Origin of the sequence: Minwuia sp. (genome assembly GCF_048263705.1) — a bacterium.
GTDB lineage: Bacteria > Pseudomonadota > Alphaproteobacteria > Minwuiales > Minwuiaceae > Minwuia.
Genome location: NZ_JBLXDV010000015.1, coordinates 57,672 through 104,393, shown reverse-complemented (window position 1 = coordinate 104,393; position 46,722 = coordinate 57,672). Strand labels below are relative to the sequence as shown.

25 protein-coding genes (1 of these 25 cut by a window edge) are annotated in these 46,722 nt (G+C 60.1%); 14 read left to right on the top strand and 11 right to left on the bottom strand.

The annotated features are described in order from the left end of the window. The first annotated feature begins 7 nt into the window (after nt 1-7). Entirely contained in the window at nt 8-18,190 is an 18,183-nt protein-coding gene (locus tag ACN0X7_RS17925) for a tandem-95 repeat protein (protein WP_417519804.1), read from the top strand. Nucleotides 18,191-18,206: 16 nt separating this feature from the next. Here ACN0X7_RS17925 and ACN0X7_RS17920 read toward each other — a convergent pair whose 3' ends face one another. Then, a complete protein-coding gene (locus tag ACN0X7_RS17920; RefSeq protein WP_417519802.1) occupies nt 18,207-18,986 on the bottom strand; it encodes a 2-keto-4-pentenoate hydratase in 780 nt (259 codons plus the stop codon). Nucleotides 18,987-19,442: 456 nt separating this feature from the next. Between ACN0X7_RS17920 and ACN0X7_RS17915 the strand changes: the two genes are divergently transcribed. Both ACN0X7_RS17915 and ACN0X7_RS17910 read left to right on the top strand, forming a co-directional pair. Beyond that, the gene (locus ACN0X7_RS17915) at nt 19,443-20,726 is read left to right on the top strand and encodes a tyrosine-type recombinase/integrase (protein WP_417519800.1); all 1,284 of its coding nucleotides are present in this window, start codon (nt 19,443-19,445) and stop codon (nt 20,724-20,726) included. Nucleotides 20,727-20,798: 72 nt separating this feature from the next. After that, nucleotides 20,799-20,996, top strand: coding sequence for a helix-turn-helix transcriptional regulator (locus ACN0X7_RS17910; protein ID WP_417519798.1), 198 nt, complete (start codon nt 20,799-20,801; stop codon nt 20,994-20,996). 158 nt (nt 20,997-21,154) lie between these two features. Here ACN0X7_RS17910 and ACN0X7_RS17905 read toward each other — a convergent pair whose 3' ends face one another. The 5 genes from ACN0X7_RS17905 to ACN0X7_RS17885 all read right to left on the bottom strand — a co-directional run bounded on the left by ACN0X7_RS17905 (nt 21,155) and on the right by ACN0X7_RS17885 (nt 26,898). Further along, complete coding sequence (locus ACN0X7_RS17905; protein WP_417519796.1) at nt 21,155-22,036, bottom strand: hypothetical protein; 882 nt, start codon at nt 22,034-22,036, stop codon at nt 21,155-21,157. Between the two features lie 3 nt (nt 22,037-22,039). Continuing rightward, nucleotides 22,040-24,307: a M64 family metallopeptidase gene (locus ACN0X7_RS17900; RefSeq protein ID WP_417519794.1), complete on the bottom strand. Its 2,268-nt coding sequence runs from the start codon at nt 24,305-24,307 to the stop codon at nt 22,040-22,042. A gap of 440 nt (nt 24,308-24,747) precedes the next feature. Beyond that, complete coding sequence (locus ACN0X7_RS17895; protein ID WP_417519792.1) at nt 24,748-24,969, bottom strand: hypothetical protein; 222 nt, start codon at nt 24,967-24,969, stop codon at nt 24,748-24,750. Nucleotides 24,970-25,000: 31 nt separating this feature from the next. Next, the gene (locus ACN0X7_RS17890; protein ID WP_417519790.1) at nt 25,001-25,570 is read right to left on the bottom strand and encodes a hypothetical protein; all 570 of its coding nucleotides are present in this window, start codon (nt 25,568-25,570) and stop codon (nt 25,001-25,003) included. Continuing rightward, complete coding sequence (locus ACN0X7_RS17885) at nt 25,570-26,898, bottom strand: EAL domain-containing protein (RefSeq protein WP_417519788.1); 1,329 nt, start codon at nt 26,896-26,898, stop codon at nt 25,570-25,572. Before ACN0X7_RS17885 ends, ACN0X7_RS17890 begins: the two co-directional genes overlap by 1 nt. Nucleotides 26,899-27,368: 470 nt before the next feature. Between ACN0X7_RS17885 and ACN0X7_RS17880 the strand changes: the two genes are divergently transcribed. Continuing rightward, entirely contained in the window at nt 27,369-28,568 is a 1,200-nt protein-coding gene (locus ACN0X7_RS17880) for an EAL domain-containing protein (RefSeq protein WP_417519786.1), read from the top strand. Between the two features lie 48 nt (nt 28,569-28,616). Here ACN0X7_RS17880 and ACN0X7_RS17875 read toward each other — a convergent pair whose 3' ends face one another. Together ACN0X7_RS17875 and ACN0X7_RS17870 are read right to left on the bottom strand one after the other, a co-directional pair. Further along, nucleotides 28,617-30,029, bottom strand: coding sequence for a sensor histidine kinase (locus ACN0X7_RS17875; RefSeq protein ID WP_417519784.1), 1,413 nt, complete (start codon nt 30,027-30,029; stop codon nt 28,617-28,619). Between the two features lie 26 nt (nt 30,030-30,055). Continuing rightward, nucleotides 30,056-30,541: a hypothetical protein gene (locus ACN0X7_RS17870; RefSeq protein WP_417519782.1), complete on the bottom strand. Its 486-nt coding sequence runs from the start codon at nt 30,539-30,541 to the stop codon at nt 30,056-30,058. Between the two features lie 212 nt (nt 30,542-30,753). Here ACN0X7_RS17870 and ACN0X7_RS17865 point away from each other — a divergent pair, with 212 nt between their 5' ends. Both ACN0X7_RS17865 and ACN0X7_RS17860 read left to right on the top strand, forming a co-directional pair. Then, on the top strand, nt 30,754-32,394 hold the full coding sequence (locus ACN0X7_RS17865; protein WP_417519780.1) for a peroxidase family protein: 1,641 nt from the start codon (nt 30,754-30,756) through the stop codon (nt 32,392-32,394). Between the two features lie 29 nt (nt 32,395-32,423). After that, nucleotides 32,424-32,822 (top strand): hypothetical protein, encoded by a 399-nt coding sequence (locus ACN0X7_RS17860; protein ID WP_417519779.1) that lies wholly within the window; start codon nt 32,424-32,426, stop codon nt 32,820-32,822. Here ACN0X7_RS17860 and ACN0X7_RS17855 read toward each other — a convergent pair whose 3' ends face one another. From ACN0X7_RS17855 to ACN0X7_RS17845, 3 genes are read right to left on the bottom strand one after another with little or no spacing between them, the layout of a single operon-like run. Beyond that, nucleotides 32,823-34,847, bottom strand: coding sequence for a BTAD domain-containing putative transcriptional regulator (locus ACN0X7_RS17855; RefSeq protein ID WP_417519777.1), 2,025 nt, complete (start codon nt 34,845-34,847; stop codon nt 32,823-32,825). A gap of 25 nt (nt 34,848-34,872) precedes the next feature. Next, entirely contained in the window at nt 34,873-36,144 is a 1,272-nt protein-coding gene (locus tag ACN0X7_RS17850) for a YcaO-like family protein (protein ID WP_417519776.1), read from the bottom strand. A 41-nt stretch (nt 36,145-36,185) separates the two neighbouring features. After that, on the bottom strand, nt 36,186-36,596 hold the full coding sequence (locus ACN0X7_RS17845) for a helix-turn-helix domain-containing protein (protein WP_417519775.1): 411 nt from the start codon (nt 36,594-36,596) through the stop codon (nt 36,186-36,188). 537 nt (nt 36,597-37,133) lie between these two features. On the opposite strand from ACN0X7_RS17845, the gene ACN0X7_RS17840 reads away from it, so the two are divergent. The 8 genes from ACN0X7_RS17840 to ACN0X7_RS17805 all read left to right on the top strand — a co-directional run. Next, the gene (locus ACN0X7_RS17840; protein ID WP_417519814.1) at nt 37,134-37,721 is read left to right on the top strand and encodes an ANTAR domain-containing response regulator; all 588 of its coding nucleotides are present in this window, start codon (nt 37,134-37,136) and stop codon (nt 37,719-37,721) included. Between the two features lie 122 nt (nt 37,722-37,843). Further along, nucleotides 37,844-39,031 carry a CmpA/NrtA family ABC transporter substrate-binding protein gene (locus ACN0X7_RS17835; RefSeq protein WP_417519773.1) on the top strand — a complete coding sequence of 396 codons (1,188 nt, stop codon included), beginning with the start codon at nt 37,844-37,846 and terminating at the stop codon, nt 39,029-39,031. Nucleotides 39,032-39,417: 386 nt separating this feature from the next. Then, nucleotides 39,418-40,749 (top strand): CmpA/NrtA family ABC transporter substrate-binding protein, encoded by a 1,332-nt coding sequence (locus ACN0X7_RS17830; protein WP_417519812.1) that lies wholly within the window; start codon nt 39,418-39,420, stop codon nt 40,747-40,749. A 74-nt stretch (nt 40,750-40,823) separates the two neighbouring features. Continuing rightward, nucleotides 40,824-41,912 carry an ABC transporter permease gene (locus tag ACN0X7_RS17825; RefSeq protein ID WP_417519771.1) on the top strand — a complete coding sequence of 363 codons (1,089 nt, stop codon included), beginning with the start codon at nt 40,824-40,826 and terminating at the stop codon, nt 41,910-41,912. A 13-nt stretch (nt 41,913-41,925) separates the two neighbouring features. Then, nucleotides 41,926-43,665, top strand: a complete 1,740-nt coding sequence (locus tag ACN0X7_RS17820; protein WP_417519770.1) for an ABC transporter ATP-binding protein — start codon at nt 41,926-41,928, stop codon at nt 43,663-43,665. An 8-nt stretch (nt 43,666-43,673) separates the two neighbouring features. Then, complete coding sequence (gene nirB, locus ACN0X7_RS17815) at nt 43,674-46,121, top strand: nitrite reductase large subunit NirB (protein ID WP_417519810.1); 2,448 nt, start codon at nt 43,674-43,676, stop codon at nt 46,119-46,121. Further along, nucleotides 46,121-46,459, top strand: coding sequence for a nitrite reductase small subunit NirD (gene nirD / locus ACN0X7_RS17810; RefSeq protein ID WP_417519769.1), 339 nt, complete (start codon nt 46,121-46,123; stop codon nt 46,457-46,459). The genes nirB and nirD overlap by 1 nt, the downstream gene beginning before the upstream one ends. Then, nucleotides 46,452-46,722, top strand: partial view of a molybdopterin-dependent oxidoreductase gene (locus ACN0X7_RS17805; protein WP_417519767.1) — the start only. Its footprint extends 2,399 nt past the window's final position; the window shows 271 of its 2,670 coding nt (coding positions 1-271); its start codon is at nt 46,452-46,454; the stop codon falls past the right edge of the window. Before nirD ends, ACN0X7_RS17805 begins: the two co-directional genes overlap by 8 nt.

Below are 46,722 nucleotides of genomic sequence, written 5' to 3'. Positions count from 1 at the left end.
TGACGCCATGGATGGCGAGGCCGGGAACGATGAGCTGTTCGGCGGTGACGGCGATGACAGCCAGTCCGGCGGTGATGGCAATGACACGGTCAATGGCGGCGCGGGCAACGATCTGTTGCTGGGGGATGCGGGTGACGATCTGCTCAGCGGTCTGGACGGCGACGACACGCTGAACGGCGGAGACGGCATCGATACGGCGGACTATTCGGGCACGTCCAGCGCGATCGACGTGAACCTCGCGACGGGTGTGGGGCTGGATGGTTCCACCCGCGGCACCGACACGCTGATCGATATCGAGAATGTCACGGGCTCTGGATTCGGTGACACGATTACCGGCGATGCCAACAACAACCGGCTGGATGGCGGCGCGGGCAATGATCTGCTGGCAGGCGGCGGCGGTGCAGATATCCTGATCGGGGGCGACGGTACCGACAGGGCGATTTTTGCCGGCAATGAAGACGAATACGATATTGTTTTCGGAGAGAACGGCGGCGTCATCATAACGGATCTGGTGAGCGGCAGGGACGGGACCGTCACCCTGATTGATGTCGAGATCGCCTCTTTCGCCGACCGTGACGTCTCCGTGAATGGCGAGAACAGCCCACCGGTTGCAGTGGACGACACGGCGACGACCGCCGAGGATACATCGGTCAACATCGACGTGCTTGCCAACGATTCTGATCCGGATCCGGGAGAGAACAGCCTGACGGTAACGGCGGCCAGTGCAGCGAATGGCACGGTCGCGATCGAGTCGGACGGCTCCCTTACCTACACGCCGGACGCTGACTTCAACGGCGGCGATACGATCAGCTACACGATCTCGGATGGCGAACTGACGGACACAGCCGATGTCGCGGTCACGGTGACCGCCGTGAATGATGCGCCGGTGGCCACCAATGACACCATCGCCACCAATGAAGACACGGCTGTCAGCATCGCTGTGCTGGCGAACGATGCCGACGTTGATGGGGACCCGCTGACGGTCACGGCGGCGAGCGCGGCGAACGGCACGGTCGTGATCGAAGCGAATGGCTCGCTGACCTACACGCCGGATGCGGACTTCAACGGTGCGGACACGATCAGCTACACGATCTCGGATGGCGCGCTAAACGACACGGCGGAAGTCACCGTCACGGTGAACGCCGTGAATGATGCACCGGTCATCAATGTACCGGCTGCTGGCCAGGCTCTGGCGGTTGGCGGCGGTTCAAGCGGTTTCGTTGACGGGTTCGACGTTTCCGGGTTCCAGAACAGTATCACGTTCGAAGCGGTCATCCGGGCTGACGACGCGGACCTTTCCGGTCACCGGACCATTCTGGAAGTCGCTAACGACAGCCCCTATTTCGGCCTGATAGATGGACAGTTGGAGCTTTTTCCCCAGTCCGGCGGTCCGGTGCTACCGCTTGAGCAATTCGTGCATATTGCAGCCACTTTCGATGGGACCACTACCCGCCTTTATGTGGACGGTGTCGAGGTCGCAGCTAATGCGGGCAGCCCGAACTTCAACGGCGGCACGGGTCTGGGAATCGGGTTCAATCAAGGCGACAATCCGTTTGACGGCCTGATTGACGAGGCGCGTATCTGGTCGGTTGTCCGGACCCAGAGCGAAATTGATGCCAACAAGGATACCTCGCTGTCCGGCGATGAGGCAGGGCTGGAAGGCTACTGGAACTTCGACGACAGCGACGGTGTGACCTTTGCCGATCTTTCGGGCAATGGGCATGACGGAATCTTTCGCGGCGGGGCCGGTCTGAGCGATGAGACGGCGTTCGGGTCCGGGCGGAATGTCAATGAGGACAGTACGCTCACGATCGAAGGGATCAGAATTTCCGACGTCGATGTGCTTGAGGGCGATGGTCAAGTTGAGGTTGTGCTGTCGGTCGACGATGGCGTGATCGACGTGACCGCCAACGCCGCGACGATTGATGGCGATGGCACAGGTTCGGTTACGGTCACTGGTGCACTTGCCGACGTGAATGAAGCGATCGGGTCCGTCGTTTATGCGCCGGATTCGAACTTCAACGGCGAAGACTCGTTGACCATTACCGCATCTGATCTGGGCAATGCTGGCTCAGGCGGCGTGCTGACGGACACACAGACGCTGGCGTTGACAGTCGGGGCTGTGAACGATGCGCCGGTCGCCGCAGATGACACGGCAACCACGGATGAGGACATCGCCGTCAACATCGCAGTGTTGGCGAATGATGCCGACGTTGATGGGGACCCGCTGACGGTTACGGCGGCGAGCGCGGCGAACGGCACGGTCGTGATCGAGGCAAACGGTTCGCTGACCTACACGCCGGACGCGGACTTCAACGGCGCCGACACGATCAGTTATACGATCTCGGACGGCACACTCACCGATACTGCCGATGTCGCAGTCACGGTGAATGCGGTCAACGACGCGCCTGTCGCGACAGACGATCTGGCGACCACCGGTGAGGATACGGCTGTCACCATCGATGTGCTCGGTAATGATGTCGACATCGACGGGGACAGCCTGACGGTGACGGCAGCCTCTGCCGCCAACGGCACGGTCGTGATTGAGGCGAACGGCTCGCTGACCTACACACCGGATGCCGACTTCAACGGGTCGGACACGATCAGTTATACGATCTCTGACGGCAACGGTGGCACGGATACGGCAGATGTCGCGGTGACCGTGAACGCGGTCAACGATGCGCCGGTGGCAGCGGACGACACGGCAGCGACCGACGAGGATACGGCGGTCAGCATCGACGTCTTGTCGAATGACTCCGACATTGATGGCGATACGCTGACGGTGACGGCAGCCTCTGCCGCCAACGGCACGGTGGTGATCGAGAATGACGGCTCGCTGACCTACACGCCGGACGCGGATTTCAACGGATCGGACACGATCAGCTACACCATCGATGACGGCAACGGCGGGACGGATACGGCAGATGTCGCGGTCACCGTGAACGCGGTGAACGATGCGCCAGTGGCAGCGGACGACACGGCAGAGACCGATGAGGATACGGCGGTCAGCATCGACGTCTTGTCGAATGACTCTGACATCGATGGCGATACGCTGACGGTGACGGCGGCAAGCGCCGCCAACGGTACCGTGGTGATCGAGGCGAACGGCTCGCTGACCTACACGCCGGACGCCGACTTCAACGGATCGGACACGATCACCTACACCATCGATGACGGTAACGGTGGCACAGATACGGCAGATGTCGCGGTCACCGTGAACGCGGTGAACGACTCGCCTGTCGCGACAGACGATCTGGCGACCACCGATGAGGATACGGCTGTCAATATCGATGTGCTCGGCAATGATTCCGACATCGACGGGGACAATCTGACGGTGACGGCGGCAAGTGTCGCCAATGGTACGGTGGTGATTGAGAATGACGGCTCGCTGACCTACACGCCGGACGCGGATTTCAACGGTGCGGATACGATCAGTTATACGATCTCGGACGGCACACTCACCGATACTGCCGATGTCGCAGTCACGGTGAATGCGGTCAACGACGCGCCTGTCGCGACAGACGATCTGGCAGCCACCGATGAAGACACGGCGGTCAATATCGACGTGCTGGCCAACGATGTGGACATCGATGGCGATACGCTGACGGTGACGGCGGCAAGTGCCGCCAATGGCTCGGTCGTGATCGAGAATGATGGGTCGCTGACCTATACGTCGGACGCGGACTTCAACGGCGCGGACACGATCAGTTATACGACTTCGGACGGCACACTCACCGATACTGCCGATGTCGCAGTCACGGTGAATGCGGTCAACGACGCGCCTGTCGCGACAGACGATCTGGCGGCCACCGATGAAGACACGGCGGTCAATATCGACGTGCTGGCCAACGATGTGGACATCGATGGCGATACGCTAACGGTGACGGCGGCAAGTGCCGCCAATGGTACGGTCGTGATCGAGAATGATGGCTCGCTGACCTACACGCCGGACGCGGATTTCAACGGATCGGACACGATCAGCTACACTATCGATGACGGCAACGGTGGCACGGATACGGCAGATGTCACGGTCACGGTGAATGCGGTCAACGACGCGCCTGTCGCGACAGACGATCTGGCGACGACCGATGAGGATACGGCGGTCAATATCGACGTGCTGGCCAACGATGTGGACATCGATGGCGACACACTGACCGTCACGGCAGCCTCTGCCGCGAACGGCACGGTGGTGATCGAGGCGAACGGCTCGCTGACCTACACACCGGATGCGGACTTCAACGGGTCGGACACGATCAGCTACACCGTCGACGACGGCAACGGCGGGACGGATACGGCAGATGTCGCGGTGACGGTCAATGCCGTGAACGACGGGCCGGCTGCCGTGGATGACACGGCGACGACGGATGAAGATACCTCCGTCACCATCGACGTGCTGGCCAATGATGTCGATGGAGACGGCGATACGCTCACAGTTTCAGCGGCCTCGGCCACCAACGGCACGGTAGTGATTGAGGCAAACGGCTCGCTGACCTACACGCCGGACGACGACTTCAACGGATCGGACACGATCAGCTACACCATCGACGACGGCAACGGCGGGACGGATACGGCAGATGTCGCGGTCACGGTGAACGCGGTGAACGATGCGCCGGTGGTGACGGCACCCTCGGGCACGGCGCTGACCTTCGACGGGAACGCGGCCAACCACGTGCAGGTGGCCCACGATCCGTCCCTGGGCGCGGCAAGCTGGACGGTAGAGGCCTGGGTCTCGACGTCGGATGCCGACGGCCAATTCAACCGCGTGGTGACCAAGCCGGTCGGCGGCGGCCAGCAGTACAGTCTGATTGTCAAGAACGGCCTGGCGCACATCCGCTACGACGACAACGTCAATGGCGGCCGGCAGGTCGAGGCCGGGTTCGTCGCCGATGGTGCGTTCCATCACATCGCCGGCACGTTCGACGCCGCGACCGGCAAACTTACGCTTTACGTCGATGGCGTCGAGGTGGGCAGCGTTACCAATCCGGGCGATACCCCGGTGGCGGGCACTGGCGAGGTGAACATCGGTCGCTTCAATGACGGCTTCGGTGAGAGTTTCACGGGGTATATCTCCGACGTTCGCATCTGGTCGGAGGCCCGCAGCGCCGCAGAGATCGCGGCGGATTTCGATCAGGTGCTTGACGGTAACGCCGAGCCGACGCTGGAACTTTATCTGAGCTTTGACCAGAACGGGTCCAGCTCCGGCACGGTTACCGATCTCAGCAGCAACGGTTTCGACGGTACGGTCTTCGGTACGCTGAATGCCGGTGCGGTCGTCACGCCCGTGGATCAGACCGTCCAGACCACTGAAGACACTGCCGTCCGGATTTTCGGCGGTGACGTCATCGATGCGGATGCCGCCGAAGGCGCGGGCCAGATCCAGGCCACCATCACGACCGTGAACGGCGTCGTCAGTGTGACTCCCGGCAGCGGTGCCACGATCTCCAACGACAATACCGGCACGGTCACGATCGCGGGGACCGTGGCGCAGGTGGCGGCCGCCATCGCGATCCTGACCTTTGTGCCGGATCTCGGGTTTGCGGGGGCCGGAACCGTGACCATCGAAGTCTCCGATCTCGGCAACACCGGCGCTGGCGGCGCGCTGACCGATACGCAGGTCCTGACGGTCAATGTGGTCAACGACAATCAGGAGATCCTGTTCACCGATCAGGCGGACAATGTCGCGTTCGACGATGTGACAGCGGGCGACGCCGCCGACGATGGCGACAATCTGACGAACGCGAAGGCCGGCGACGATTTCGTTCTGATGGCATCCAGCAGCGCGCAGGCGGCCGAGGCGGGCTTTGCCGAAGGTACGCTGTTCGACGGCGGTGCGGGTAACGACACGCTGGTTGGGCAGGGGCTTGCCGACAATCTGCTGGGCGGCGAAGGCGACGACAGTCTGGTTGGCGATGCCGGGAATGACACGCTGGACGGTGGTGCCGGGAACGACATCATCCAGGGCGGGAGCGGCAATGACAGCCTGATCGGCGGCGCGGGTGACGACACCATCGACGGTGGTGATGGCATCGACAGCATCTTCGGCGGTCTGGGCGATGATTTCGTGCAGGGCGGGGCGGCCGGTGACTCCGTTGACGGTGGTGCGGGTCTCGACACCCTGGATGGCGGCACCGGCAATGACACGCTGCGCGGTGGTGCCGGAGACGATTCCATGGTCGGCGGTACCGGTGCGGACAGCCTGTTCGGTGATGCGGACGATGACCGTATCGATGGCGGCACCGGGGCTGACACGCTCAGCGGCGGTGACGGCATCGACATATTCGTCGGCGATTTCTCCCAGTCCGTCGGCAATGCCGTCAACGCGAACGGGTCGTCCACTGACATCACGGCGGTGACCAGCATCTCGCAGGCCGGCAATGCCAACGCGATTTCCGGATTCGAGCGCGTGGACATCATCGGCAGCACGGTGGCCGATTTCCTGACGGGCGGCGCGCTGGCGGATACGATTGCGTCGGGTGCGGGCAACGATACGGTGAATGCCGGCGCAGGCGGGGCTGACGTGCTGGACGGCGGATCGGGGACCGATTTCCTGCTGATCAACCTGTCAGGTACGACCGAGGACCTGTCGGTCACCGCCGGCGGCAGCTTCACGCTTGTGGATGGCACGTCGGTCGCCTCGTTCGAACGTTTCAACATCCAGACCGGCGCGGGCAGCGACACGCTCGACTTCACCGGCTTCTCGCTCAGTGACGTTGTCTCGACGGGGGCCGGCGACGATGTCGTCAACAGCGGTCAGGGCGATGACACGCTGGACGGCGGCGCGGGTACCGACATTCTGGTCGTGGACTTCTCGGTCTCGACGGGGAATGCGGCGACGGTGATCGGCACCACCACCGATATCGCGGATGCCACATCGGTCTCCCAGGCCACGAACAGCAAGACGATTTCCGGGTTCGAGCGCGTCGATTTCACCGGCAACAACACCGCCGATTTTCTGGTGGGCGGTGTATTCAGCGACACGATCCTTGGCGGCGCGGGCAACGACACGATCCTGGGGCCGGCCGCGACAGCGGACATCTTCGATGGCGGCAGCGGAAACGACTTCCTGCGCCTGGACCTGTCGGCGGCGACGGTTGGTGCTGTCTCCCTGGTTGCGGGCGGGGCGACGGTCACCTTCCTCGACGGCACGCAGATCATCTCCTTCGAACGCTTCGATGTCTCGACCGGCGATCAGGCCGACAGCTTCGACCTTTCGAGCGCCAATCAGTCCGATACGCTGAACACCGGCGCCGGTGACGACACCATCGACAGCGGTCAGGGCAACGACCTTCTGAATGCCGGTGACGGGTCTGACCTGCTGATCGCGGACTTCTCGGTATCGGTTGGGAATGCGGTGACAGCCATTGGCTCGTCGACGGACATCGGTGCCGTGACAAGCCTTTCGCAGGCGACAAACACCAAGACGATCTCGGGCTTCGAGCGTGTGGACATCACCGGCAGCACGGTTGCCGATTTCCTGGTGGGCGGCGCGCTGGCGGACACCATCAGCGCCGGCACGGGCAACGACACCATCAACGCCAGCGCGGGTGGCGCCGATGTTCTGGACGGTCAGGGCGGGACCGATTTCCTGATCATGGATCTGTCCGGCACCGCCGAAAATCTCTCGATTGTCGGTGGCGGAACCTTCGGCCTGGCCGACGGTACATCGGTCACATCGTTCGAACGTTTCAATCTGCAGACCGGCTCCGGCGATGACAGCTTCGATCTGTCGGGATTCAGTCTTGCCGATGTGATTTCGACGGGTGCCGGTGACGACACCGTCGATGGCGGGCAGGGTGACGATAACCTGGACGGCGGAGCGGGCACGGACGTTCTGGTCGTGGACTTCTCGGTCTCGACGGGGAATGCGGCGACGGTGATCGGCACCACCACCGATATCGCAGATGCCACATCGATCTCCCAGGCCACGAACAGCAAGACGATTTCCGGGTTCGAGCGCGTCGATATCATCGGCAGCACGGTTGCCGACTTCCTGGTGGGCGGGGCGCTGAGCGACACGATCCTTGGCGGCGCGGGCAACGACACGATCCTGGGGCCGGCCGCGACAGCGGACATCTTCGATGGCGGCAGCGGAAACGACTTCCTGCGCCTGGACCTGTCGGCGGCGACGGTTGGTGCTGTCTCCCTGGTTGCGGGCGGGGCGACGGTCACCTTCCTCGACGGCACGCAGATCATCTCCTTCGAACGCTTCGATGTCTCGACCGGCGATCAGGCCGACAGCTTCGACCTGTCGGGCGCCAATCAGTCCGATACGCTGAACACCGGCGCCGGTGACGACACCATCGACAGCGGTCAGGGCAACGACGTTCTGAACGCCGGTGACGGGTCTGACCTGCTGATCGCGGACTTCTCGGTATCGGCGGGCAATGCCGTGACGGCGATCGGTTCGCTGGACGATATCACCGCCGTGACAAGCCTCTCGCAGGCGGCAAACACCAAGACGATTTCCGGTTTCGAACGTGTGGACATCATCGGCAGCACGGCGGCGGATTTTCTGGTGGGCGGTGCGCTGGCCGACACCATCAGCGCCGGCACGGGCAACGACACCATCAACGCCAGCGCGGGTGGCGCCGATGTTCTGGACGGTCAGGGCGGCACCGATTTCCTGATCATGGATCTGTCCGGCACCGCCGAGGATCTGTCGGTCGTCAGTGGCGGAACCTTCGGCCTGACCGACGGCACGTCGGTCACCTCGTTCGAACGGTTCAACCTGCAGACCGGCTCGGGCAATGACAGCTTCGATCTCTCATCGCTCAGCCTGAGCGACACCATCGCGTCGGGTGCCGGTGACGACACCGTCGACGGAGGCCAGGGGGACGATACCCTGGATGGTGGCGATGGCTCAGATCTGCTGATCGCGGACTTCTCGGTATCGGTGGGGAATGCGGTGACAGCCATTGGCTCGTCCACCGACATCGGTGCCGTGACAAGCCTCTCGCAGGCCGCCAATACCAAGACGATTTCCGGTTTCGAGCGTGTGGACATCATCGGCAGCACGGCGGCGGATTTCCTGGTGGGCGGTGCGTTGGCCGACACCATCAGCGCCGGCACGGGCAACGACACCATCAACGCCAGCGCGGGCGGGGCCGATGTTCTGGACGGTCAGGGCGGAACCGATTTCCTGATCATGGATCTGTCCGGCACCGCCGAGGATCTGTCGGTCGTCAGTGGCGGAACCTTCGGCCTGGCCGACGGTACATCGGTCACATCGTTCGAACGGTTCAACCTGCAGACCGGCTCGGGCAATGACAGCTTCGATCTCTCATCGCTCAGTCTCAACGACACCGTCGCGTCGGGTGCCGGTGACGACACCGTCGACGGCGGTCAGGGCAACGACACGCTGAACGGCGGAGCAGGTACGGACGTTCTGGTCGCTGATTTCTCGGTTTCGACCGGCAATGCGGCCACCATCATTGGCACCACCACCGATATCGCGGACGCCACATCGATCTCTCAGGCTGCGAACACGAAGACGATCTCCGGGTTCGAGCGTGTGGACATCATCGGCAGCACGGTGGCTGATTCGCTTGGCGGCGGCGTGTTCAGCGATACGATCCTGGGGGGATCGGGCAACGACACGATTTTCGGCCCCACGGCAACGGCCGACATTCTGGACGGCGGGGCGGGCAACGACCTGCTGCGGATCGACCTGTCCGGCGGGACATTCGGCGATATCGCGCTGGTCGGCGGCGGCGCGACGGTGACGTTGCTGGACGGGACACAGATCACGTCGTTCGAGCGCTTCAACATCACGACAGGCGAGGGCGACGATTCGTTCGATCTGTCCGGCTTCAACCTGAGCGACGTGATCTCGACCGGCGGCGGCAATGACACCGTCAATGCCGGGCTGGGCAACGACACTCTGAATGGCGGTGGCGGCGTCGATCTGCTGGTTGCGGATTTCTCCCAGTCCCCCGGCAATGCGGTCACGATCATCGGCACGTCCGACGACATCACGGCGGCGACGTCGCTGTCTCAGGCGTCCAACACCAAGACCATCAGCGGTTTCGAGCAGGTCAGCCTGACGGGCAGCAACGTCAGCGATCAACTTGCGGGCGGGGCGTTGGCCGATACCATCTTCGGCGGCGCGGGCAACGACACGCTGAACGGCGGGTCCGCCGGGAACGATGTGATCGACGGCGGCGCGGGCAATGATGTTCTGATCACCGGCGCCGGGAACGATGTGATCGCCGGTGGCAGCGGCAGCGATTCCATGGATGCGGGCGCCGGTGTCGATCTGGCGGACTATGCCGCCGAAACCGCGGGTGTGAACGTCTCGCTCGCTACGGGGACCGCGAACGGCGGCTCCGGCGGCACCGACACGCTGGTCGGATTCGAGAACGTCACCGGCGGTTCAGGCGATGACACGCTGCAGGGCGACACGGGCGACAACGTCCTGACCGGCGGTCTGGGCGATGATCTGTTCGTGATTGCCGACGGTCAGGGCAGCGACACGATCGGCGGGTTCGTCGCCGGGACCGGAACCGACGATGTGCTGGATGTCCAGGGCGTCGCACAACTGGTCGATTTCAGTGATGTGCTGTCCAATGCCACAGATGATGGCACCGACACCACCATCGATATCGGCAATGGCGAAAACATCGTGCTGACCGGCGTGCTGGTCGCCGAACTGGTCGACGAGGATTTCGCTTTCGCACCCCCGGCGAACATCCAGGGCGATGCGGGCGACAACAATCTGGTCGGTGATGCGGGCCGGGATTCGATACAGGGTCTGGGCGGCAACGATACGCTGACCGGTGCCGGGGCCGATGACACGCTGGAAGGCGGCGACGGCGACGACATCCTGGATGGCGGCACGGGTGATGACTCGCTTGTCGGTGGTGCGGGCACCGATACGGTGACTTTCGCGAGTGATGGCGGCGCGGTGAGTGTCGATCTCAATGCCGGAACGGCCAGCGATGGAGCCGGTGGTGCGGACACGCTCGCGGAGATCGAGGCGGTTGTCGGATCCGAATTTGGAGATCTTCTCTCCGGCGATATCAATGCCAACCGGCTGGAAGGCGGTCTGGGCGACGACACGCTTCTGGGTCAGCGCGGGCAGGACAGCCTGTTCGGCGGCGGCGGCGATGACAGTCTGGAAGCCGATACGGGCGGCAACGGCATCGGTGTCAACGAACTGTTCGGCGGCGATGGCAACGACACCATCCGCGGCGGTCGCATCGAGGATACGATCGACGGGGGCGCGGGCGACGATTCCATCCAGGCCAACATCGGCAATGACAGCATCGACGGCGGTGCCGGGGCGGATACCATCCTGGCCGAAGACGGTGCCGACACCGTCAATGGCGGCGCTGACGACGACTCGATCCTTGGCGGCGACGGCGATGATCTGATCGATGGCGGCAGCGGCAACGACACGCTGCTGGCCGGCGACGGCGACGACACGCTGATCGGCGGGGCCGGCAACGACAGCCTGATCGGCAGCGCCGGTGCCGGTCTGGACCGCGTCGATTATTCCGGCGCGGCGGCGGCGGCGAATGTGGATCTGGTGAACAATATCGCCACCGACGGCGACGGCGGCACCGATACCCTGTCGAGCATCGAACAGGTCATCGGCAGTGACTTCAACGACACGATCACCGGCGACGCGAACATCAACCGGCTGGATGGCGCGGACGGCGACGATCTTCTGTTCGGTGGCGATGGGGGCGATTCCCTGTTCGGCCGCGACGGCAACGACACGCTGGAAGGCGGCGCAGGTGACGACCGGATCGATGGCGGCAGCGGTTTCAGCGTGGTCACCTACGCGAACGACGCGGCGGGTGTGTCTGCCAGTCTGCTGACCAGCAGCGCGACCGACGGCAACGGCGATACCGATCAGTTGGCCAACCTGGACGCTATCATCGGCTCGGCCTTCGACGACACGCTTTCGGGCGGTTTCGGACCCAACCAGCTTTCCGGCGGTGCCGGCGCCGACAGCCTTGATGGCGCATCCGGCGACGACACGCTGACCGGTGACGCCGGTGACGACACGCTGATCGGCGGGGCCGGCAACGACAGCCTGACCGGCGGCGACGGGATCGATACGGCCGACTATTCCGCGTCCGGCAGTTCGGTCAACGCCAACCTGAACACCGGCATTGCAACCGATGGTCTGGGCGGCACGGATACGCTGGCCGGTATCGAGGTGCTGATCGGCGGCAGCGGCAACGACACGCTGACCGGCGGTGCCGGCGACGACACGATCGTGGCAGGCATCGGGGACGATCGCCTGGATGGCGGCGCGGGCAACGACACGGCAGACTATTCGGGCATCGGCGATCGCGTTTCGGTCGATATCGCTTCCGGGCTGGGCATCAAGTTCAATACCGGCACCGATGACACGCTGAGCAACTTCGAGAACATCATCGCGACCGATTTCAATGACCAGGCGATCGGCAACGGGTCCGCGAACCTGCTCGTCGGCGGCCTGGGCAACGACAGCCTGCGCGGCAACGAGGGCATCGATACCCTTGACGGCGGTGATGGTACCGACACGGCGGACTATCTGGACAATCTCGGGGCCGTATTGGTCGACCTCACCAGCCAGACCGCCACGGAAGCCTCCGGCGATGTGGATGTCCTGATCAGTATCGAGGACGCCTTCGGATCGGACTTCGACGACACGCTTATCGGCGACGCCGGCAACAATCGGCTCGCGGGGTTTGTGGGCAATGATTCCATCTTCGGCGGCGCGGGCGATGATCTGCTGCAGGGTGTTCAGGGCGACGACACCATCGAAGGTGGCGACGGCGTCGATACGCTGGAAGGCAGCAGCGGCCTCAATTTCGTCAGCTATGCCAACGACACGGGCGGTGCTTCCGTCAATCTGGCCACCAATTCGGGCACGGACGGCTTCGGCAATGCCGAGACGGTCAGCAATTTCCGCGGCGTGATCGGATCGGCCTTTGGCGACACCATCACAGGCTCGAACGGCACCGATACGATTTTCGGTGGAGATGGTGGCGACCTGATCACCGGCGGGTCCGGTCAGGCCGATACGCTGAACGGCGGCGGCGGCAATGACACGATCGTGGCCGGTTCCCAGGGCACCGATATCTTCGGCGGCGACGGGGACGATTCCATCGATGCGCTCGGCGGCGACAATTTCGGCGATGCCGGCAACGACACGCTGGACGGCAGCGGACTCTCAGCCAGCCTGTTCGGCGGCCTGGGCGATGATGTCATCACGGGCGGTTCGGGTGCCGATTCCATCGAAGGCGGCGCGGGCAACGACACGATCACCGGCAGTACTTCCAGCGACGTCATTCTGGGCAACGATGGCAGTGACCTGATCGACGGCAGCTTTGGTGGTGACAACATCGATGGCGGTGACGGTGACGATACGATCAACGGCAATCTGGGTAACGACACGCTGAGCGGTGACGCCGGTGACGACACGCTGATCGGCGGGGCCGGCAACGACAGCCTGAACGGCGGCGACGGGATCGATATGGCCGACTATTCCACTGATCTGGGAAGTGTCGTCGCCGATCTGAATGGCGGTTCGGCAACCGATGGATCAGGTGGAACGGATATCCTGATCGATATCGAAAACATTGTCGGATCGGATTTCGACGACACCATCGACGGTGACGCAGGCATCAACCTGCTGGATGGCGGATCGGGCGACGACAGTCTGACCGGCGACGATGGCGGTCCGGTTACAGTCGCGTTCTCCGGCGGGGCATTCACCTATGCGACCGGAGCGAACGTGTTCTTCGACAATGGCTCGCTGCTGGTGCATGTCGCCGATGTGGCCAGTTCAACCGTTTCGGGGCTGACGCTGACCGTCGCGGATGACGGCGACCTCACGGTCCTGGACAGCGGCGAACTCATCAGCTTCAGTTTCATCGACGAGAATGGCGACACCGTTTCCGTCACCGATGCGGTAATTGGCCAGTCGGCCTTCGCAGCCAACCCCGACGAAGGCGTTCTGACGGCAACCGGTATTGCCAGCGGCGGGCGTGCCGATGGCACCCTGATCGCCCTGCTGATCGGTATGGATCAACCGTTCGGATCGAACGGCTTCTCGGCGGGCAATCAGTTCGTTGCCAACGACGCCGACGCCGACGCGGGTTTCGGTACGCCGACCAGTGTCGAACTGACCGCATTGAGTGCGAGCGACACCCTGTTCGGTGGAGATGGCAACGATACGTTGTCCGGCGGCGCGGACGCGGACTCGCTGGATGGCGGCGCGGGCACGGATCTTCTGGATTACTCGGGTGAAACCAACGGCGTTTCGGTCGATCTGGTTGGCGGCACCGCGGCGGATGGCGGTGGCAGTACCGATACGCTGGCCGGATTCGAAAATATCAACGGCGGCACGGGTAATGACACGCTGGAAGGCGATACGCAGGCCAACCTGATCTTTGGCAGCCTCGGCGACGACAGGCTGGTCGGTCGCGCCGGCAACGACACGCTCGATGGCGGAAGCGGGGACGATACAGCAGACTACAGCGCCGCCGCCGGGGGCGTGAACGTCGATCTGTTCAGCAATCGCGCGACCGATGATGGCGATGGCGGGCAGGACACGCTGACCAGCATCGAAACGGTCGTCGGCTCGGCGAATGACGACACTCTTGCTGCCGGCGCGAATGCCGTGACATTCGACGGCGGTCTGGGCAACGATTCGCTGACCGGTGGCTTCGATGATGATGTCCTGACCGGCGGCGCGGGCGACGATACGCTGGACGGCAGTGGCGGTAGTGACACAGCCGATTATTCGTCCGCCGCTGCGGGCATCAATGCCGATATCGGACTGGGCGCGGTCAGCGATGATGGCGATGGCGGAACGGACTCGATTACGAACATCGAGACGCTGATCGGCTCCGCCTTCAACGATACGCTGTTTGGCGGCATCGAGGGCGACGCGCTGCTGGGCGGCGATGGCGATGACTTCGTCCACGGCGGCGGCGACGCCTCGGGCAACGACAGTCTGTTCGGCGGCAACGGCAACGACACGCTGAACGGGCGTTCCGGAACGGATACGATCGATGGCGGTGACGGCATCGACCTGGTCACCTACGAGGAGGATTCCTCGGCCGTTTTCGTCAATCTGGCCACGGGGACCGTACAGGACAGTGGCAGCGCAGCCGACGTGCTGATCTCGATCGAGAATGTGACCGGATCCGATTTCAGCGACACGATCACCGGCGACAGCGGTGCAAATGCGCTGTCCGGTGGCGGCGGTTTCGATACGATCGATGGCGGCGACGGGAACGATGACATCGACGGCGGCGACAGCGCCGACCTGCTGATCGGCGGCGCCGGCAACGATGCGCTTGCGGGCGGTGATGGCAGCGACGTCGTCAATGGCGGGGACGGTGACGACAGCCTGTTCGGCGGCAATGGTGCGGACACGCTGGATGGCGGGGCAGGCAACGACAGCATCACTGGCGGGCCGGGGGTGGATATCGTATCCTACGGGTCCGACCTGAATGGCGTCACAGTGGACCTGGGTGCCGGAACCGCGACGGATGGCAGCGGCGGATTCGACACGCTCGTCGGCATCAGAAGCGTGATCGGGTCGGCACAGGACGACAGCCTGACCGGTTCGGGCGCAGACAACAGTCTGGAAGGTGGTGACGGGAATGACACGCTGGCCAGCGGCAGCGGTGTCAACGACACGATGGATGGCGGTGCAGGAACCGACACCGCTGACTTCAGCGCAGAATCGAGCGCGCTGAGCGCGAACCTGACCACCGGCTTCGTCACGAACCAGTTCAACGAAACCGATCAGATCAGCAACTTCGAGAATCTGATCGGTTCGGCTTTCGATGACACGATCTCGGGCGATAACAACGCGAACCTGCTGCTGGGCGGCGACGGTGCCGACAGCATCGACGGCGCGGCGGGCAACGACACGCTGGAGGGCGGCGCGGGCAACGACACACTGAACGGCGCGGACGATGCCGACTCCCTGGTCGGCGGCGACGACAATGACAATCTGAACGGCAGCAGCGGGAATGACAGCCTGTTCGGCGGTTCCGGGAACGATTTCCTTCAAGGCGGCCTGGGCGATGACTCGATTGACGGTGGCACAGGCAACGACTTCGTCAGCTATTCCTCGGCATCTGCCGGGGTCACCATCAATCTGACGACCGGCATCGCCAGCGACGGTGACGGCGGGACCGATACGCTGGCCGGCATCGAGACGTTGCTGGGCAGTGGCTTTGACGACAGCATCGTTGGCGACGGGGCCGACAATTTCGTCACCGCGTCATCGGGTAATGACACGATCCGGGGTGAAGGTGGTAATGACTCCCTGACTTCCAGTTCCGGCGATGACATCGCCTTTGGTGGTGCGGGCAACGACTCGCTGGATGGCAACAGCGGCAATGACACGCTGAATGGCGGCGCAGGCGATGACACTTTGGACGGCAGCATCGGCACCGACACGGCAGACTACTCGGACGAGACCAACGACGTGAACGTCAGCCTGTTCAGCAATCTCGGCACAGATGGGACAGGCGGTACGGATACCTACATCGGGATCGAGAATGTCGACGGCGGCAGTGGCAACGACACGCTGATCGGCTCGACCGGCGCGAACGTGCTGAACGGCGGTGCCGGCGACGACGGCATCTTTGGCGGCTCCGGCAACGACACGATGGACGGTGGTGCGGGAACTGACACCGCCGATTATTCCAGCGATGCAGCCGCCGTGGTCGTCAGCCTGGCCACGGGAACAGCGACCGATGCCAACAACGACACGGACACACTCACCAATTTCGAGAACATAGCCGGCTCGGCCTTCGCCGACAGCCTCACGGGCGATGCCGCCGCCAACCTGATCGCCGGCAATGCCGGTACCGACACGCTGGATGGCGGTGACGGCGACGACACGCTTCTCGGTGGCACAGGCGATGATACCATAACCGGCGGTAACAACGGCGCGCAGGGCGACTTCGTCTCCTATGCCGGCGATGCGGCGGCTGTGAATGTGAACCTGAGCACCGGCTCGGCCACGGACGGGTCCGGATCGTTCGATACGCTGATCGAAATCGAGAACGTAATCGGCTCCGACTTCAATGACGGGATCACGTCTGCCAACGTCGCAGGCCAATTCTTCGGCGGCGGCGGCGATGACAACATGACGGGGCTGGTGGGCAGTCAGACGCTGGAGGGCGGTGCAGGCAATGACACCATCTTTGGCGGCAATGACTCCGACAGCATTGATGGCGGTGCGGACAATGACCGCCTGTTCGGTGGCGGTGCTTCAGATACCATCCGGGGCGGCACGGGATCGGATACGCTGCTTGGCGAAGGCAGCGGCGACAGTCTCGACGGCGGTGATGGCATTGATCTCGTCGATTATGGCGGTGACGGCGGTGTCAACGGCGTCACGGTCAATCTCTCGACCGGCCTGGCAACAGACTCGTTCGGCCTGACGGACACCCTCACCTCGATCGAGGAGGTCAACGGCACCAACGTAGCCGACAACATCACCGGCGATGCAAACGACAACCGCTTTGTCGGCAACAATGGTGCAGACACGATCGATGGCGGTCTGGGTATCGACACCATCGACTACGGCTCGGAAGTTGGCGGCAATGGTGTCTCCGTCGATCTGACGAACGGCACGGCGACGGACACGCATCAGGTCGGTGACACTCTTTCAGGCATCGAGGTTGTTCTCGGCACTGGCAGCAGCGACACGATCACCGGCAGCGCGAATGCGGACACGCTTTCCGGTGCGGCAGGCGGCGACAGTCTGGACGGCGAAGGCGGTAACGACAGTCTGGATGGCGGCGACGGCGGTGACTTCATCGAAGGCGGTGCAGGCGCTGACGTCATGACCGGCGGTGCGGGCGCGGATCGCTTCTTTGCTTTCAGCACCAGTGACCTGATCGCTCTGTCGGATGGTCAGACCGTCGCCGGGCAGAGCGTCGCCGTCGACGAGGTGACGGATTTCGTCAGCGGGACGGACGAGTTCGAGTTCCTGGGCTTCGGCAATTTCGAGGAGATCGGAAGCGGCGCGCAGTTTGCCACCATCGGTGTGGCCTATGACGGCACCAACTCCGGCATCGGAAGCGGTGCGGCCTATGTCTTCGATGGCACACATCTGCATTATGACGACGACGTGGCGACCGACGGCTATCACGTTGTCGCCGACACAAACGGTCAGAGCGTTGCCGCGACAGACATTGAAGCGAACTTGGGTAACTGAGGCCGTCCGGGAACGCTCAGAACCGGATTTCAACAGAGGCCGCTGTGCCGAACCGCGCGACGACGTGCTGACCGGCACGTGCCGGATACATGCCTGTGCATGATCCTGTGCTGATCATTTCGCCAGCCTTCAGACCCATCCCGCGTGCGCGCAGTGTCTCCGCAAGCCAGTGAAGCGGCGCGATGGGGTCGTCCATCACATCCCGTCCAGACCCGGAGCGTTTCAGCACGCCGTCCACTTCCAGGGTCACCGGCATGTCGCGCCGCGTGTCCCGCCAGGCGGGCAGAAGGCCGCCATAGACGTACCGTCCGGACGCTGCGCCATCCGCCAGGATGGCTGGCAGGCCGAAGCTCTGTGGATCGCGCAACCGACATTCCGCGACTTCGATGCCGGCGTGCACCTCGTGGACCGCATCCAGAATATCTTCGTAGCGCCAGGAATCATCGCGGGGTGCAAGGTCCCGCGCCAGCGTGACGAAGAACTCACATTCAATCAGCGGATCCAGCAGGCCGTTCGCATCCAGTTCGACAGGCGATTCGACGCGGAAACGCCGAAACGACCGACCGTAGATCGGGCTGTCGATTTTCAGTTTTTCCCGTACCTGCTGTGTCGTTCCCGCAACCTTCCACCCCAGCGGCGTCCAGCCCAGTTCGCGGGTTACATCTTCCGCAATGTCATATCCGTGCTGTGTGGAATCCGGCAGAAGCGCGTTGTCCAATGTGTGAATCTGCCGGTTTTCCAGACGGGCAGTCGCCAGAATGCCGACAAGGTCGCTGAGATCTTTGCCATCGGTCATGATCGGGTCCCGGTTGGATTGAGGGATGAAGAGATCATCTCCATCTGCGATCGGCAAGCGGTGTCAGGGTTCGAGATATCCGGTGCACGCGCAATTGAAAACTGTCACGGGCTGGCCAGGAACTTCACTCAAGTCAGATCGGGGTCTGATGCCCTCGCGCGCCTGAACGGGAGAGGGCAAGCACTGGATGTTTGCCGGATCGTCGAAAGAAATGGTGCCCAGGGGCGGACTCGAACCACCGACACGCGGATTTTCAGTCTTTTGACGGGATAAAACATAGGTTCTCATGTCATCGCATTGACATCATATAATAGATTGAAAATTAACAATTTTACCTCGAACCTTGCACATAGCTGAACATGCGCGCGCATCCCAGAGCGGCGCTGGTGTGTTACCTATTGTTACCTATTATGAAATATCCTAGTGTCGGTTTGAAGCTCAAAGGAGCCTGAAGCGATGCCAAAACGAAACCTCAATGCTGCGGTTGTCGAGCGGCTCAAGCCGCCGGCACAAGGTCAGGAAGACAACTTCGATAAGGGCTATCCGGGGCTTGCCCTTCGGATCTCGTATGGGGGACGGAAGAGCTGGGTCTTCTTCTATCGGCTGCGCGACAAGCAGCGCCGAATGAAGCTCGGGAGCTGGCCGGCAATGTCGCTTGCCGAGGCGCGACAGGCCTGGCGGGATGCACGAAACGAGGTGGAGTTCGGCAGGGACCCCGCCGCTGAAAGGCTTGAGGCTCGACGTCGTGAACCCGACACAGTCCAGAGGGTCGCGGAGCAGTTCATTGAGAAATGGCATCGGCCACGGAATCGTACTGCTGATGAGGTCGTTCGCATGTTTGAGCGGCATCTCTATCCGGTCATCGGTAATCGAGAGATCAAGGACATCGGACGGAAGGACATTCTTGAGGTTCTCGACAAGGCCGAAGAGAAAGGCCTTTCCGTTGGCGTGAACCGCATATTGGCGAATGTCCGGCGCCTGTTTGGATGGGCAGTTGAGCGAGGGCTGATAGACACTTCCCCAGTGACCGGCATCAAACCGCCGGCGAAGGAGCGGGCGCGCGATCGGGTTCTGACGGATAATGAACTGCGCGCGTTTCTTCGGGGATGCGATAGGGCGGGCGATCCTTTCGGAACGGTCTTTCGATTGCTGCTCCTCACAGCCCAGCGACGCGACGAGGTCGCCTCGGCGGCTTGGGCTGAGATCGATCTGCCGGACAAGTTGTGGCGCTTGTCCGGTGAGCGGACAAAGAACGGCAAGCCCCATGACGTGCCGCTGAGCCAGGCAGCCCTCAATCTGATCGCCGAGCTCGATAGCAAGGAGCACTCAAGCCTTCTCTTCCCCGCACGATTTGCCCGTGAAATCGAGAACGAGGAGAAGGAGCGGCCCGTTTCGGGATTCGGCCGCGCAAAGAACAGGCTGGATGCGGCGATGCTTGTCGAACTCCGACGCATGGCCGAGGATCGGGGAGACGACCCAGAGAACGTGGAACTCGCGCCCTGGCGCCTTCACGATCTGAGACGCACGGCGGCCTCCGGGATGGCGCGCCTCGGCGTCGGCATTCATGTAGTTGAGAAGCTCCTGAACCATACGAGCGGGACATTCGGGGGCATCGTGGCCGTATATCAACGTCACGATTTCGCCGACGAGAAGCGTGCAGCAGTGGAGGCGTGGGCGGATTTCCTTACGACGCTATGTGGCAAGACCCCTCAAGTGCTCGCGTCCAAGGCCGCCGACTGATACCATCGCTGCACCCGTGGGTATTGTCGTAACCAGGGGCATCGCGATGCTTCTCCAACATGGAGCATCGTGATGAGGATACTGTCGAAGCGTCAGCTCAAGGAACTGGTCCTGTACTCACCGCAACATGTCGCACGACTGGAAAAGGCCGGGAAGTTCCCCAGGCGGGTTCAAATCGGCCCGAACAGAGTGGGATGGGTTGAGGAAGAAGTGCTGGACTGGCTTCAGGAACGGCTGAACAGCCGGGACGAACCTATCCGACACTCCTGATTGCAGGAGTAGGGTGGCCGGGCGTGCACAGCCCGGCCACTCACCTTCGATAAGCCTACTTTTTTATTCCAGCTTTCATCTTCAGTCGATCATGTGCACTTCACTGATCAAAGTCAGGAATGATCCGCATGTTCTCCTGAAGGCCCGGATCAGGTCTGTTAAAGCCGGGCTTCGACGAGCGCGATTATGGCGCGGGCATTCGCTTCCCCGTCTGCATCATCCGGAGCGCCGACGTATGCGTAGACAGCGTTGGACCAGGCAATGTCGGCGTTCTCCGACGCCATGGCGCTGAGGGCGGCAAAGCCGGCGCCGGCATCATTGCCACGCAGCGCGTCGATCTGCTCGGCGACCTTGCGGAACGCTGCTGGCGCGGCCTCGTCCACCGCAGCCGCCTCATTCAATTCAGCGGCTTGAGCACGCAGATCAGATGCTGGTCCTCTTTCAGGATCAATGCTCTTCGCCAGGTCAGCCAAGAGCAATCGCTTTGATCGACTGGTGAGGAAAAGCGTATGTGCGGCGCACCATAACTTAGCCTCGGCGTGGATTGACGCGTGCTGCAGCACATCGCTCAGAGTGATCGAGCTACGCTCCCCGATCCATCGTCGGACCAGGTCTTCGCTGAAGGAGTCGCACTTGTCGGCGGCTATCAGGTCATCGGGAAACACCGGCGCATCACAAAAGGCTGAGGTATGGTCGATCTTGTAGGTCACGGTCCAGTCCCAGCCCTCCGCCGGGTAATCCGGCTTGGGCAGCATCCAGGGGCCGCCAACGTCGGACATGTTTGCGCTCGCCTGATTGTCGTGATGGAAGTTGTTGAAGGTGAACTCGAAGATCGTTCCGTCACTGGCCATCCACTTGTTGCTGCCGACGGCACCGTCCAACGCGTTGGCCAGCGGCTCGGCAACGAAGATATCTGTTTCGGTGTTTGCGGAGACGGCGCCCGACGGCTGGGCTGTGTAGCGTCCCTTTTCCATCTCCTCGGAGAGATAGCGGATCGCGACGGCGCTCAATACCTTCCCCGTCACCCTGTTTTTCGACATGGATCAGTCCCCCTCGGTTTCCTCTGAAATTGGCCGGCCCTCGGACAGTCCGAGAAAGAGTTGCGGATCGTCGGCGTGCAGTGTCAGCGCCGCGATCGTGTTCTGCAGTGGCAAAAGGCTTGGCACCTCGGCAAATGTCTGCCAGGCGGAAAGCGAGATGTCGCCGATCGCGTGCAACGCCTTATCATCGGCCAGCGCGACAATGTGGAGATTCGGATCGAGCGCTGCTGCTGCGAGATCGGTGATGACAGCGTCGGCCGGGAATCCGGATCGCTCCGTCATATCGGTCGGCGCGCTCCAGTCGAGACTGTCGATCTCGGCGATGCTAAGCATCAGGCGGGCGGCGTCGATCTCGTACCAGACCACGGCGAGCCTCGTGCCGATTGCCGCAATGTCGAATTGCGTCACCGGGCTGGAGGCGGCGGGCCCTGCAACCGCCGGTCCGGTCCAGGCCCGGAGCTTTGCGTCCCAGACACCGACATGCAGTCCGTCGTCAGCGGAACTCAGTACCGCAACCTTTCCATCGGTCACAGTGCTGCGAACGGTGCGAAACTCCCGATCAGGGTCTGCAGCCAGGGTGACGAAGCCCTCGGCGGACCAGCTTTCGCTCGCAAACTGGTAAACGCCCATCTTGACCCGCAACGCATCGACCACGGAAACGAACGCGCGGGGACGAATCTCCACCGACGAAACGTCGGTTACCTCTGATTCAAGCCCATCGGCAAACTGGATCTGCATTCCGTCGCCTTGCAACCGTGCCTGGGAATCCAGCCGACCCGACTCCAGGACGTTGCCTGAAGCGGCGAACAGGATCGTGTCTATGCCCAATGGAACGCTGTCGAACCGAGTGAGTTTCGGAAAATCGACGAGGTCGATCGTATGGAATCCGAACACCGTCGACAGTTCGGTCGTGCCCGTGAAAACGAAGACCGTGCCGTTGATTGAATGTGGATAATCGGGATAGATGTGACAGAAGAGGTGCCAGTGCCCCGCGCGGTTCCCGGCGTCATAGTCGCCCTGATAGATGGTTGCCCCGATTTCCGCCCGGACATGGCTGTCGCCCAGCCGCGCCTGCAGGGCAGGCCCCACTCTACCGGAGAGCAACTCGGCAAGTATGTCATCGAAATCCGGCCTGTTCTTGTCAGGACCATAGTGGGCGATGATATCCGCGGCGACCCTGGGCGTGGACCAGCCTTCATCAAGCTTCGAGTAGTGCGCGATCGCCGGAACCGGGACAATCACCCTGGGGGCGGCGAGGAAGACTTCAATGGCCCGGTTGTAGCACACCCGGCAGAAATCCGGCTCGGTGTCGCTGCTGTTCATGATGCAGGTGTGCTGGGAGTGGTAGATGTCGCAGGCATACCGCAGACCGCCAGCAAAAAGTCCAACCTTGTCCGGCGCCACCGGACTCGGGCGCTGTCCCGGATCGGTGCATCCCGGGGGATTTCCCAGGGTCGGTATTGGTGTGTTGTCTTCGATCAGCGCGGCCCAGGGAATGTTCTCCCGATCGGTTTCCGAGGTCAGATTCTTCGACGAGTTGCTGCCGGGATACGACCCCCGATCACCTGAGTACTCATCCCGCAACCCGAACGCGGTATGTCCGAATTCATGCACGAAGACTCTTTCCCAACCCTGGGAAATCGACTGACCGAACTGCTGATTGTATGCCGTGCCAAAGCGCGTCCGGCTCTCGTTCACGATCAGAGCCAACCAGTCGAACGAGATGCCGAAATAGTCGCCGACCGCGCGGACGCATGACTGGTTCCATTCAATATACGTCGGGTATTCTTCTTCGGGATGCACGACCCCGAAGTAGCGCTGATCCGGTTCGCTGAACTTGTCCGATTTCGAGGCAACGCGGATCGCGTGGATGTTGATGTTCTGCGCATTCACCGCGCGGCGAAGCGGCGGCGTGCCCATCAGCGTGTTGACCGCCCGCCGCGCCAGCGACATGAACCTGTCCTGCTGATCGGCTTTGAATCCTTCGGCCAGGATCGCCAGATTGAAGACATCTTCGGAGGGGCCGTGACTGAGCAGTGTCGTCATGCCCACTACCTGACCCCGGCCATCGCCGCAGACGTCGAAAGGCAGGACCGGTGAATCCTCCCGCTGCAGCACGGCGACGGGATGTTCGGGGACTCGATACACCCCGACCACCTCGGCCGGGCCGCCCAGATCGTGCCGCACACCTCTTGCGTCCGGTGGTGATGCGCTCAGCCGCAGACTCGCCATCCCCCTGACGATCGGCAGCCTGACGAGAAACTGTTCCACGCGCGGATATCCTTCAGGTCCGGGGCCGCCAAACGGGATGGCCGTCATCAAGGAAGGCGCGGCGGTCTGGAACAGGACATTGCCGCGGCCATCCAGAAGTTCGACCCAGCAACCGGCGTGCTCAGGCCGTCGCGGCTCGTGCCACGGGTCAAGAGGCGCGGCGTGTGAATAGCGCACATCAACCAGTTCGGGTGTGTCACCGTCGCGATCTCTGACGTGAAATTCGATGCTTCTCGGCGCGCGTCTTCTGGCCATGTCTGCCCTCATCGATTGCCTGACACAGGCTACGGCTGTAGTGGCAGATTACCTATAAAAAAATGCGCCTTCAGGTTGTGCGCCGCAATCCGTTGTCTTTCATGAGGATTTGGGACGGCACCCGCAATCGCAAAGGCTGACAGCAGGCAAAGTTTGGCGAACACGCACTCGGTCTATGTTGTCGGTCACCCGCCGTTGTCGTGCGGTTTGACCCACAACACTTCGCGTTTGCTGATCAGATGAATATCGCCATCGCTCAGTTCGAGCGGAAAGAAGTGCTCGTGCTGGTTCAGCATGTCGAGCACTCGCTCGGTTGCCAGAATATAGACATTGCCGTCCAGCGCGGTGCCGTCCGCAAACGCCAGCATCACCGGAACCCTGACTTTAGGAATGTATTTGCTGCTCATGGCGGTTGGGTGCTCCCCGAGGGTTGCTTGATCAGAGGAGAGCGGCGAATTGCCCTTTCAGAGATTCGAGCGCGCGGTTGAGATATCGCTGATCGGGAGGCGGCGGCCCTATTGCTGCTCTCAGCGCTGTCGCCTGATCCAGCACCGATGTCTTCAGCTGTAAACCAGAAAAGACGGCTCCGACGTTGGCACCATCCGTTTCGGTCCCGGGATCCAGAATACGTCGGTCAATCGCGCCGACCTTCTCGAACACCTTGTCGAAATAGGCGCGCAGCAGAGCCTCGGACCCGTTGATCACCGCATGCTTTTCCGCCGTCCCCAATCCCGCCATTCGCGACGAGGTAAGGTCGAAGACTTCCACGCGAAGCCTGTCGAGTTCCAGGTCGTCAAGCCTGGCATAGGTCTGCCGGGCTTCAGCATCCGGGTGCTGCGCGACCTTGCGCCTTACCGGACCTTTCTGAAGAAAACTGGGCGATTCCTTTGCGTCCATCATTTCCCGCAGCGTCCGGACCAGCAGCCGGTCGATCCCGTCTTCATGACGCCGGATTTGCCCGATCACCTCCACCCAGATAGCGGTCAGTCTCTCATCGGCCGCCGGCATCATGCGGCGCCTGAAGCGGGAGCGACGGCGAACAGATCCGTCGATGGCGCAATGCGGTACTTCCGACAATAGGCTGAGGCGATCTCCGCTACGTCAATTGAAGCTTCGAGGTCAGCGATCGGAACCGGGCGTCCCAGCAGATATCCCTGGAAGTCCCTGACACCCAGCTGGCACAGGGCCTTGAGTTCTGCCTCAGTCTCCACGCCCTCGGCAAGCAACCGGACCGAGATGCCTTCGCAGAAGCTGATAAGCGCCATTACGAGTGTCTGCCGTGCGACGTCCCGATCGACGTCGCGGATGAGATCGGCGTCCATCTTCACGATATCGGGTTTCAGCTCGAGAATGTGCCTGAGGCAGGCATAGCCTGATCCCGCATCATCAATGGCCAGTCTCATGCCGCGATTCCGAAGTGCGGCAAGGCTTTCCGACAGGGCGTCATAGCTCTCGACCGAGGCGTGTTCGGTCAATTCAAGGATTACGCGGCTGATATCCATGCTGGAGAAGGTTTCCACAAAGGCGGGAGTTGATGCTGTCTGCGGCGAGACATTGATATTCATGCAGGTTCCAGATGGCAGCTTGCCGAGATGCTTCAGGGCTTCTGCGATTGTCGCCAGTTCCAGTTCGCCGTCCAGATTGGCTTCGGCGGCGTCCTGGAACCACAAATCAGGCGCGCGCATGGGTGGGGCCGAGAAACGGGTCAGCGCTTCGACGCTTTCCATGCCACCCTTTTCGAGATTCCAGATCGGCTGGAAGACCGGGGCAAATTGTCTCTTGTCGATGACGCCTCTGATTCTCTCGCCGTTTTCCTGCCGCGCCCGATTGGCGACGAGCTCCTGTTCGATGACATCTGCGATCAGCTCCGCGAAAGCCCTGAGCATGGCCAGATCCCTGACGCCCAGCGCCGTGTCCGGTTCGAATCCGAAGCAGCAGAACATGCCGTAGATCCTGCCGTCGGACAGCCTGATGGGTACGCTCAGGTGTCGCCCGATCGGCACGGCTGACGTGACGGGCATCTGACAGGCGATCGGATCGGCCGCCGTGTCAGGCATGAGTTCCGGGATGTCGCCGTCAATGATGTGCTTGCAATAGACCTGGTCCAGTGGACGCGCGTCGCCCGGTTTGATGAGATGCTCCAGGCCGGGCGCATCGACTTCCTGAAACACCGATTGATCATCGACGATCTCAGAGACGTAGGCGACATCCATGTCCAGATGCGCCCGCAAGATCCGCAAGGCAGGCCGGATCAACTTTCTCGAATAGGGCTCTGTCCTGAGCGTTTTGCCCTGAAAGAGCTGCAGGTCGTCGGGCGTCCAGATGCGTGCCATCATTTTACCTCGCTCGCCTGTAAATAGGCGATGCCTGACAATTCAAAACAGGAATTTTTTGTTCTATTTCAAATACGTGATGCTGATCACGTTGGATCACTCCGAAGAAGCTGCCTAAAAAATATGCAACTCCAAATTGTCAACAATTGTTAATCGGCGATGATTTCCGTCATGTCGAGATGCCTGCATAAACTCTCCTATGGTCTGAAAGGTCATCGGATCGTAGCTGAGATCAGCCACGCACCCCGAGCGGTTCATCAGGGAACGTGACCGGAGAGATATCGTTGTGACTTCTGATTTTGCCGAATTCACATTGTCTAAACCATTAGCCGATAGAGTAACGGGCTGTTGAGGTATTTGGGTATTTCAATTCGGTCAACAGTGATGGTACGCTTTTGATTAGTTGATTGATTCAATGAGTGTTTTGAAGAAGGTGCCAGCATGTTTCCTCTAGACAAATCTGCAGCCTTCCGATGAGTGACTTGATCGTGCCTAAGGCGAAACGATATGGAAACGCCCGTCGGGCACTCGGGATTGTGCGTGCCGGCCTGGACATGGATCTGGCCTATCTCTCAAGGATTGAGGACGACAACCTCATGCTTGAGATATTGGACCGTCGAGACATTCTTGAACTGGCTCTTCAGGAAGGCGACCGGTTCAAGCTGCAGGACACCTATACGCCGTACATCCTGAGACGTGAAATTCCGTCCGTCATGCCGGACACCGCCCTCCAGCCACTCACCAACGGCTTGGCCGTGACCCACAGCATTCCGATCGGTGCACATATCAGTTCACCTGTTATTCTCGGGGATGGTACGGTATTCGGGCTGTTGTGCTGCGCCAGTGCTGCACCGAGAGCGCAAATGACGGTGCATGATCTTCGGGTGCTCTCACTTTTCGCAGATATGATCGCCTACGATATTGATACCGAGAGAGCGGCGGAGAGTGAACTGGATCGCCGTAATGCGATCATTCTCGAGATTATCGATCAACGAAAGTTTTCATTCTTCCATCAGGAAATCTGGGATATGGACACGAGCAAGCCAGTGGGCGCGGAGTGTCTTGCCCGGATTGCCCAACAGCCGGCAAAATCTCCTGATTTCTGGTTCAATGAAGCAGCATCACTGGGTCTTGGACCTCGTTTCGAGATGGCGACCATTGAAACAGCACTTGCCACTTTGCCGGCATTGCCTCGATCGGTTTTCCTGTCCGTGAATGCATCGCCACATGCCATTCTTGATGACCGGTTCGAGGCATTGTTCTCAGAGGTGCCGTTGTCGCGGATTGTGGTTGAGATTACCGAGCACCAGACCGTGGAAAACTATCGGGCCATTGCCCGGAAGCTCGACCCGCTCCGGCGACGTGGTCTCAGGCTGGCGGTGGACGACGCCGGCGCTGGCTATGCGAGCCTGTTCCATATTCTCGAACTGCACCCCGACATTATCAAACTCGACGCTGCAATCATTCATGGCTCGGAAACCGATCTCTCGCGCAAAGCCCTTATATCGGCCATGGTGACATACGCATATGACGTGGGTGTCGAAATCGTTGCTGAAGGGGTTGAGACCGAATTGCAGAAGGAAGTTTTACAGGGTCTCGGCGTCCGTCTTATGCAAGGCTTCGCGCTTTCCGTGCCAGGTCCGGTGGGCAACAATGACTATTCGCCCGGCTAGGCTGCCATCGTCCTCCGGGACCAGGGTCCATGCCATTATGCCGGCCTTTTACCGGCGCGAGGTCGTCTCATGTGGCACACGCGCCAACCACAGTGTGGCCGTGAAGCCCTCTCCAGGTGCTGTCTCGAACAGAAGCCTGGCGTTTAGCCTGTCTGCGAGCTGGCAGCAGATGGGCAGGCCGAGGCCGACGCCTTCGATCTGCTCGAACGTTTTCCCGTCTGCCGTATTCCGCTCGAAGGGTTTGAGGACGCGCTCAAGGGTTTCCGGGTCCATACCGGGTCCCGTGTCGGAGATAGATATTCCGATCTTGTCGGGATCAGAATCCAATAGCGCGACGCGAATATCGGCGTCGGAACCAGCATATTTTGAAGCATTGTTCAAAAGGTTATGCACGATCTGGCGGATCGCATGGTCCTCGCCCATGGCCTGAACATGCCGCCCGTCTTCCATGCCCGCGAGCGCGATCCTGTCCGTGTCATGAGCGCCATGGACCAGTCGAATGGAGTTTTCGATCAATCCAGTCAGTTCGACAGGCATCAGTTCGAATGGTTCCGGATTGGCAGACAATTCGGAGAAGGTCAGAATTTCGTTGACCAGTGAGAGGAGGTGGACCGCACTCTGGTGCACGTCTTCGGAGTATTCGGCGTACCGCTCTATATTGGGCAGTCCTTCCTTGTTCCGCATGATTTCAGAAAAGCCGATTATGGCATTCAGCGGCGTTCGGAATTCATGACTCATCTGCGCGACAAATCGTTCCTTCGAGCGGTTGGCAGCGTCGAGTACCGCATTCGTTTTCGCGAGTTCGATAGATCGTTTGCGTTCACGGGACGAAAGCCGGATCGCCAAAAACAGGCTCACAGCCATGAATGCAATTAATGCAAACAGGCTGAATTGACTGACGCTGACGCTGCCCGCGAGCGACCGCAAACGCAGCGCATCAAGCTGATTCAGTTGTTGAACAAGATTGATCGACAGCTCATTCAGATTTGTCTCGAGATGACTGAGTTCTGAAATCAGACGCTCTGCCATGACCGTGGTCTGGATTTGCTCTCCGACTGTCAGAAGTCGGGCCGCTGCAGCGATATCGGACTCGATGCGACGGACGACCCGCTCGTATTCCTGATCTGCCGCCATACGCCTTAATATGACATCGTCCGACAGACGTGCCGTCCGGCTTGACAACACGTCCATTCGTAGATGAAGCAGACCGCGGGCTGGATCCTGAAAGAGCCGGGCCTGGGGAAATTCGGTTGGCTCCCCACGGCTGACTTTCTTGAAAAGATAAAGCGTCTGATAATATTCGACGCGCAACTCCTCAATGGCCCACACATATTCGTGTAGCGAGTCCACATTCTGTTGCTTGTTCAGCACGATAATCTGGACAACGAACGTGACAAACGAAAGCACACAGAAACATCCCAGTACCGCCAAAAAAACCTTCCAGTTGAGCAGTCGGGGCATTGTGGTTCCAGTTCAGGGCGTGAATGTCATTCTCTCGGACTCTCTATGCGGTAAAGTTGCCATATGGAGTAACTCTGTATGGCTTTGGTCTCGGCTTTCGACATGGAATCGAAATCAAAAATAATCCAGAAGTAGCCCTTGTCCTCAGGTTGCAGGTACTCATCGCTGATCGCCCAGGCAAGAAAGGCCTTGTTTCTGAGGTCGCTTGGCAATTGAACGCGATAGTCGTTCAATGCATACAGATTTACATCGCTGCCTGTGTTGATCTCGGCCAGTTTCAGTACGTGTTCCAGATAGACGCCCCGGAACTGGGCGGCTTCGATTTGCCAGGGTGACGAAGTGATGAGGCCAGCGGTTTCCGGCAGAGCTTCCAGGGCGTCGCGATGGAGTCGGAGCGATATGCCTTTCGCCTGATTCTCGACGAGAAGTACCGGCGGGACGTCCGCAAATGCGGACACCGATCTGGCGATAGCGACGACAACCAATGCGGCTGTCAGCAGACGAACCTGCATCTAAGCAATATCTCCCGTGCAACTTTGACAATTCGGGATCCTCTCTCACGCTAAAAATACTCAGCCGCCTCACACGACGAGTAAACCGGAGTTACCGTAGATTTTAATCGGTCCACCCGACAAACGCCATCGCAACAGCAAATAACGCAAAATTCACGCGGTGCATTCACCCTTTGTCGTGACAGCAGAGGGGCAACAAAATGCACAGTTCCATGATCAGCGACAGTCTTCGCAATCACGCTTGCCGACAGCACCAGAGCAAGATGAAAGGCGATGACAAGGGCTCCGGGCCTGCCGTCAATCCAGACATCTACGTCGGCGTTGAATGCCGAGACAACCCGGGCCATACGGACATCAAGCGCACCATTTCCTTGTTCTCTTATCTCAACGAACGGATGCAGCAGAACTATCCATGGTCGGAGAAGCAAACGCCCTACAATCCGAATATCCCGTCTGGCTATACCTACCTCGGCCAGCTTGCCAGTCATGACCTGTTCGTCGGCGACAGCACGGCACCGTCGTTGCGTGATCCGGCGAAGACCAAAAATGAACGCTCCCGGCCTTTGGCACTGGAAACCTTGTACGGTCGCACGCCGGAACTGGATTCGAAGATTTTCGAGCGTGCATCCAATCAACCTGGCGTGCGTTTCGCACACTGGCCAAGAACCCGGTTCCGCCTGGATGGCGTCGGTCATGCGGTCAACGACTGGTCGAGAGACTCCAGTCGATGCCCACGCCGCGACATCGGCCGGATCAGAGAGGTTCGGTTCAGCCAGGAATACGGTTGTCCGCTGGTGGCAGACGATCGGAATGATGACCATGCGATCCTGTCGCAACTGACTGCGCTTCTGCAACTCACCCACAACACGGTCCTTGATCTCATTGAGTGGAGTGAAAAGCCTTCCGATCCACTCGATAGCGCCAACAATTTCGTCACCGCACGCAATGCCGTGATCTTCGTTTATCGAAAGATTGTGCGGCACGACTTGTTGGCGCACCTTCTCGATCCCGCTGTACGCAAATACTATGAACAGTCCAATGATCCGGGGCGTTTTGTGCTGGATCCGCCCAAGGGCAGCGTGCTGACACCGGACTTTCTGAATGCTGCGTATCGGGTCGGCCATGCCATGGTTCGTTCCGAATATGATTTCGGGGCCGGACGGGCGCACAACTTCCCCGAGATCATGCGCAACAGCTCATTCAGAATGCCGCGGCAGACACCGCTGCAATTTGAATGGATCGTCCGTTGGGCTAGGTTTTTCGAGATTACTGGCGTTGCGGACAAGCCGCAGCATGCACGGCGAATCTCACCAAAGTACGTTGCTGCACTTCACGATCAAAACCTGTTTCCCGCCGGTGACGATGCCGAACCGGTGGGGCTCGCCTACCGGGATCTGCTCAGAGCCGCGACATCGGGTGTTCTGAAAATCGAAGCACTGGCACGGATGGTGTGCGATCGGTCGCCGGAGTTGGCCAGCACAAGCCCCTGGATTTCTGATGTTGACGTTCGACGGAAAGCGCTGCGGACCTGGATTGCCGAGAACGCCTCCGAGAGCGTCGAGGCCTTCAAGGATGAGTTTGTCAACAATCCGCCACCCAACATTTACTACCTTCTGGAAGCTGCCGTCGCAGCGAAGGGGCAGCATGTCGGGCCGCTGGGTTCAATCGTGCTCGCCGAAACCTTCTTTCGGGCGCTGGATGAACATCACGGCGAAGAGGAGCAGGCAGCATCGGCTGCAGAAGTCTTCGGACCTGACATACCGCAGTCCATGGACCAGCTGATCCGTTGGGTGAATCAGCACATGCATGTCGAGGACAAGGTCTTCGGCGATCAGGCGCTGCCATTGATCTGATCAACCCCCGCATTCGAGGAGAGAAATAGATGAACGACGAATTCGATGGCATGTTCGGCCGGCTGGAAATTGTAAACTATGGTGCTTTTGGACGGCTGATTGCTGACTGGGCGCTTGGCGAGAAGCCATGGCCCGAAAGTCTTGAAGAGTTCAAATCGATCGTCGAGCCGGACATCGCGCGCGTGCCACCCCGTATGAAGGCAATCCACGTCGTGCAGCCGAACCAGGAAGTGTTTTATCTCAGGCTGCCGCCGGAGAAGATGATCAAGCGATCGCTGCAACGTTTTGCGGAGCAGGACAAGGAAGGTGGCACTCGATATCAGGTGCCACCTTTCTACGCAGATATGGTCTGCGGTGACGAGGGTCTAAGCCACACGGAGTTCTTTCTGAGCCGGGTCGCCGACTACACAATTTCCATCTGCATGTGATCAGTGCCGATAACCAGCGACTGAAAGTGCTTCCAGAAAGCGTGATTTCGTTGCTGGGTCACCAATGGGAAAACACTGGGTGATCCAGCGTTCAGCCTCATCGGAAGTCGGCGGTTCGGGGCCTGTCCATCGGGCCTGGATATTCTCGATGAGCTGCGCATACTGCTGCCGCGCTTCATCACTACGCCCCGCTCGTACCAGTGCCGCCGTATGCCAGGCTTCGACACCGAAGAATCCGCCATTCGAACGCTCGAAGGCCTTGATCGCTTTCTGATCGTCACCGCACGTGAACCAGATGACGACGTTGTAACTCCATTGCAAGGGCGAGGCGACGAGCCCCATGTTCAGCGCGCGTTCCGCCAGCTGAGCAGCGCGCTCATGATCCCCGCAAAAGCAAAACCCGGCAGGCGCGGAAACCGATGTCCATGGATCGTTCTCGTTCAGATCGTAGGCCATACGAAACGCCTGATACGCTTCGTCAAATCTGTTCTGGAGTGCCATCGACCAGCCCGAACATAGATAGGAACGTGTATCCAGGGGGTCGAGCCGAAGCGCAACCTTCGCGAGATGATCGGAAAAATCGAGTTGCGCGCTGTTCCTGAAAGTTCCTGGAAACATGATGTGTCGTGAATTGATGAGTTGCGCAAGCGCGCTGTAGGCGGGCGCAAAGAAGGGCTTTTCAGCGATCAGGTCGCGGAAAAGGTCGGCGGCTTTGTCGGACTTCGAACGATCCCAGGCAAAGTTGAGCCTTTGACCGACCAGCAGTCGATCATACAGGTCCAGCGTGACATGCGGTATCGTCGCAATACGTTCCAGCCGATCTGCTGAAACATGTACGTTGAGGGCCAGGGCGATGCGACCGACAAGCTCGGTCTGCCGATCGAGAAGGTTTCCATCCTCAATATCGAAATACTCGCTCCACACGTATCTGGATGAACTGGCCTGCTTGAGGGTCAATGCCACGCGGCTACCGTTTTCAGCCTGGCTGATTGTCGCTGAGAGCAGAAAGGTTGAAGCTTTCGGCCGACCTGATGGCATCTGATCAAGTACAGACCATTCACGAAAGCGAACAAGACGCGACAGCAGATCGTGCCGAAAGGCCTGTGCGAGTCCGTCCGCCTGGGAATCGCCACCGTAAATATCAAACTCGCCCATCACGAGAACCGGGCCGCGATCCAGATAGTCGTTGCCAGCCGCCGTGACCGCTGGTGCCGCCCCGGGTTTCACCAGGCCAGACATTGACGGAATGAAATCAGATGTGAAGCGATCGAGCTTCACGCGCGCCAGAAGCGACTGCGTTTCGATCGAAGGTTCGGTATCGAACTCGTCCGACAAGACACTCCAGAGTTCGTTGTAGATCGATATCGCTCCGGCAATATCGCCTCTGGATGCCCGGTCCGACATCAGCACGCGGCAGGCCAGTTCGTGGCTCGGGTCGAGGTTGATCAGGGCTTGCGCTGCTTCAGTGCGTAGAGGGCTTTCAGATGCTTTCTCCAGGCAGTCTTCGAGAGCCGACACCAGACGGACATGCACAATGTGCCGCTGGGCCCTCAGCGTCGCGAAAAAGCTCTCTCCAACCTCATCCAGCCCTTCGCCAAGCCTGTCTGACAGGCACTCACTCGCTGACAGCCGTTCGAACGTTGGCTGGTCTGATCTGAGACTGGTCAGAATTTCATCGAGATCGGTAACAAACTGGCCCGGATTGAGCGCGACTGTGACAGCATTGGTCGTCAGACACTCACAGCCCGCAGCAGTCAGCGCTTTTCGGACACGGAAGAGCGTCTGGCGAAACGATGTCTGACCCTTTTGCGGATCATCATCCTCCCAGAGCAACCGCACGACTTGCGCGCGTGCGACAGGTCCGCCCCCATTCAAGCAAAGATAAGTCAGGAAAGCCTTGTCTTTGCGAAAACGAACATCGGCCTCATATCCGCCCACGAAAAAGCGAGGCGACCCAAGCAGTTGTGCAAACAACCTTGGCTTCTTCTCCGGACAAATTCGATGATCGCCACCATTCTCTGGCAACGTAGCCCTCCACGCCCTGTAACGATCAGATTAGACGAAGGTCGGGATGGTTGTGAACCTCATGAATATTCAATTGCCGAGATTCCGAGACGTGACTCAGTTGAAATTCTGCGGGCATTGGCTGGAGATCCGGCGTCCAGATTCTGACCACCGGAACGCCTATTTGATCCTGAGCAAGGTCCATCTCGAACAGTCTTACACCTGCCCGAACAAGTTCCTCCCAGGGATCCCCGTCCTCAATCAGCGCGTTGGGCGTACCCTTCGGGTGGAGGATATCCCAGCCGGGCTCTACGTTCGTTCGGCGCGCGAGATGAATACGATCCATTTCGTTCAGTTCGCTGTCGCTACGCTGTTTCAACTTTTCCTGCACAATGCGGTCAGCGAGTTCAATCTGGCAGAGTTCCAGAAACGCCGCCTTCAGCGCAGCAGCAGTGCTTGTGCCCGCACCGAGGCCGAAGGCGAAGTCGGTACCGTCTTTGTGCATGGAAACTGCCGCGATTACCGGAATTGTCGGAAACCGGGAAATGTCAAGAAACCACGAGCGACGTGCCGAGTTCTCCAGACGGGCTTGCCCGATCAGGTCGGCTATCCCGGTCCTCGCGACCGCTTCACTTGAGATCGGTCGGGCCTTTCTCAAGCCCTGCCACCACAGCGCTGCTGAATCACGTTCGACCCATTCAAGAACAGCGTGCATTCTCGCATCTTCGTATGACCGGCCCGCAGCGCAACCAATGCCGATCTTGTAACGTGGCCTCGGCCCGCTCAGACTTTCATTCCGATAACAGAGCGTCGCCGGCAACGCTGACACGGAGTCGAGCCTTTCCCGGCTCTCGACGAAGTCGATGGATCCATTGGCTTGGCTCCGCCAGTCTAGATGAGGCGAAGTCATGTCTCTCACATCAGAATTCACAATACCCTTCGTGCCGCGAGGGGCGTTCTTGGGTCGGAACTGGCTTTGGATCTCGATCGCTTCGGCGACGCAACTTCTGAACGCATCGTGCCGGTTCACCCCAATACCCGAAACACCGAAAACAATCGGTCTTGATGCTTCTCTGCCACCACACGCGATCTCGGCACCGAAAGCTGCAATACCGGGAGCGTCTGGCACAGGGAGCTCGAAAAGACGTTCCAGTCTTTGCGCAAAAAGAAGCAGGCGTATGAAGTCCTGCGGGGCTTCAAGATCAGACGCCTTGGCAATATCGAGCCAATTCAGAAAGCTTGCGGCTCGGGCCGAGATCTCTCCGCCGCCCAGTGCGCACGCCGCTTCGTTGAATAACGCTTGCTGATCCGGTGACATGAGAGGTCAATCTGCGGCCTCTTCTGCCGCAACACAACCAGCTAATCGGCAGGGCCTACGGATTTCACAAGATCATAAATCCGCTTACGGACAATTGGTTCGGAGATCTTGTCGTAGGCCCTGACCAGTTCCAGGATCTCCCTGCGAAACAGTTTGGTGGTGTCCAGCGCCTCGTTGTCAGTGTCCTTCGAACCCTCGCTGCTTTCGGCACCCGCAGCGCCATCGGGCTTGATGTCTTCAAAAAAGAAAGCCACCGGTACATCAAGAATCTGGCTCAGCTCAAAAAGTTTGCTGGCGCTGACCCGATTTGCACCGCGTTCATATTTCTGGACCTGCTGGAAGGTCAGGCCAAGAGTCTGCGCCAACTTCTGCTGGCTCAAGCCTTTAAGCGTTCTGCATAGACGCACGCGGCTACCCACATGAACGTCAACGGGGTGAGGTTGGTCGCCCATGCAGCGTCTCCAAGGCAAAAAAGTCCGAATTCGGTTTAGTTGGTTATCTGATTTCATGGTTTGATGATGAGATCAATTCCTAGGTACGGACGAACCGCACGGCATTTACCGTACGGTGTGCTCTTCGGTAGCGTCAAATCCAGTCCATCTCAGAAAGTATCAGTCAACTCATCTGTTTGTGTTCGCTCCGTGGCAAACCCTGTCCAAAAAAATCGACCATCCGACATGGTCCGGATGGTTCATGCTTCAGCTCAAGCAGCATAGCCTGACGGGATATAGCTATCAAATCACAGCGCCCTGGTTCGCGAAGGCATCAACCAAACGTTATTGCTCAAGCTACAACTGAAAAAGTCCGTGGCCGTCCCTGGCTTTACGGATGGTCGCATGAAGTATGCAATATGGTGTCTCCCTGTATTCGGTCGTATTTTCAGGCTTCAGGATCCTCGTCCGGATAAACGGACGTCACCGCATTTTGTGCGCGGTACCAAACGAACGCGCTTGACCGAACTTTGTGCGTTGCATCATACTATTTTTGCAATGCACAATGGCACGCTAAGAGTGGCGGTGATTGACCGCAACCCGATCCGGGCGGCAATCCTCATCGATGGCCTGCAAGACGCGGGCGAAGTCGATATCACCCTGATCACGGACACAGGTGATCTGCTGCAGCGCATCTTCGCAATTGATCCGGACGTGATTCTGATCGATCTGGAGGATCACAGTCGCGATGTCCTCGAGCAGATGTTCCAAGTCAGCCGCGATGTCCGCCGTCCCATCGCGATGTTTGTCGACCGTTCGGACCGCGCGATGATTGATGAGGCCGTCGAGGCCGGCGTATCGGCCTACATCGTGGACGGACTGGTGAAATCCCGAGTGAAGCCGATCGTCGATATGACCATCAGCCGCTTCAATGCCTTTGCCAAGCTCCGCAACGAACTGGAAAGAACCAAAGGTGCGCTTGAGGATCGCAAGGTCATCGATCGCGCAAAAGGCATTCTGATGCAGTCCCGGCAGATCGACGAACCGGCCGCCTACGCCTTGTTGCGGACGACGGCCATGAACGAGAAGAGGAAGATCGCAGAAATCGCGCGCAGCGTGATCACGGCAGCCGACTTGCTCGGCTGACATACAGGTCTGTGGTTCAGGGAAGAGCTGCAGTTCAGGAACGGCGTACAACGGCGCGCGCCAGAACGACGAACGCGGTCGAGTTCCGCCGCATAGGTTCCGAGCCATGAGGAACAGAGGCCATGAACAGATCTGAGACCTTCGGCAAGCCCGGGCTGATCCCTGTGCGTGCCGGATTTGTGCCGTTGGCCGACAGCGCTCCCCTTGTCGTCGCGGCGCGGAGAGGATTTGCTGCTGACGAAGGCATCGACCTGATCCTGTCGAGACAACCTTCGTGGGCCAGTGTTCGTGACCGCATCAATGTCGGCCATCTGGATGTGGCGCAGATGCTCGCCGGGATGCCCATTGCGTCGACGCTGGGCATCGCGCACGTCACTGTTCCGATGATCGCACCTTTTTCGTTCGGTCGCGGCGGCAACGCCATCGTGCTGAGTCGCAGGCTGGCAAGTGAACTCGACGAAACAGGCATCGTCTGGCGGGCCGGGTCCATCGAGGCGGCAAGCGCCATGGCCGCGTTGACCCGTCGACGTATCGCTGAGGACGAACCGCCACCGGTTCTGGCGATGGTTTTTCCCTTCTCCAGCCACAATTATGAACTGCGTTATTGGCTCGCGGCGGCAGGAACTGATCCGGACAAGGATGTGAGGTTGGTTGTCATACCGCCACCCATGATGGTGGACAGCCTGCGTGCCGGTCAGATCGACGGCTTCTGTGTCGGCGAGCCGTGGGCAAGCATGGCTGTAGATTCTGGCCTCGCCTGTATCGTCGCGTTGAAACAGGATGTCTGGGCAGGTGCGCCGGAGAAGGTTCTCGGCCTCACTGCTGATTGGGCCAATGAAAACACACAGGTCTTGGACCGCCTGCTCCGCAGCCTGAAACGGGCAGCGGATTGGTGTGAGGCACCTGACAATCTCGACGAATTAACCGATCTGTTGTCGGAAGGCGAGTTCGTTGGTGCACCCAGACGGATCCTGCGCCGTACGTTTGCCGGCCAGTTGATCGTGCATCCGGATATGACCCGGAGGCATGTGCCGGACTTTCTCCGTTTGGGCGGAGCAGGGGTAAACTTTCCCTCCAGGACAGGCGGACTTTGGATTTACAGCCAGATGGTTCGCTGGGGTCAGATATCTTATGACGCCAACGATGCTGAACGCGCGCGCGACGTCTACCGGCCTGATCTGCTGGCAGCCGCCTTAGGCGATCCGGCAGCGACCGAAGCTGCGTCGCCCAATGACTTCATGGATCGCCTGTCTTTCGATCCAAATGATTTGCCCGGCTATCTTCAAAGCCTGAACGTCGGTAGCGCATGAATTGTGCAGTTGCACAATAATGACGCCCGACTGCCTAACTGCACGGCACATTGAATTCTCATATCGTCGGTGAAATTCTTTCAAACTATTGATATTTCAAGAAATTCTCAATGTACATCGAATGGCACAGGGTTTGCTGATGTGAACTGAAGACGCCAACGTCGGCGTCTATCGAGATACAGGGCCGGTGCTGGCCCGAACGTGGCAAAGCTGCCGCCTGCGACTGTTCCGCCTCCGGCGGAGCCGAGCGGGTTGGCGGCTTTTTTTTATGCTTGTTTGCCGAGCGACGCGGCAAGTCAGACCAAAACATGGAGTGCGGAACCGTGGGAAACTCTACCTGGACAAGGCTAACGCGCAGCGCGCTTGCCTTGGTTGCCACAGCAGCAATGGGCGTATCGATCTCGGCACATGCGGAGATGCTGGACGTTGAGAAAGACGAACTGAAATTCGGCTTCATCAAACTGACAGACATGGCTCCGCTGGCAATTGCCTATGAGAAGGGATATTTCGAGGACGAGGGCCTGTTCGTCACCCTGGAGCCGCAGGCCAACTGGAAGGTACTGCTGGATCGCGTCATTACTGGCGAACTGGACGGCGCGCACATGTTGGCCGGGCAGCCTCTGGCGGCAACCATCGGTTTCGGCACCAAAGCGCATATCATCACGCCCTTCTCGATGGACCTGAACGGCAACGGCATCACGGTTTCCAACGAGGTCTGGGCCGAGATGAGGAAGCACATTCCGGCCCAGGATGATGGCAGGCCGGTGCATCCGATCAAGGCTGACTACCTGAAGCCGGTCGTGGACCGCATGCGCAACGAGGGCAAGCCGTTCAAGATGGGTATGGTCTTCCCCGTCTCGACCCATAATTACGAACTTCGCTACTGGCTGGCCGCAGGCGGCTTGCATCCGGGTTACTACTCCAGTGACAACATTACGGGACAGATTCAAGCCGATGTCCTGCTATCGGTGACGCCGCCCCCGCAGATGCCGGCCACCCTCGAAGCAGGCACCATTCACGGCTACTGCGTCGGTGAGCCCTGGAATCAGCAAGCCGTCTTCAAGGGCATCGGTGTTCCGGTGATCACGGACTACGAGATCTGGAAAAACAACCCGGAGAAGGTCTTCGGTATCACCGCGGAGTTTGCCGAGAACTATCCGAACACCGCTCTTGCGGTAACCAAGGCGCTGATCCGCGCAGCACAGTGGCTGGACGATAACGACAACGCCAATCGCCCCGAAGCAGTCGAGATACTGGCCAGGTCGGAATATGTGGGTGCCGATGCCGAAGTTATCGCCAACTCCATGACCGGCACTTTTGAATACGAGAAGGGTGACAAGCGGGATGTCCCGGACTTCAACGTCTTCTACCGATACTTCGCGACCTATCCCTACTATTCGGATGCGGTCTGGTATCTCAGCCAAATGCGCCGTTGGGGTCAGATCACCGAGGGCAAACCTGACGCCTGGTACGATGAAGTCGCCCGGTCGGTCTATCGTCCAGACATCTATCTGAAGGCGGCCCGGATGCTGGTCGAGGAAGGCAATGTTGCCGAAGCCGACTTTCCCTGGGAAACGGACGGATATCGCCAGCCGCAGACCGAGTTCATCGACGGGATCACCTTCGATGGCCGTACGCCCAACGCCTACCTGAAGCAGTTCCCGATCGGCCTGAAAGGCACCGAGAAGCTTCAGGGCAGCAGCGTCGTTGGCGGCTGATGCGCATCGCGCGGCGGGCGATCCTGGCGCGATCGCCTGCCATACCTTTCCCTTGAACCAGTGAGACAGTGAACATGAGCGTCGCAGCAGATATTAAAACTGAGGAAGCCGCAGCAGCACGGCAGCGCCGGTCAGAGAAGCTCTTTACCCTCATCGGGCGTGCCGACACCTACCTGAACATGCTTGCCCTTGGCTGGGTGACGCCGCTTCTGAAAATCGCAGCAGGTGAACCGGCCGGGCATCAACTGAAGGATTTCGCGAGAGGGCTTGGGTTGCCATTGCTTGGCATCCTGCTGTTCCTGTTCGCCTGGGCACAGACCGCACCCCTGGTGAATACATCGCTCGGGGCGATCCCCGGTCCTGCTCAGGTCTGGGAGCAGGTCGAAAACCTCTATGACGACCATGTGCGTGAACGCGGCAAGGAAGAAGCCTTCATGCAGCGCCAGGAAGAGCGCAATGCGAAGCTGCTCGCCGCCGGCAAAGATGATCGCATCAAATGGCGCGACTATACCGGGGCACCAACCTACCTCGACCAGATCTGGACCAGCCTGATTACCGTCGGTTTCGGCTTTCTGCTGGCAACGCTGCTCGCCGTACCTTTGGGCATCCTTTGCGGTCTCTCAAAGTCGGTCAGCGCGGGCGTCAATCCGTTGATACAGATCTTCAAGCCGGTCTCGCCGCTGGCTTGGTTGCCGCTGGTTACCATGATCGTTTCAGCGATCTATGCCGGCAACAGTGATCTGTTCCCGAAAAGCTTTGTCATCTCGGCCATCACCGTGACGCTTTGTTCACTCTGGCCAACCTTGATCAATACCGCCTATGGCGTTGCGTCCATCGACAAGGATCTGATGAACGTCGGCAAGGTGCTGCAGCTGTCCTGGCCGAAACAGGTTGTAAAGCTGGTGCTGCCGTCAGCGATGCCGCTGATCTTCACGGGTTTGAGACTCTCGCTGGGCGTCGGCTGGATGGTGCTGATCGCCGCAGAAATGCTGGCCCAGAATCCGGGCCTCGGGAAATTCGTCTGGGACGAATTTCAGAACGGCTCTTCCAGTTCGCTGGCCAAAATCATGGTGGCGGTCTTCACCATCGGGATCATTGGCTTCCTGCTCGATCGCGTGATGATGGCGTTGCAGACCATGTTCACCCATTCGGAAATCCGGTGAGGAGAAGATTCCAATGGCATTCCTGGAACTGAAATCCCTGACCAAATCATACGGTACCGGTGTGGACCGAGAAGTGGTGCTGGACGGCATCGATCTGGCTGTTGAGGAAGGTGAGTTTATCGCCATCGTCGGCTTTTCCGGTTCAGGCAAGACCACTCTGATCAGCGCCATCGCGGGGCTGATTGAACCGGATAGCGGTGAGATCCTGTTGAAAGGACAACCCGTCGAGGGCCCCGGACCTGAGCGCGGCGTGGTCTTTCAGAGTTATTCTCTGATGCCTTGGCTGTCGGTAAGGGGTAACGTCGCACTGGCTGTGGATAGCGTCTTTGGCAACGACAGCCGGGGCGAGCGTGCCGCACGTGTGGATCGCTATGTCGGCATGGTGGGGCTGACACCTGCCGCCGATCGCAAGCCCGCCGAACTCTCGGGCGGCATGCGCCAGCGCGTGGCGGTTGCGAGGGCGCTGGCCATGAGCCCGGAGATCCTGCTGCTCGACGAACCGCTGTCGGCTCTCGATGCACTGACCCGCGCAAAACTTCAGGAAGAGATCACCGAAATCTGGCAGCGCGACAAGCGCACCGTTGTGCTGATCACCAACGATGTCGATGAGGCCATTCTGCTGGCCGACCGGATCATCCCTCTCAACCCCGGTCCCAACGCCACCCTGGGGCCGGAGTTCCGTGTGGACATTTCCCGCCCGCGCGAGCGCACGGCGATGAACAACAATACGGATTTCAAGCAATTGCGTGCAAAGATTACCGCCTATCTGATGCGGGTCGGACTGGAACGCAGTGCCAGCATCGAGGATGATATTTCCCTGCCCAAGGTCGTTCCGATCACTCAGGAAGTGGCCAATACCGCTCCCCTCCCTCAAGCCTATCTGGAGGCCGCACAGAGCCCGCGGGAAGACCGTTTTCTCGAATTCATCAACCTGAAGAAGGTCTATCCCACACCCAAGGGTCCACTGACCGTTGTTGACGGTGTCGAACTGAAGATAAGAAAGGGCGAATTCATCTCGCTGATCGGACATTCTGGTTGCGGAAAGTCGACCGTGCTGTCGATGACAGCCGGTCTGAACGAAATCTCTTCCGGTGCCGTGGTCCTTGATGGTCGCGAAGTCGTCGATGCAGGACCGGAACGTGCAGTCGTGTTTCAAGCGCCCAGCCTGATGCCATGGCTGACGGCTCGGGACAACGTCGCGCTTGGTGTCGATCGCGTCTATCCGAAGGCCACTGCCGCCGAGCGCTCTGACATCGTCGAGTATTATCTCGCCAGGGTGGGCCTTTCGGATGCGATGGACCGGATGGCCGCTGATCTGTCGAACGGCATGAAGCAGCGCGTCGGTATTGCCCGCGCCTTCGCGCTTTCTCCCAAGCTGCTGTTGCTGGATGAGCCATTCGGGATGCTGGACAGCCTGACGCGCTGGGAGCTGCAGGAAGTTCTGATGGACGTTTGGAAACGCACACAGGTCACGGCGATCTGTGTCACCCATGATGTCGACGAAGCCATCCTGCTGGCGGACCGGGTGGTGATGATGACGAATGGTCCGAACGCGACCATCGGTCAGATCATGGATGTCGATCTGCCGCGCCCCCGCACCCGCAAGGCTTTACTGGAACATCCCGACTATTACCGCTACCGCGAAGCGTTGCTGAGGTTTCTCGAGGAATATGAAGGCGGTGCCAATCCGGCACCGCACCCCACCAGGAATGATGATCCGGACTCCGCCCGTTCAGTCGGGGAGGCGGCATAATGGACAAGGTGAAAGAGAAGCTGGTTGTCATCGGCAACGGAATGGCCGCAGGGCGTGCGCTGGAAGAACTCTTCAAGCGCGATCCCGACCACTACGATGTCACGGTGTTCAACGCTGAGCCACGCGTGAACTACAATCGCATCATGCTCTCACCGGTCCTGTCCGGAGAAAGCACCTACGAGGACATCCTGATCCATGACGATCAGTGGTACACCGACAATGGCGTGAACCTGATTCGCGGCGAGGAAGTCATCGCCATCAACCGGGCCGATCGCAAGGTCGTCTCGCGCGCCGGAACGGTCGCCCACTACGATCGATTGATCGTCGCGACAGGCTCGCTGCCCTTCATCATTCCGGTGCCCGGCCATGATCTGGACGGCGTGCTGACCTATCGCGATCTGGACGATGTCCACGCGATGCTGACGGCGGCAGCGAAGGGCGGCCGGGCAGTCGTCATCGGCGGCGGACTGTTGGGTCTGGAGGCCGCGGTCGGCTTGAAGATGCAGGGCATGGACGTGACGGTACTGCATCTGATGCCGACCTTGATGGAGCGGCAGTTGGATCAGAATGCAGGCTACCTCTTGCAACGCGCCATCGAGGTGCGCGGCATCGATGTCGTCACGCGCGCGAATACTCATGCCATTCTGGAGAAAGAAGGCCGTGTAAGCGCCGTGAAGCTGGATGATGGCACAGAGCTTCCGGCGGACATCGTAGTCATGGCGGTCGGTATCAAACCGAACACGGCACTTGCCGCGGATGCCGGGATCGAGACCGGTCGGGGCATTCTGGTCGACGACAACATGCGGACGTCCGATCCGGCGATTTATGCTGTCGGAGAATGTGTCGAGCACCGTGGGACCTGCTACGGGCTCGTCGCGCCACTCTACGAGATGGCAAAAACGGTCGGTGCCGGACTCGCCGATGATGACACGCTCATCTACGAAGGCTCGATCACGGCGACCAAACTGAAGGTCACAGGCGTGGATCTCTATTCAGCCGGTGATTTTGCCGAAGGCGATGATCGCGAGGAGATCGTGCTGCGCGATGCCAGCCGCTCCATCTACAAGCGCCTGGTTCTGCAGGACGATCGCATCGTCGGCGCCGTGCTCTACGGCGATACGGCGGACGGACCATGGTTCTTTCAGTTGATGAAAAACGGAACGGACGTATCCGGCATGCGTGACACCCTGATCTTTGGTCAGGGCTACGCGGGGGTAGATTCGGTGGACCCTATGGCAGCCGTTGCAGCCTTGTCGGCTGACGCAGAAATCTGCGGCTGCAACGGCATCTGCAAGGGCGACATCATTGCCGCGATCGACGCAGGGCAAAACAGCCTTGAGGCGGTGCGCACTAAGACCAAGGCATCATCGTCGTGCGGCAGCTGCAGCGGACTGGTAGAGCAATTGCTGCAGATCAGTCTAGGCGAAGCCTATGCCCGATCCGACGTGCAGCCCATGTGTGAGTGCACCGACATGGGCCACGGCGAGGTTCGCCGCCTGATCGTTGCAAAGGCACTGAAATCAATTCCGGCCGTCATGCAGGAACTGCAGTGGCTGACAAGTTGTGGCTGCGCGAAATGCCGCCCGGCCCTGAACTACTATCTGCTCTCGACTTGGCCCGGTGAATATGTCGACGACAACCAGTCGCGTTTCATCAACGAACGGGTCCACGCCAACATCCAGAAGGACGGGACCTATTCGGTCGTGCCGCGCATGTGGGGTGGCATTACAAGCCCCACGGAACTGCGGGCTATTGCCGATGTGGCCGACAAGTTCGCCATTCCGACCGTCAAGGTCACTGGCGGGCAGCGGATCGATCTGCTGGGTGTCAAGAAACAGGACCTGCCCGCAGTCTGGTCCGATCTGAATGCCGCCGGTCTGGTTTCCGGTCATGCCTACGGCAAGGCTTTGCGTACCGTGAAGACGTGCGTGGGCAGCGAATGGTGCCGGTTCGGCACCCAGGCCTCGGTATCGCTCGGCGTGCGGATGGAAAGATATCTCTGGGGCTCCTGGACGCCGCATAAGGTGAAGATGGGCGTGTCCGGTTGTCCGCGAAACTGCTCGGAAGCCACCATCAAGGACTTCGGCGTGATCTGTGTTGACAGTGGCTATGAGCTGTCCTTCGCCGGAGCTGCCGGCATGGAGGTGAAGGAAACCGTCGCGCTCTGCAAGGTCGAGACGGAAGAGCAGGTGATGGAATATTGCGCGGCGCTGATGCAGCTCTATCGCGAGGAAGCGCATTATCTCGACCGGATGCACAAGTGGCTGGCGCGGGTCGGTATGGAACATGTGCAGGAAGCCGTGGTGCAGGATGCAGATGGCCGGAAAGCCCTTGCTGCACGCTTCGCCTACGCCCAGAAGTTCGCGCAGACCGACCCGTGGCAGGAACGTGCGGAGGGCAAGGACGCGCATGAGTTCCTGCCCCTGCCCACGCCGAAATTGGAGGCTGTCGCGTGATGAGACATGCCGTCGAACACTGGCTTGATATCGCGGCCCTGGATGACATTCCGCGACGCGGCAGCCGCATCCTGAAACTCGCGGACGACTGCATCGCAATCTTTCGCACAGTGGACGATCGAGTGTTTGCCCTGCGCGATCAATGCCCGCACAGGAAGGGGCCTCTCAGTCAAGGTATCGTGCATGGTGCGTCAGTCACCTGTCCGCTCCACAATTGGGTCATCAGCCTGGAAACCGGCATGGCTCAGGGCGTGGATGAAGGCGGTACGATGACCTTCCCGGCCAGAGTAGAAGGAGGCCGTGTGCTCCTGAGCGGTGATTCCCTTCGCCATGGCTGACGCAGGCAGTTTTCCCGCGGTCAGGACAACCTGCCCCTATTGCGGGGTGGGATGCGGTGTACTGGCCCGGCAACGCCCGGACGGATCGGTCGGCATTGAGGGGGATCCCGACCATCCTGCAAATTTTGGCAAACTATGCTCGAAAGGTGCCGCGCTGGCGGAAACCCTGGACCTGGACGGGCGGCTGCTGCACCCGGAAATCATGGGCCAGAGGGCATCATGGGACGCGGCCACAGAGCTGGTAGCGCACACATTCCGCCAGA

Bases quoted from the DNA above. Each gene is read 5' to 3' on its own strand.
- ACN0X7_RS17865 (WP_417519780.1), top strand. From the start codon at position 30,754: ATGATCAGCGACAGTCTTCGCAATCACGCTTGCCGACAGCACCAGAGC.
- ACN0X7_RS17895 (WP_417519792.1), bottom strand. From the start codon at position 24,969: ATGAGCAGCAAATACATTCCTAAAGTCAGGGTTCCGGTGATGCTGGCG.
- ACN0X7_RS17890 (WP_417519790.1), bottom strand. From the start codon at position 25,570: ATGCCGGCGGCCGATGAGAGACTGACCGCTATCTGGGTGGAGGTGATC.
- ACN0X7_RS17860 (WP_417519779.1), top strand. From the start codon at position 32,424: ATGAACGACGAATTCGATGGCATGTTCGGCCGGCTGGAAATTGTAAAC.
- ACN0X7_RS17840 (WP_417519814.1), top strand. From the start codon at position 37,134: ATGCACAATGGCACGCTAAGAGTGGCGGTGATTGACCGCAACCCGATC.
- ACN0X7_RS17915 (WP_417519800.1), top strand. From the start codon at position 19,443: ATGCCAAAACGAAACCTCAATGCTGCGGTTGTCGAGCGGCTCAAGCCG.
- ACN0X7_RS17875 (WP_417519784.1), bottom strand. From the start codon at position 30,029: ATGCCCCGACTGCTCAACTGGAAGGTTTTTTTGGCGGTACTGGGATGT.
- ACN0X7_RS17905 (WP_417519796.1), bottom strand. From the start codon at position 22,036: ATGTCGAAAAACAGGGTGACGGGGAAGGTATTGAGCGCCGTCGCGATC.
- ACN0X7_RS17910 (WP_417519798.1), top strand. From the start codon at position 20,799: ATGAGGATACTGTCGAAGCGTCAGCTCAAGGAACTGGTCCTGTACTCA.
- ACN0X7_RS17850 (WP_417519776.1), bottom strand. From the start codon at position 36,144: ATGTCACCGGATCAGCAAGCGTTATTCAACGAAGCGGCGTGCGCACTG.
- ACN0X7_RS17925 (WP_417519804.1), top strand. From the start codon at position 8: ATGGATGGCGAGGCCGGGAACGATGAGCTGTTCGGCGGTGACGGCGAT.
- ACN0X7_RS17880 (WP_417519786.1), top strand. From the start codon at position 27,369: ATGAGTGACTTGATCGTGCCTAAGGCGAAACGATATGGAAACGCCCGT.
- ACN0X7_RS17920 (WP_417519802.1), bottom strand. From the start codon at position 18,986: ATGACCGATGGCAAAGATCTCAGCGACCTTGTCGGCATTCTGGCGACT.
- nirD (WP_417519769.1), top strand. From the start codon at position 46,121: ATGAGACATGCCGTCGAACACTGGCTTGATATCGCGGCCCTGGATGAC.
- ACN0X7_RS17820 (WP_417519770.1), top strand. From the start codon at position 41,926: ATGGCATTCCTGGAACTGAAATCCCTGACCAAATCATACGGTACCGGT.
- ACN0X7_RS17835 (WP_417519773.1), top strand. From the start codon at position 37,844: ATGAACAGATCTGAGACCTTCGGCAAGCCCGGGCTGATCCCTGTGCGT.
- ACN0X7_RS17870 (WP_417519782.1), bottom strand. From the start codon at position 30,541: ATGCAGGTTCGTCTGCTGACAGCCGCATTGGTTGTCGTCGCTATCGCC.
- ACN0X7_RS17885 (WP_417519788.1), bottom strand. From the start codon at position 26,898: ATGATGGCACGCATCTGGACGCCCGACGACCTGCAGCTCTTTCAGGGC.
- ACN0X7_RS17825 (WP_417519771.1), top strand. From the start codon at position 40,824: ATGAGCGTCGCAGCAGATATTAAAACTGAGGAAGCCGCAGCAGCACGG.
- ACN0X7_RS17845 (WP_417519775.1), bottom strand. From the start codon at position 36,596: ATGGGCGACCAACCTCACCCCGTTGACGTTCATGTGGGTAGCCGCGTG.
- ACN0X7_RS17830 (WP_417519812.1), top strand. From the start codon at position 39,418: ATGGGCGTATCGATCTCGGCACATGCGGAGATGCTGGACGTTGAGAAA.